Source organism: Paenibacillus sp. BJ-4, assembly GCF_020404765.1.
Taxonomy (GTDB): Bacteria; Bacillota; Bacilli; order Paenibacillales; family Paenibacillaceae; genus Paenibacillus.
In genome coordinates, this window is record NZ_JAIVEM010000038.1 from 57,672 (window position 1) to 112,979 (window position 55,308).

At 46.7% G+C, this 55,308-nt stretch carries 44 protein-coding genes (1 of these 44 cut by a window edge); 33 read left to right on the forward strand and 11 right to left on the reverse strand.

The annotated features are described in order from the left end of the window. The 6 genes from LCF57_RS07820 to LCF57_RS07845 all read left to right on the forward strand — a co-directional run. Positions 1–674, forward strand: the 3' portion of a protein-coding gene (locus tag LCF57_RS07820) for a carbohydrate ABC transporter permease (RefSeq protein WP_226000215.1). It extends 169 nt beyond the left edge of the window; only the last 674 of its 843 coding nucleotides appear in the window; its start codon lies beyond the left edge, outside the window; it ends in the stop codon at positions 672–674. An 81-nt stretch (positions 675–755) separates the two neighbouring features. Beyond that, entirely contained in the window at positions 756–2,162 is a 1,407-nt protein-coding gene (locus LCF57_RS07825; protein WP_226000178.1) for an arabinan endo-1,5-alpha-L-arabinosidase, read from the forward strand. Positions 2,163–2,202: 40 nt separating this feature from the next. After that, positions 2,203–3,174, forward strand: coding sequence for a family 43 glycosylhydrolase (locus LCF57_RS07830; protein ID WP_226000179.1), 972 nt, complete (start codon positions 2,203–2,205; stop codon positions 3,172–3,174). A 257-nt stretch (positions 3,175–3,431) separates the two neighbouring features. Beyond that, positions 3,432–5,519 (forward strand): class I SAM-dependent methyltransferase, encoded by a 2,088-nt coding sequence (locus LCF57_RS07835; RefSeq protein ID WP_226000180.1) that lies wholly within the window; start codon positions 3,432–3,434, stop codon positions 5,517–5,519. A 119-nt stretch (positions 5,520–5,638) separates the two neighbouring features. Further along, on the forward strand, positions 5,639–6,160 hold the full coding sequence (locus LCF57_RS07840) for a GrpB family protein (RefSeq protein ID WP_226000181.1): 522 nt from the start codon (positions 5,639–5,641) through the stop codon (positions 6,158–6,160). A gap of 97 nt (positions 6,161–6,257) precedes the next feature. Then, the gene (locus LCF57_RS07845; RefSeq protein ID WP_226000182.1) at positions 6,258–6,683 is read left to right on the forward strand and encodes a VOC family protein; all 426 of its coding nucleotides are present in this window, start codon (positions 6,258–6,260) and stop codon (positions 6,681–6,683) included. 66 nt (positions 6,684–6,749) lie between these two features. Here the strand turns inward: LCF57_RS07845 and LCF57_RS28120 are convergent, their stop codons facing one another. After that, the gene (locus tag LCF57_RS28120) at positions 6,750–6,833 is read right to left on the reverse strand and encodes a hypothetical protein (protein WP_413232188.1); all 84 of its coding nucleotides are present in this window, start codon (positions 6,831–6,833) and stop codon (positions 6,750–6,752) included. Positions 6,834–7,030: 197 nt separating this feature from the next. Between LCF57_RS28120 and LCF57_RS07850 the strand changes: the two genes are divergently transcribed. Next, entirely contained in the window at positions 7,031–7,837 is an 807-nt protein-coding gene (locus LCF57_RS07850; RefSeq protein WP_318840637.1) for a hypothetical protein, read from the forward strand. A gap of 215 nt (positions 7,838–8,052) precedes the next feature. Here the strand turns inward: LCF57_RS07850 and nrdF are convergent, their stop codons facing one another. The 3 genes from nrdF to nrdI all read right to left on the reverse strand — a co-directional run bounded on the left by nrdF (position 8,053) and on the right by nrdI (position 11,662). Continuing rightward, positions 8,053–9,018, reverse strand: a complete 966-nt coding sequence (nrdF, locus tag LCF57_RS07855) for a class 1b ribonucleoside-diphosphate reductase subunit beta (RefSeq protein WP_013370558.1) — start codon at positions 9,016–9,018, stop codon at positions 8,053–8,055. A gap of 213 nt (positions 9,019–9,231) precedes the next feature. Beyond that, positions 9,232–11,316 (reverse strand): class 1b ribonucleoside-diphosphate reductase subunit alpha, encoded by a 2,085-nt coding sequence (nrdE, locus tag LCF57_RS07860; protein WP_226000183.1) that lies wholly within the window; start codon positions 11,314–11,316, stop codon positions 9,232–9,234. After that, positions 11,303–11,662, reverse strand: a complete 360-nt coding sequence (gene nrdI / locus LCF57_RS07865; RefSeq protein WP_025720761.1) for a class Ib ribonucleoside-diphosphate reductase assembly flavoprotein NrdI — start codon at positions 11,660–11,662, stop codon at positions 11,303–11,305. Before nrdI ends, nrdE begins: the two co-directional genes overlap by 14 nt. Positions 11,663–12,034: 372 nt before the next feature. On the opposite strand from nrdI, the gene LCF57_RS07870 reads away from it, so the two are divergent. Beyond that, entirely contained in the window at positions 12,035–12,400 is a 366-nt protein-coding gene (locus LCF57_RS07870; protein WP_226000184.1) for a DUF2500 domain-containing protein, read from the forward strand. 58 nt (positions 12,401–12,458) lie between these two features. Further along, positions 12,459–13,019, forward strand: coding sequence for a GNAT family N-acetyltransferase (locus LCF57_RS07875; RefSeq protein ID WP_226000185.1), 561 nt, complete (start codon positions 12,459–12,461; stop codon positions 13,017–13,019). Positions 13,020–13,131: 112 nt separating this feature from the next. Here LCF57_RS07875 and LCF57_RS07880 read toward each other — a convergent pair whose 3' ends face one another. Then, positions 13,132–13,980, reverse strand: coding sequence for an N-acyl homoserine lactonase family protein (locus LCF57_RS07880; RefSeq protein ID WP_226000186.1), 849 nt, complete (start codon positions 13,978–13,980; stop codon positions 13,132–13,134). Between the two features lie 173 nt (positions 13,981–14,153). Between LCF57_RS07880 and LCF57_RS07885 the strand changes: the two genes are divergently transcribed. Beyond that, positions 14,154–14,537 carry a winged helix-turn-helix transcriptional regulator gene (locus tag LCF57_RS07885; RefSeq protein WP_025720753.1) on the forward strand — a complete coding sequence of 128 codons (384 nt, stop codon included), beginning with the start codon at positions 14,154–14,156 and terminating at the stop codon, positions 14,535–14,537. Between the two features lie 149 nt (positions 14,538–14,686). Here LCF57_RS07885 and LCF57_RS07890 read toward each other — a convergent pair whose 3' ends face one another. After that, on the reverse strand, positions 14,687–16,378 hold the full coding sequence (locus LCF57_RS07890) for an ABC transporter substrate-binding protein (protein ID WP_226000187.1): 1,692 nt from the start codon (positions 16,376–16,378) through the stop codon (positions 14,687–14,689). A 282-nt stretch (positions 16,379–16,660) separates the two neighbouring features. Between LCF57_RS07890 and LCF57_RS07895 the strand changes: the two genes are divergently transcribed. From LCF57_RS07895 to LCF57_RS07960, 14 genes are all read left to right on the forward strand, one after another. Beyond that, a complete protein-coding gene (locus LCF57_RS07895) occupies positions 16,661–17,728 on the forward strand; it encodes a LacI family DNA-binding transcriptional regulator (protein ID WP_226000188.1) in 1,068 nt (355 codons plus the stop codon). 212 nt (positions 17,729–17,940) lie between these two features. Next, positions 17,941–20,493 (forward strand): beta-mannosidase, encoded by a 2,553-nt coding sequence (locus LCF57_RS07900; RefSeq protein ID WP_226000189.1) that lies wholly within the window; start codon positions 17,941–17,943, stop codon positions 20,491–20,493. A 303-nt stretch (positions 20,494–20,796) separates the two neighbouring features. Continuing rightward, positions 20,797–21,429: a hypothetical protein gene (locus LCF57_RS07905; RefSeq protein WP_226000190.1), complete on the forward strand. Its 633-nt coding sequence runs from the start codon at positions 20,797–20,799 to the stop codon at positions 21,427–21,429. Then, the gene (locus LCF57_RS07910) at positions 21,350–23,113 is read left to right on the forward strand and encodes a helix-turn-helix domain-containing protein (protein WP_226000191.1); all 1,764 of its coding nucleotides are present in this window, start codon (positions 21,350–21,352) and stop codon (positions 23,111–23,113) included. Before LCF57_RS07905 ends, LCF57_RS07910 begins: the two co-directional genes overlap by 80 nt. 185 nt (positions 23,114–23,298) lie before the next feature. Further along, positions 23,299–24,360, forward strand: a complete 1,062-nt coding sequence (locus LCF57_RS07915; protein WP_226000192.1) for an ROK family protein — start codon at positions 23,299–23,301, stop codon at positions 24,358–24,360. A 19-nt stretch (positions 24,361–24,379) separates the two neighbouring features. Then, entirely contained in the window at positions 24,380–25,591 is a 1,212-nt protein-coding gene (locus LCF57_RS07920; RefSeq protein ID WP_226000193.1) for an MFS transporter, read from the forward strand. 388 nt (positions 25,592–25,979) lie between these two features. Continuing rightward, on the forward strand, positions 25,980–27,587 hold the full coding sequence (locus LCF57_RS07925) for an extracellular solute-binding protein (RefSeq protein ID WP_226000194.1): 1,608 nt from the start codon (positions 25,980–25,982) through the stop codon (positions 27,585–27,587). Between the two features lie 30 nt (positions 27,588–27,617). Beyond that, positions 27,618–28,520: an ABC transporter permease gene (locus tag LCF57_RS07930; protein ID WP_226000195.1), complete on the forward strand. Its 903-nt coding sequence runs from the start codon at positions 27,618–27,620 to the stop codon at positions 28,518–28,520. 18 nt (positions 28,521–28,538) lie between these two features. After that, the gene (locus LCF57_RS07935) at positions 28,539–29,411 is read left to right on the forward strand and encodes a carbohydrate ABC transporter permease (protein WP_226000196.1); all 873 of its coding nucleotides are present in this window, start codon (positions 28,539–28,541) and stop codon (positions 29,409–29,411) included. Further along, complete coding sequence (locus tag LCF57_RS07940) at positions 29,408–30,370, forward strand: sugar phosphate isomerase/epimerase family protein (RefSeq protein WP_226000197.1); 963 nt, start codon at positions 29,408–29,410, stop codon at positions 30,368–30,370. The genes LCF57_RS07935 and LCF57_RS07940 overlap by 4 nt, the downstream gene beginning before the upstream one ends. Before the next feature lie 34 nt (positions 30,371–30,404). Then, complete coding sequence (locus tag LCF57_RS07945) at positions 30,405–32,156, forward strand: hypothetical protein (protein WP_226000198.1); 1,752 nt, start codon at positions 30,405–30,407, stop codon at positions 32,154–32,156. A 192-nt stretch (positions 32,157–32,348) separates the two neighbouring features. Continuing rightward, entirely contained in the window at positions 32,349–33,089 is a 741-nt protein-coding gene (locus tag LCF57_RS07950) for a DUF1361 domain-containing protein (protein WP_226000199.1), read from the forward strand. 75 nt (positions 33,090–33,164) lie between these two features. After that, complete coding sequence (locus LCF57_RS07955; RefSeq protein ID WP_226000200.1) at positions 33,165–33,368, forward strand: YwbE family protein; 204 nt, start codon at positions 33,165–33,167, stop codon at positions 33,366–33,368. 26 nt (positions 33,369–33,394) lie between these two features. Next, entirely contained in the window at positions 33,395–34,030 is a 636-nt protein-coding gene (locus LCF57_RS07960; protein ID WP_226000217.1) for a DUF2238 domain-containing protein, read from the forward strand. Between the two features lie 51 nt (positions 34,031–34,081). Here the strand turns inward: LCF57_RS07960 and LCF57_RS07965 are convergent, their stop codons facing one another. Together LCF57_RS07965 and LCF57_RS07970 are read right to left on the reverse strand one after the other, a co-directional pair. After that, complete coding sequence (locus LCF57_RS07965) at positions 34,082–35,251, reverse strand: glycosyltransferase family 4 protein (RefSeq protein WP_226000201.1); 1,170 nt, start codon at positions 35,249–35,251, stop codon at positions 34,082–34,084. A 93-nt stretch (positions 35,252–35,344) separates the two neighbouring features. Further along, the gene (locus LCF57_RS07970; RefSeq protein ID WP_413232187.1) at positions 35,345–36,667 is read right to left on the reverse strand and encodes an MFS transporter; all 1,323 of its coding nucleotides are present in this window, start codon (positions 36,665–36,667) and stop codon (positions 35,345–35,347) included. Positions 36,668–36,873: 206 nt separating this feature from the next. Between LCF57_RS07970 and LCF57_RS07975 the strand changes: the two genes are divergently transcribed. From LCF57_RS07975 to LCF57_RS07995, 5 genes are all read left to right on the forward strand, one after another. After that, positions 36,874–37,905: an FUSC family protein gene (locus tag LCF57_RS07975; RefSeq protein WP_226000219.1), complete on the forward strand. Its 1,032-nt coding sequence runs from the start codon at positions 36,874–36,876 to the stop codon at positions 37,903–37,905. 374 nt (positions 37,906–38,279) lie between these two features. Next, positions 38,280–40,652, forward strand: a complete 2,373-nt coding sequence (gene helD / locus LCF57_RS07980) for an RNA polymerase recycling motor HelD (protein WP_226000220.1) — start codon at positions 38,280–38,282, stop codon at positions 40,650–40,652. A gap of 154 nt (positions 40,653–40,806) precedes the next feature. Further along, positions 40,807–42,648 (forward strand): adenine deaminase, encoded by a 1,842-nt coding sequence (locus tag LCF57_RS07985; RefSeq protein WP_226000202.1) that lies wholly within the window; start codon positions 40,807–40,809, stop codon positions 42,646–42,648. 116 nt (positions 42,649–42,764) lie between these two features. Continuing rightward, positions 42,765–43,346 (forward strand): Crp/Fnr family transcriptional regulator, encoded by a 582-nt coding sequence (locus LCF57_RS07990; RefSeq protein WP_226000203.1) that lies wholly within the window; start codon positions 42,765–42,767, stop codon positions 43,344–43,346. An 83-nt stretch (positions 43,347–43,429) separates the two neighbouring features. Beyond that, positions 43,430–43,771 carry a darcynin family protein gene (locus LCF57_RS07995; protein ID WP_226000204.1) on the forward strand — a complete coding sequence of 114 codons (342 nt, stop codon included), beginning with the start codon at positions 43,430–43,432 and terminating at the stop codon, positions 43,769–43,771. A 141-nt stretch (positions 43,772–43,912) separates the two neighbouring features. On the opposite strand, the gene LCF57_RS08000 is transcribed toward LCF57_RS07995, so the two are convergent. Beyond that, on the reverse strand, positions 43,913–44,761 hold the full coding sequence (locus LCF57_RS08000; RefSeq protein WP_226000205.1) for a copper amine oxidase N-terminal domain-containing protein: 849 nt from the start codon (positions 44,759–44,761) through the stop codon (positions 43,913–43,915). A gap of 234 nt (positions 44,762–44,995) precedes the next feature. Here LCF57_RS08000 and LCF57_RS08005 point away from each other — a divergent pair, with 234 nt between their 5' ends. After that, the gene (locus LCF57_RS08005) at positions 44,996–46,267 is read left to right on the forward strand and encodes an ABC transporter substrate-binding protein (RefSeq protein ID WP_226000206.1); all 1,272 of its coding nucleotides are present in this window, start codon (positions 44,996–44,998) and stop codon (positions 46,265–46,267) included. Between the two features lie 30 nt (positions 46,268–46,297). Further along, positions 46,298–48,001, forward strand: coding sequence for a methyl-accepting chemotaxis protein (locus LCF57_RS27845; protein WP_226000207.1), 1,704 nt, complete (start codon positions 46,298–46,300; stop codon positions 47,999–48,001). A gap of 187 nt (positions 48,002–48,188) precedes the next feature. On the opposite strand, the gene LCF57_RS08015 is transcribed toward LCF57_RS27845, so the two are convergent. After that, the gene (locus LCF57_RS08015) at positions 48,189–49,463 is read right to left on the reverse strand and encodes an oligosaccharide MFS transporter (protein ID WP_226000208.1); all 1,275 of its coding nucleotides are present in this window, start codon (positions 49,461–49,463) and stop codon (positions 48,189–48,191) included. Positions 49,464–50,294: 831 nt separating this feature from the next. Here LCF57_RS08015 and brnQ point away from each other — a divergent pair. Continuing rightward, positions 50,295–51,647, forward strand: coding sequence for a branched-chain amino acid transport system II carrier protein (gene brnQ / locus LCF57_RS08020; RefSeq protein WP_226000209.1), 1,353 nt, complete (start codon positions 50,295–50,297; stop codon positions 51,645–51,647). 57 nt (positions 51,648–51,704) lie between these two features. Here the strand turns inward: brnQ and LCF57_RS08025 are convergent, their stop codons facing one another. Continuing rightward, positions 51,705–52,625: an AraC family transcriptional regulator gene (locus LCF57_RS08025; RefSeq protein ID WP_226000210.1), complete on the reverse strand. Its 921-nt coding sequence runs from the start codon at positions 52,623–52,625 to the stop codon at positions 51,705–51,707. A gap of 181 nt (positions 52,626–52,806) precedes the next feature. Between LCF57_RS08025 and yicI the strand changes: the two genes are divergently transcribed. Further along, the gene (gene yicI, locus LCF57_RS08030) at positions 52,807–55,131 is read left to right on the forward strand and encodes an alpha-xylosidase (RefSeq protein ID WP_226000211.1); all 2,325 of its coding nucleotides are present in this window, start codon (positions 52,807–52,809) and stop codon (positions 55,129–55,131) included. Positions 55,132–55,308 lie beyond the last annotated feature (177 nt).

Here is a 55,308-nt window from a genome sequence, read left to right on the forward strand (position 1 = left end):
TTAGCAAGTACAAGGAAATTTGGGAAGCAGGACCTCTGCTAAGCGGGATCAAGAACAGCGTGATTGTGGCTGTAAGTGTTACCGTGGTGGGTACCTTTACATCCAGCGTGGCTGCCTTTGCATTCGCAAAGCTGAGATTCCCTCATAAAAACAAACTGTTTCTTGCACTTATCGCATCTATGATGATTCCATATCCAACGGTTATGATTCCGCAGTTTATGATGTTTTCCAAGCTAGGTTGGGTAGATACGCTGTTGCCTCTGATTGTTCCCGGTTTGTTTGGGAATGTAGTTATGATCTTTTTCCTGCGGCAGTATTTGCTCAGTGTACCGGATGCCATTATCGAAGCAGCTAAAATTGACGGCAGCTCTTATTTCCGACTATATTCGTCCATTACGTTCCCGCTCATTAAGCCGGCAGTAGCGGCACAGCTTATTTTATGGTTCATGGGAATTTGGAACGATTATTTGGCACCGATTATCTACTTGAACTCACCAGAAACGCAGACATTGCAGCTGGTTATCGCGAATTTTAATGCGACTTATGCCATTCAGACAGACTATCCGCTTATTATGGCAGCTTCCATTATAGCGTTGTTACCTGTATTAATTATATTCTTGATCTTCCAAAAACAAATTATTGAATCAGTTGCCATTTCCGGTGTCAAAGGATAAGTGCGTCCATGGGAGTCACCGAGGAGCGATGGAAGACAGTCACGATATGTAATGAATAAAGGAAGGAGGAGAAGAACAATTATGGTTATGCTGCTCATGCTAGGCCTATCCGGCTGTGGGGATAACACCCCGGACCCAGTGTATCCGCAGGCTCCGCCTCCTGATCACTTGTATGATCAAAGTACGATAAACGATGAACAGCGCTGGACCATCAACAATGCACATGACCCGGCGATTATTAAAACAGATCAGGGCTATTATGTATTCTCGACGGATGTAAAGACGGGTGGAGAGCTGAGGCCGGGTGTCATGGTGCGCAAATCGACCGACCTGATTCACTGGAACTGGGTTCAGTATGCACTGCCCGGCATCCCCAAGGAAGCGGGAGCATGGTCATCAGCGACGAATCTGTGGGCACCGGACGTTATCAAGATGGGTGATACTTATCGAATGTATTACTCCGCCTCCACCTTTGGCAGCACACGGTCAGCTATCGGATTGCAGACATCCAGCTCGCCGGAAGGTCCTTGGAAGGATGAGGGGCTGGTTGTTAAAACGGATGAGCATGACAAACTGAATGCGATTGATGCCAATCCTGTGCTGGATGCGGAGGGGAATCCGTGGATGGTGTACGGCTCTTTTTTTGGCGGTATTTACATTACACCGCTTGATCCCCAGACGGGGAAGCTCAAAGAGTCCGGTTATGGGCAAAATATCGCTGCCAGAGATCGGGCAACTGAAGACGGTGCTGTGGAAGGGCCTTACATTGTGTACAATCCAACCTTCCGTAAATATTACTTGTTTGTCTCATATGATTCCTTGTTTGTCTCATATGATTCCTTGTTTGAGGATTACAATGTTCGCGTTGCCCGCTCGGATTTCATCACAGGACCGTACGTGGATATGAACGGACATGATATGGCAGATACCAGCTATTTACCTCAATACGAGATTGGCAACAAGATACTGGGCGGTTATCGATTCAGCGAAGGAGAAGGCTGGGTTGCGCCAGGTCATAATTCCGTCCTGAAGGATGGAGAGGATTATTATATGGTACATCATGCGCGGGGAGAGACGGATAAGAGCTGGCCGTACCTGCATGTACGCAAGATATTGTGGACGGCGGATGGCTGGCCTGTCGTATCACCGGAACGGTATGCAGGCGAAAAGGAGCAGGATATACCTCAAAGATTATTATCCGGCAGTTGGGAACGCATTGTGATGAAGCAGGAAGTGGACGGTCAGGTGGAGGCTGAACCACTCCGTCTGGAAGACGGAGGACGGGCAACCAGCGGAGTTCTTGAAGGCCAGTGGAGTTTTGATGGCAAGCGTACTTTAACAATGGATTGGAGCGATACATCCGAAGGAACCAAGGAGCAACTGTTACTGCTTCCTTCATGGGACTGGGAGCTGGGTCGCCATACGCTAGTTTTTACAGGTATGAACAATAAGGGAATTTCAATTTGGGGTAAGCATATCAGCGATTAAAGGTATGAACTACATATTACACATAGAGGAGAGAAAAACCATGAATCAACCTGTACCTTTTATTAATCCGGTCATTGAGCAACGGGCAGACCCTTGGATCTACAAGCACAGTGATGGATACTATTATTTTACCGGCTCCGTGCCGGAGTATGACCGCATTGAGGTTCGGCGGGCCCGTACCATTCAAGGTTTGAATACGGCAGAGCCTGTCGCAGTGTGGCACAAGTATGAAACAGGTCCATTAAGCGCGAACATTTGGGCACCGGAAATTCATTTTATTCATGATAAATGGTACATTTATTTTGCAGCAGCTCGTACAACAGAAACGAAGGAAGGTCTGTTCGACCACCGGATGTTTGTGCTGGAAAATGATTCTGCTAACCCTCTGGAAGGAGAATGGGTGGAGAAGGGACAGATCAAAACCCGATGGGAATCATTCGCTCTCGATGCGACAACCTTCCAGCATAATGGAGTGCTGTATTATGTGTGGGCTCAGAAGGACCCGGACATTGTCGGTAATTCCAATCTGTACATTTCTGAAATGAGTAATCCGTGGACGCTGCGTGGTGAGCAAGTGATGATCTCTACCCCTGAATATGATTGGGAGGTCATTGGTTTTAAGGTGAATGAAGGAGCTGCGGTTCTGAAACGGAACGGGCGGATCTTTATCAGTTATTCAGCCAGCGCGACTGACCACAATTATTGCATGGGTCTGCTGACTGCGGATGAGAATGCAGATTTACTCGATCCGAAATCGTGGACGAAGTCTCCTGTACCCGTATTCTGTACGAATGAGAAAACAGGTCAATTCGGACCAGGTCACAACAGCTTTACGGTTGCGCCTGACGGTAGCGATTTTCTCGTGTACCACGCTCGCAATTATAAGGAAATTACAGGCGACCCGTTGTATGATCCCAATCGTCATACACGCGTGCAGCCGTTGAACTGGAATGAAGATGGAACCCCTGACTTTGGTATTCCAGTACCAGACGGAGTACCCGTGGATAAATAAGAAGTATAGTATTGATGCATATAACAAGGTAAATAAGATATCTTCCAAGCTAAAGGCTAGGGGATATCTTTTTTTCATTCGTGAATGCAAAGGCAATTCTGTTTTGTTCATCATTTGATTGATAAAAATGTTTAATATTTTCCACGGGATGGAAACTGCAAATGTATGGTAAAGTGTAGTTTATAAAGGAATTTATCCAAGAGTTTTTTCCAAAGTCTCATGTGCATACCGAATCCGAATCACACGAGGTGAGAAAAATGCTGCAATCATTAAAAGCCATTGCTAACTATCGGAAAGAAAATGATCTGGCCTGGGATATGCCCACTTGGCTGAAGCTGCTTGTTTCGGCTGAGGAGCGTATTGTCAATCTGGAGCGCATCCGCTCCATAGGAGAGCTCAAGGATGCCAATCCTGTCCTGGATTATGTGGAGCGTACGCTGCTCATTTTGGACGGTCTCCCATTGTCTTTCTGGATTAAAGAGCTGCTGGAGGATGTGCTGGTATGGTCTGAGACGGCCAAAGGGGGTACAGGCCGTGAACGTCTGCGCTGGCAGCAGGAGGGCATTAATTTATTTGTACATAATATCGGCTCTTCCCAACTATATGTCAGACAGGCTCAAGCGGAGTCCCCTGCGTATCCGCGCAACAGCATGACCCGGATTTTGATTGAGACGCACGGACTTATCGGACAGTATATACGGGGCGAAATTCCTTTTTCGGAAAATCGGCCGTTGCTGGAAATTACTCGGAAGGGCTGGCTAAGCGCCGAGGAGCTGGAGCTTGTTTTACGCGCTCTGAACGAATGCATTATCGCCGGGGTAGATCCTGCTCTATGGGAGCAGGTACGGAGTGAAGTGGAGCAGTTGATCGGCTGGATCGCATGGGATAACGTGCCTGTGGTTTGGGGCGTAAAAGAACGGCTGCAGAGATTGCGGTCCGTTTCTATTCATGAAGGGGAGCCGTTTGAACAGGCTTACGAGGAGTTAAAGCGTGAGCTAAATGTGGAAAAGGCGCTTGCTCCGCTGGAGAATCGCACGCTTTGGTATGTAGAGTCAGCTTTGCAGGATTTTTCGCTTGAAGAGCTGGTAAAGGTGTTTTTGCTCGCGCTGAGAGAGGAAACGGGACAGGAGCAGCCAGCTACGGTACGTCATATCAGCTTTGAATCTCTCATGAACACGATGTATTATGATTATCGTGGTGTCAAGAAAATTAACATATACAAAAAACGAATGATTGAAAAATATCTGAGTGCGCTGTCCTGGCAGGATCTTTTAAAAGGAAAGCGGAAGCATAACCCTCATTTGAATGTGATCGTGGAGCATAAGGAGGAGCTGCCGAGTACTGTATTTTTTAATTTTGCATTTTCATCTGCGGCTGAGAAGCTGATTGACTTCTGTATTGAGGCAGAAAAAACGCCGCTGTATGATAAGGCCGTATTGCTGCTGTTCGATCTGTTTGGCTTACGGCGTGATGCTTATGATCGTTTTCATAATGAGGAAACGTATCTTACGGATATGAATCAGACTGTAGATTACAAAAGGGTCATTCTGGACTACGTGACCGGAACCCGTATTCTGGACATTGGACCTGGCGGGGGCGTGCTGCTGGATCTGATTGAGCAGGAAAGGCCGGATGCAAAGCCGCTGGGGCTTGATATCTCAGTGAATGTTATTGAAGCACTTAAACGGAAAAAGCAATTGGAGGGTCACCGTTGGGATGTGATCAAAGGGGATGCGCTCCGATTGGAGGAATTTGTAGAGACGGGGAGCATGGACACGGTCATTTTTTCTACCATTCTCCATGAACTGTATTCTTACATCGAACGAGATGGGACCCGGTTCAATCCGCAAACAGTGGAGGCTGCTCTGGAGAGCGCCTATCGTGTGCTGGCACCCGGCGGACGCATCATTATTCGTGACGGTATTATGACTGAACCGACAGAACAGCGCAGACGTATCCGATTCCTGGAGCCGGACGGGATGGAATGGCTGATGCGTTATGCCGAAGATTTTGCAGGTCGCCAACTTGAAATGGAGCGTGTGAGTGAGTCTGAGGCTGTATTGCCTGTGAACGATGCGATGGAATTTCTGTACACCTATACCTGGGGAGCAGAAGCCTATGTGCATGAAGTGCAGGAGCAGTTTGGTTATTTTACCCCTTCACAGTATGAGGAGTGTATTCGTAACACACTTGGATCACAGGCGATTATTCGGGTGAACCGCCACTATTTACAGGAGGGTTATACCAAGGCGTTGTCCAAGCGTGTTGAGCTAACAGACGAGCAGGGACAGCCGGTTCCTTTGCCAGACAGTACCTGTCTGATTGTGATTGAGAAGCCGCAATAGGGCTGGAATTATTAATAGTTGGAGTTGCTAGATATTTGTTGAACAAGAGGATGCCTTCTGATTTGCGCCATGCGCGATTAGAAGGCATTTTTAGAAAATAACGGAAGGTGTGTTCATGTATGTCCTCGCATGTGGAGATATCCGAATATGATCCGCAGTGGGCGAAGGAGTATGCGCGGGAGCGAACGAAAATTATAGAGGCTCTCGGAGAACTATGCATCGGCATAGAGCATATCGGCAGTACGTCCGTTCCTGGTCTGGGAGCCAAGCCTATTATTGATATGATGGCTGGGGTGGAGGATTTGGCAAATATTCAATCCGATCATCATGAGCGCTTGCTTGGTAATGGATATGAATATGTACCTAAGCCTGATTTTCCAGAGCGGGCTTTCTTTCGCCGTGGAGAATGGGGAGCAGGCACTCATCATTTACATATTTATAAGTATAAAGGAGAGCATTGGCAGAATCATCTGCTGTTCCGTAACTATTTACAGTCACATCCAAAAAGCTTGCGGGCGTACAATGACCTGAAAAAAGACCTGGCGCAGCAATTCACATATGATCGTGCAGCATATACCGAAGCCAAAGGGCCGTTCATTCGGCAGATTATTGAGCAGGCACGGCATGAAAAGCCCATTTAGAGAGAAGCCAAAAGCAGATTTGTTTTTGTTGACCAGTTTTGCATATAATACAGGAGAAGTGGCTGGGTGAACCTAATATAAAGGAGCTGTGTTGAAGATGTCAAAACGTTTGATTCCTTACATCACAATGAATGGAAATGCAAAAGAAGCAATCGAATTTTATGAAAAGGCATTGGATGCGCAACTGCTTTTTATTCAAACCTTTGGCGATATGCCGGAAAACCCTGACTTTCCGATTCCCGAAGAGATCAAGGAACGTGTTGGACATGCTACCCTTAAAGTTGGTGAGACAGAGCTTATGTTTTCCGATACCTTTCCCGGATCGCCGTTCAGCAGTGGGAACCAGGTGAGCATCTGTATTACAACCGACAGTGTGGAGCAAGCCCGAAAAATGTTTGATGCTTTACAGCAAGGAGGACAGGTGGGTATGCCCTTGCAAGAAACCCATTTTAGTCCTGCCTATGGGAATGTCACAGATAAGTTTGGTGTCACCTTTCAAATTTTCACAGAGGCTCGATCATAAACAATGGAAAACGGTCAGATTTCGCTATTTAGGCGATCTGGCCGTTTTTTGCATGAATGCCCTCGTTCAAGATATTGCATCAATATCGGCTCCATGATCCAAAAGGACTTGCACAGCATTAGCATGACCGTCATGTGCTGCAAATCCCAATAGAGCAAGTCCATCGCTATTTTCAGTGTGGGTTACGCTTGGGTAAGATTCCAGAAACTCCCTTAACCGTAGAACATCCCCTGATTGTGCCGCCTGAAATGCCTCATTAATGACGTGAATAAGTTCTATTCATTAAGCCTCCTTTTCAATCATAGCACTATGCTTTTTTTTGAAAATCAAATATGCATACTTATAGTATGGGTGGAACTTTCTTTGATGATCAAAATGGAGACCTGACGAGGTTGACGATGTTAGTCCCTAACGAGATTTTGTCTGTATGGGAAAAGTTTAATACCTTTCCGATGGAGACGTTAACGAAAGCTTGGTTTTATAGGAAAACGGATGGAAAGAAACAGAGAGATGTGTCTTTAATGAAGGAGCACCATGAGCGGTATGGGATTACAGGTAATTGTTTTGACTTAGCGATATGGCTGCTGCACGAGTTTGAAAAAGAAGGAATTGAAGCTTATCCCATCGGCCATGATTTAGGGACAACAGAGGCACACGTCGCTGTAATCGCTAAAAATGAAGATGGCAGACGTTATTTATGCGACTTGGGAGACCAATGGTTGATTCCAGTATTAGTAGATGCAGATCATCCAAGCTTTACATCAGAGAGATTAACAGGCTTTTTTCCAGCAGCAGAAATTGAGGTCCAACTGCATCAGGATACGGTTACAATCTTATATCACAGACCTAATGGTAGAATGAGTAGTCAGAAGTTCGATCTTGTACCCTTGGAACTCTCATCATTTTGGAAGGCGGCGGAAATTTCTCAGAACACGATAAAAAAGTCGCCTTTGCTAGAATGCAGGATTTCATATTTATCAGAAATTGCACATTGGGAGTTTTATAACTGGTCAAGTTTTCTTAGTACGACGGCTGGAATGATAAATGAACCTGAGATAAAGGATATTAAAGCATGGTGTGATCGACTCCATCAAAAAACAGGGTATGATAAGGATTTTCTTTTGGAAGTACTACAAATATACAAAGATATGTGACTCAGTATGCAGAGATGACTATAACACGTTCTTAGATGATGTCTGTATGGTTTGTAAATATAAAGCGAAGCGTTCGCCTTTGCCGGGGATTCTAACCTTATAACTAATTCAAAAAGAATCCCCTGGCAACTGCGATCGGAAGAACCATCCACTCGCGGAGCGGCCCTCTTCAGCGTCACCTAAACAAACTATTTTCACATATACCTATCTATGATCTATACACCAAAATTAAAATCATCATCGGTCAGCGGCTCTACATTCATTGCACGCACGTAGCCGTTTCCTTTTTTAGAAAAGAAATCGTGCTGCTTGGTGTGGGTGCTGATGCCGTTGAATACAATTGGATTGACTTCTTCTTCTTCAAAAAGTGGATCAAAGCCCAAGTTCATCATGGCCTTGTTGGCGTTGTAGCGCAAGAAGACTTTAACGTCGTCTACGAGTCCAATAGGGGCATAAATTTGCTCGGTGTACTGTTCTTCGTTATTGTGCAAGTAGCGCAGCAAGCCTACCAGCGTCTGGTAGAGATCGCGTTGCTCTTCCTCGTCCAGCTCTGCATAAATCTCTTGTGCCAGCACACCTACATATACACCGTGAATGCTTTCATCTCGCAAGATCAGGTCGATAATTTCTCCGCTGCATGTCAGCTTGCCCTGACCTGCCAGGTAGAGAGGGTAGAAGAAGCCACTGTAAAATAAATAGCTTTCTAACAGCACCGAGGCGGCCATCGCGAGATACAGGTCTTTCGGTGTATGGATATTCATATAATACTGACGAATGGTTTCTGCTTTGGTTTGGAGATGCGGATTTTCTTCCACCCAGCGGAATACACCGTCAATTTCTTCCGTGGAAGCCAGGGTTGTAAAGATGCTGCTGTACGATTTGGCATGAATTTGTTCCATCATCGCCATAAAGCTGAGTACGGCTTTGCGTTGCAGTCCGTCTACATGCTCCATAATTTGCGGCATCCCCACACCGCCTTGAATGGTGTCCAGCAGAGTCAAGCCGCCCAGCACCTTCATGTAGGCTTCTTTTTCGATATCACTGAGGGTTACCCAGGACATTTTATCGTCAGACAATGGAATTTCATCATCTGTCCAAAATTGCATAATATTCTGGTTCCAGAACATCAGTGTGAAATCATCATCCGAGCGATTCCAGTTTACAGCTTGTATACCTGTCATTGTTTAGCATTCTCCCTTCAGCTTGCGAGATTCCCCAGGATCTCCATAAAATGATGCAGGCGAATCATCGTATGCTTGACATACGGAAGCTGTATCCGCAAGGCTGTGACCCAATCATACCCGTAATGGGCTGAACGTCACTCTGGATACAGCTTTTAATGAAAAGCATTTATATATCATCAAATTTCTAATCATCATGCTATCCATAATGCTTTAGATCGAGCAGGTGAGACACTCTTCCACAGACAGCTTTTTGGTACGTGTGTAGTACAACGATTTAAGTCCTTTATGTGCAGCATACAGGTAGCAACGGGCTAACTGACGTGTAGTCACATCACTGTTCACATGAAGCACTGTCGAGATTCCTTGATCCACGTGAGGTTGAATTTCCGCAATCAGGTCAAGCACTTTGAACTGATCCATTTGATAAGCAGATTTATAAAAGAACACATTATCTCTTTGCAAATAAGGCATTGGATAGTAGGTTGTCGAGTTTGCATAAGTGCGTGTTTCAATCTGCTCAACAATCGGCATGACGCTGGATGTCGCATTTTGAATATATGAAATGCTGGCAGTTGGCGCAATCGCCATACGATAGGCATGGTACAGACCATTTTTCATCACATCCGCTTTCAGCTTGTCCCAGTCGGCTGGAGTCGGAACATAAATACCGTTGAACAGCTCTTGCACACGTGCAGTTGTCGGACGATAATCCGTATTCAGATAACGGTCAAAATACACACCGGTCGCATAATCCGATTCCTCAAATCCATAAAAGCTTTGTCCAGCTGCTTTCGCGATTTCCATACTCTTCTCTATGGAATGATAGTTCATCGTCATGAAGAAGGTACGGACAAAATCCTTCGCTTCATTGCTTTCATAAGCAATTTTGTTTTTGGCAAGGTAGCCGTGCAAATTCATGACACCCAGACCAACGGAATGCATTTCGCGGTTTGCTTTGGCAACACCCGGTGCATTAGCTACTTGGGTCATATCGCTGACCGAGGTGAGCGCAATCATGCCCTCGTGAACGGATTCGCGAATTTTGCCATGCTCCATCACATTTACAATGTTCAAGGAAGCCAGATTACAGCTCACATCCCGGCGAATGGTATCCTGTTGTCCATAATCGGTAATCTCGGAAGTTTCCTGCAACTGGAAGATTTCCGTGCACAGGTTCGACATCTTGACTTGGCCCACATTTTTAAGGGCATGTGCTTGATTGGCGTTACTTTTGTTCATAATGTATGGATAGCCGGATTCCAGCTGAATCATGGCAATTTTCGTCAGCATGTCACGTGCGCTCATCGCTACTTTTTTCTTGACTCGGTCATCGGCGAGCAGCGTATCGTACATTTCATCCAGATCCATGTCGTCCAAATGCGTTCCATAGGCTTTATACACACTGTACGGTGCAAATACATGCAGCGGTTCATTATCTTGAGCCAGCTTGTAAAAGCGGTTCGGTACCAGCAATCCGATCGAAAGTGTTTTAAGGCGTACTCTTTCGTCAGCATTGATTTTTTTGCTATCCAGGAACTCCAGCACGTCCCATCCGAAAATGTTGTAATATGCTGCGCCTGAGCCCTTACGTTGCCCCATTTGATCGGCGTAGGAGAAGCCGTCTTCCATTAGCTTCAGTACAGGCATAATACCTTTTGCTGCGCCTTCTACGCCTTTGATCGCTTCGCCACGTGCCCGCAGCTTCGACAGGTTCACCGCGACACCGCCGCCGATTTTGGACAATTGCATACAAGTGTTCAGCACGTAGTTGATTGAGTTCAGGGAGTCGTCCATTTCGAGCAGGAAGCAGGATACCAGTTCTCCACGACGGCTTTTGCCTGCATTCAGGAAGGTGGGTGTGGCGGGCTGGAGGCGCTGCTCCATCATCGAGCGGGCCAACACGCGCGCCGTATCGGCATTGCCGCGTCCCAAATGCAGAGCGACTGCTGCAACCCGGTCAGGATAATGCTCCAGATAGACCTTACGGTCGTTACTCTTCATTGCATAGTCGGTATAAAACTTGGATGCTGCCATATAGGAAGGAAATTTAAAATGATAGCTATGAGTGATATGGAAAATATCATTAATTTCATCAGCCGTATAGCTGTTGTAGAAATTTTCGTAATAATCATTCTCAATCATATACAGCACTTGAGCAGCTGTGTCAGCAAACTTCAAACTCCGTTCCTGAACTTCCTTCATAAATTCTGCTACAGCCTCTTGGTCCTTTTCCAATTGGAAAAAGCCGTCTGTATCACGTTTCATCAACATGTTGTTCAATTCAATATGCCGCAACTCGGCTCACCTCCTGTTTAAAACGCTCTACATCTCCGAACGTTCCAGATAATTCAAATTTACTAATCACGGGGACATTATAATGATCGGCAATCAAATCCGCACTTTTGGCAAAGCTCTCACCCCAGTTACGGTTGCCGCTTGCAGCTACACCAACAAGGTTTTTAGCGTTTTTTTGCAAAAAGGAAGATACCCTCTCAGGTATCTGGCCAAACCCCGTTGTATATGTAATGAGTACGTAAGGTTCATCTATAGTCATTTGCTCCTGGATCTGAACCGCCGGAAGCTTGAGCTTTCCAATAAATCTTTTTACATTGCCGGTTTTAGAATCATAGGCAATCAGCATGGTGTACAACCTCCTTAACAATTAACGAAAAAAAGAAAACGGCATTAACCGTATTAAAAAATTCTGGACTCTATATTTACATGTATTTTCATACCTGTATCTTCAAGATATCGGGCATAAATACGTTTTTTACACTATATTTAGAGTACATTTTCTATTTTATATCTATATATAGTTTTGTCAATCGGTCCAGAGGGGAGAGGAGGGCCCAGATCCGGTATAAGTCCAAGCGGGGTGCGGAAAAGAGCGAAAGAACTTTTTTTTCGTAAGTATGTTAAAAAAGTATTGGAGTTTTTGAGGTTGAAGATGTACCATTTGTCAATGGGCAATAGAATGGTAAATTTACATTTTACTGTAGAAAGGATGAAGTAGATGGGAGGTAGCTATATAGATGAGGCTGAATCGTTTAATATGATCTTTTTTACCGTATTTGGCATTATTGCTCTTTTAATGATTATCGGTATTGGCAAGACGATAGGAGCAGGGCTATCCAATCAAGCAGCCGAACTGATACAGCGTCCATGCAAGGTTGTGGATAAGCGCACGAGGGTACGCGGAGGGTCAGGCGATTTTTCGGCTTCGACTTATAATTATATTACCTTTGAATTTGACGGGGGTGAACGTAAGGAGCTGGAGGTGAAGGATAGGGACTTCGGTATGATTGTGATCGGGGACCGTGGTGAGCATCATTATAAAGGTACACGTTTTGTGGAGTTTGTGAGAATAATGGAAGCATAAAATGTGTTGGTAGAGAGCTGGAATCTTCAAAAAAGTACATAACGGAGGGCAGATGACGATGCCGCATATCATTGGGGAACGAATTGTATTGAGAGAATACCGTCTGGAGGATATACCTAATATACGAAAATGGGTCAATGACCCGGAAATTACACATGGTTTAAGCGATGTATTTATCTATCCGCATTCACAATTCAATAGCGAATCCTTTGTACAGATGATGATTGACGGCAGCTCCGAGATCAAAGGCTTTGTCATTGCGCATAAAGACACACTGGACTATATCGGGCAACTGGATTTATTTAAAATCAACTGGGTGAATCGGCACGCCACACTGGGAATTGTGATCGGATGTGACGGTGATCTGGGCAAAGGCTACGGACGGGAAGCGATTCGGCTAATACAGAAATTTGCATTTTATGCTCTGAACCTGCATCGGCTGGAGCTGGAGGTCTATGCGTTCAATGAACGTGCACACCGTTGCTATCTGGCTTGCGGCTTCAAGGAGGAAGGTCGGCTACGGGAAAAGCTATTCAGGGAAGGAAAATACTATGACATCATTCAGATGGGGATTTTGCGAAGTGAATATGAGGCTGTAGAGCAAGCGAAGGAATCCTGAAAGTGAAACCGCATAAGTTATTTTACTCGGTTTAATCCGGACAAAACGAGCGAATCATAGAAGCCCGCGAAATTGCGGGCTTTTGGGGTGGATACCTGATATATTAAACTTTTTATTCGTAATATCCCTCGGTTGATTTGCGGAATTGTTTGAATTGATTAATATCATGTCCGAACCATACTTGAGAATTCGTCCGTGCAGCCAGTGTGCGAATTTTTTCCACCGTATCCCGGTAACCAAGCAGATCATAAATAATACCTGGCGGCTTGACGGGTGGACCGTAGCTTTCCGCTGAATAGATAGCGTCCGAAGCAAGGATGATCCCCCCGGTCTCCGGCAGTTCAATATGCAAGCCTATCATCCCCCAAGCATGCCCGCTGCCAAAGTTGAGAATGTTGATACCTTCAGCCAGTTCCAGGTTATCCTGATGGCGTTTGATTGTTTTCCACTGCAAGTGATTTTTGATCCATGCATCAATGTCCGCCCAGACATAAGCTCCTTCCTTTACATTACGGGCATAGTTCTGCAGCGCACCGTTCAACTCATCCTCATGTACGATAATAGTAGAATTCGTAAATAACTCCAAACATCCCGCGTGATCCAAATGCAAATGGGAGGCAATGACGTACCTAATTTCCTCAGGTCTTACATTCAATTGCTCCAGCCGGTTATGCAGGTAACATTCCTCACTGGCCACCCAAGGGGATGCCAATTGCGTTGATTCGGCCCAACGCCCTTCGCTGCCCATCGAGTTCGGATTACATGCTGTATCAAACAAAATCTTTCCCTCAGGATGGTCGATCAATACTGTATAGATGGGGAATTCTGTGAACTCTGTTGAGGCATTAGGATTGTTAATCGTGGCCGGATTATGCATGGCGATTATCCAGTTCTTGTCCATGCTCATTCGTCCGTTATCCATCACATACAGCTTAGGCCGCGGTTTAATAATATTTGACATGTTCGTTTCCTCCCAATGAAGAGTAATTTCCAAGTGAATCTCTAACTTCACTCTTGACGGTTACACTGCCGTAGTGGCAGGTATGGACATAGCTTAATATAAAATCTAAACTGACATAAGGAGGCACTTTAATGTGTCCAGGGTACTTTTAAGTGCATAGGAGGGGAAAGGATTTGACATCTTCAACCACAAATAAACAACCCGACATCACGCTGGCGGGTTGTGGCTATAGCAGAGTTCTTGAGATTATTTCCAACAAGTGGACGGCACTCGTCATTTACGCATTGGAGAATGGGCACATCAGATACGGGGATATTTCCAGAAGAGTCGAGGGCATTTCCAAAAAAATGTTGACACAAACGGTGCGTAAGCTGGAGCGGGATGGGCTAGTCCAACGCCATATTACACCAACAGTACCCCTTACCGTGGAATATTCGCTAACCCCTTTAGGTGAAACCTTACTTCAACCAATGAAAGAATTAAGACAGTGGGGCAGAACGAATTATTCGCATGTAGAAGAGGCGAGGGGCAATTATGATCTGAAATACAGTAAGTGAAGATTTGCAAAAGAATCTCTAATGAGTATCGTTCTACATAAAAACGGAGTAGTCGGATGGTGCTGTGCAAGAGAAGTCCCATCCGACTGCGTAGTGGCACGATGCGTAGTAGTACGATAGGTAACGTTTAAGTTCAGCTTATACGATCGTTATTTCTCCCCGTACCATAGCTTCAGCCGATTTTGGATCAGACCAGTGTAGACTTCTTCAGCCTTCGGTACACCCGCTTGATCCAGCTCCTTCAGCATGTGGTCATAGACGGTGTCGAACTGACCCGGCTTGGCAAGTACAGCCTCAGGAATCCGTTTACGTACAATATCCTGCGACTTCTGATAAATGACATTATAGTTCGAATCGGTCGGAACAGGCATATTGTAGGCGGCCCCCCACTCTTTTGCCGGAAAATCCTTTTCATTCGGAAACAGGTCCTTCCACGTGCGGGCCTTGTATGCCTGAAGGGATTCTTTTTCAGCTTGGCTGTAATTTTCGGTAATCATCTCTGGATAGTTGGTTGTGTAGTAATTGCCAGAAGGGTCCTTGACGCTATCTCCATAATGAGGTCCCCATATCCAGTACAAACCGATACCCGACTCTCTGGTAAAAGAAGCATTATCGGTGTTTTTGCGCTGCTGTACAGCAGCCGGAATGACTCGTTTGCCGTTCTCTACATTGTAATGCTGACCTTCAATTCCCCAATTGCGTAAAATTTGTCCTTCGTCAGAGGCCAGAAAATCCAGAAACTTGATGGCGCGCACCGGATTTTTGCACGAAGTTGTAATTCCGATGCCGTACGCAGTGTCAAACCCAACCGGCTGGAGGGAATGATCCTCATATTTTTCGTTTAAAGTGACCGGAAAATGGGCGTAGGTGAATTCATCCTTGCCTGCAGCCTTGAGGGCGTTTTCGGCATCCTGGTAATTCCATTCCTGATCAATGAGTCCAATGACCCGACCTGCGGCGATCTTGGATTTGTACTGATCGCTTTTTTGTACAAAAGTATCCTTATCCAGCAGTCCTTCGTTGTACATATGATTCAGCCAACGGAAATATTCCCGTTCCTCTGGGCGCTTATAGTGAAGGATGGCTTTGTGTGTTTTTGGATCAATATAATACTCACCATCGTCCGGTCCGCCTGTAGCGGTCACGGCCGGATTCGTCACGGTAATTTGAAGTTTCCAGTCTTCGGCATCAAGTGAGAGGGGAATGGTAGGCTGTCCGTTGGTGGTGGGATATTTGGCTACATAGTCCTTGAGTGCCTTTTCAAAATCCTGCACGGTACGAATTTTGGGGTATCCCAGCTTTTTAAGTGCCTGATGCTGGATTTCAAAGCCAGCCTGTGCATCAAATGCGATATGATCTACGCCCAAATTGGTTGGAATCGTATAAATAGCAGGATCTCCATTGCTATATTTGATACGGTTAAAATAGTCTCCGTACACTTTCTTGATATTAGGACCGTATTTGTCAATCAGGTCGGTTAAGTCAATGAGTGCTCCGGCATCGACCATCTTTCCAACCTCCCCTTTGGGATACACAAGGTCTGGATACTCTCCACTGGCCGCCATCAAAGCAAATTTTTCCTCACCTCGGCCATTGACTGCATATTCGGCATTGAGTGTAACACCCGTTTTTTTGATAATTTCCTGCCCGACCGCGTCTTTCATGTTGTTCCAGTTGGAGCTGGAATCACCGCCAAAAAAGGTTAAGGTAATGGGACTGGTGTCATCTGGGTTTTCTTTTGATGCTGTACTGTTTGTTCCGCTTGCGCAGCCCGTTGTCACGAGCAGCAGCAAGCTCAGAAGCAGGATGGAGCTTTGGCGTACCGACCTGTTTTTGAACATTTGCAAATCCCCCTTATTAAGTATGATTTACATAATGTAAGTGCTTTCAATAGTAAATTGTAGGAAATAAATAACTCTGCGTCAAGTAATTTATGATGCTTCGTTATGCGGTTTGTTTTTTTATTAGCAAACATATTTTGGTGGGTGATATGAATTCGCGCAAATATATCGTTTGATGATCTAAAACAATGTATGCTACGATGGTACCAGTTTATGGGGTACACCCGTGTATTTGAAAAAAGGCAGAAGCAGACTAGATTCCAAATAGGGTTGGGTGAGAAAATGCGTGGAAAAGTAACGTTGCAGGAAATTGCCGATGCGGCGGGCGTTTCAAAATTCGCTGTTTCGCGTGCATTGTCAGGCAAGCCCGGTGTAAGTGAAGAGACAAGGACGGTGCTGGTCAAGTTGGCTGCCCAGATGGGCTATTTTCGCAATCATCCAAAAGTGACCGGGGTAGAGCCGCGTGATACGGATGCCAGGGAATGGTCGGGCACTGTGCTGGTGTTATTTCCAAATATAAGACACCAGAACAGGGAATCCAGATACTGGGGGCCTGTATTTGAGGGGATATCCGAGCGTTTGAAGCGCAAGGGAATGGATATGGTTACGTTAACGGAGCCCTCGACTGAAGATATGTTTTCGTTGCTGAACCCAGAAGCGATCAAGGGGATTATTACGGTAGGGTCGGTTTCAACGCCGATGCTGCTGAATATTTATCGGATGGGTATTCCGGTCGTCATGGTAGATCATTGGGATGCTGCATTTTTATGTGATACGGTGTTTACGGATAACCGCACATGTATGAGTGAATTAATGAAGGACCTGCTGTGCAGGGGCTATACACGGTTTCAATTTGTTGGTCATATTGACGATGCTCATAGTTTCTATGAACGGTGGGAAGCTTTTCGTTCCACACTGGAAATGAGTGGTGTACAATTACAGCAGAACAAGACCTTTCTTCACGGGGGAGTGCAAGTACTGGATGAGGAATTGGACAAGCTGACCGAGAAGGAGCTGCCAGAGGTATTTGTGTGCGCAAATGATGTGACTGCTACGCAAGTGGTGGATGTGCTGAAACAGAAGGGAATTGACGTCCCGAGGCGCTGCGGGGTGACTGGATTTGATGATACGAATGAACAGATGCCGATTTATGCCACGGTAAGAGTGGATAAGGAACTGCTGGGAATGCGTGCGGTAGATCAATTGTTATGGCGCATAACCAACCCCGATTCGCCTGTCGAAAAAAAGCTGCTGCACGCAGAACTGGTTATACGGGAACGACATGCGCCGCGAATCAGTCGGGAAAACGATGACCATGAGCGACCAATCAGCTCAATCAGATATAGCTAGTATTCGGATAACATTAACTTAACTCCATTGATGTAGAAGATATAGATGTCGCTTTTTAGCCTGTTTAAGGCCAGAGAGCGACTTTTTTGGTTGTTGTGCCAATATCTTGCGAAAAAACAGTTTGACTAATTTGTTAGCTTAATGTTATTTTTGTTATGTTCAAAGAGAAAACCAGATGTTCCCAATCATCCTTACAGGGAGGCTTTGTGATCATGGTCAATGTGATAGTGTTGGATAGCTGGAGGTTTAGGGAATCGCAAAGTGATGAGTGGTTTCGTGCGCAAGTGCCAGGTTGTGTGCATACCGATCTTTTACGGCACGGGCTAATTCCTGATCCGTTTGTCGGTATAAACGAGGCTGAGGTACAGTGGATTGACAAGCAGGATTGGATCTATGAAGCTTGCTTTGAGATCCATGCAGAACAGCTTCAATGTCAACGGATAGAATTGGTGCTGGAAGGACTGGACACTTATGCGGCTGTAAAAGTGAACGGACATTGTGTTTTGTCGACTCATAATATGTTTCGGCAATGGAGACAGGACGTGAGGGCTTTTGTTCAACTAGGGGAAAATCGGCTGGAAATTACTTTTCGTTCTCCGATTGCTGAAGATATCCCCAAGCTGGAACGGTTAGGTTATGCACTCCCTGCACCGAATGATCAGTCCGAAGCTGGTGGCTTGGCAGACAAAAAGGTAAGCGTTTTCGCGCGCAAGGCCCCCTATCATTATGGTTGGGATTGGGGACCAAGGCTGGTGACGAGCGGCATTTGGAGAGAGGTGCGGGTTGAGGCTTGGTGCGGTATGATCGTGAGAGACTTATTTATTCGACAGGACGAGGTGAGTGCAGAAGAGGCCAAGCTCACGGCGGTAATAGAAGTGGACAATGCGGGAGAGACAACAGAGGCCGAGCTGCGTATCCTCGCTGACAGCAAGGTGTGGTCGAAGCCTGTTCACCTGCGGAAGGGCAAGCAAACAGTTGAGCTGGAACTAGCTATAGGTAACCCGAAGCTGTGGTGGTGCCGAGGGCTGGGAGAGCCCCATCTATATACGTTTGCAGTCGAATTGGTCGAGCGCGAGCAAGGAGCTGTAATGGCGGAAAAAACGGTGAAAACAGGTCTGCGCTCGATCCGGCTTGTACGTGAACCGGATGCAGAGGGAGAGAGCTTTTATTTTGAACTGAATGGAGTCCCGGTGTTTGCAAAGGGAGCCAACCATATTCCGAATGATAGCTTTGCCACTGAGGTGACGAAGGAACGATATCGGCATGAGATTGCCAGCGCGGCCGCCTCCCATATGAATATGTTGCGGGTTTGGGGCGGTGGTATTTATGAGGAAGATGTATTTTATGAGCTTTGTGATGAATACGGCTTATTGATATGGCAAGATTTTATGTTCGCGTGCAGCATGTATCCGGGGGATAAGGCCTTTTTGGATAATGTGGTACAGGAAGCTGAGGACAACATCAAGCGACTGCGTAATCATCCCTGTATTGCGTTGTGGTGTGGCAATAATGAGATTGATTCGGCATGGGCGCATTATGAGGAGAACGGAGGCTGGGGCTGGAAAAAGGATTACACGCCTGAGCAACGGGATCGCCTGTGGAGTGATTATGAAACACTCTTTCACCGGATTTTACCAGAGGCGGTACACACTTGGACCCCGCAGACAGCTTATTGGCCCTCCTCTCCGCTCATTGGCCTGACCAGAGATCGAAACCAGCATGCGCATCCGTCCTCGAAGGCCGGGGATGTTCACTACTGGGGGGTATGGCACGCATCTGAGCCATTTGAGCATTACCATGTACATGTGGGACGTTTTATGAGTGAATATGGTTTTCAGTCCTTTCCAGAATATAAGTCAGTGCGTGCTTATGCGGAGGAGAAGGACTTGGCGCTGGAATCTGCGGTAATGCTGGCGCATCAAAAGAACGGGGCAGGCAATCGCCTGATTAAAGAATATATGGAACGGTATATGCGGGAACCAAAGGATTTTACATGTTTTCTTCCCATGAGCCAGGTTTTACAGGCCGAAGCGATGAAAATGGCCATAGAATCGCATCGCCGTCACAAGCCCTATTGCATGGGAACATTATATTGGCAAATGAATGACTGCTGGCCCGTTGCATCCTGGTCGAGTATAGACTATTTCGGTCGTTGGAAGGCGCTTCAATATACGGCGAAGCGCAGCTTTGCCGATGTGCTGTTGAGCGTGGCGGATACAGAGCAGGGCAATAAGGAGCTGCATATCGTCAACGATACGCTGAAGCCGATTGCAGGTACGCTGCGGCTGACGCTTTTGCATATTCGCAGCAGTCAAGTGATCCGTGAAGAGGAGATTCAGGTAAACCAGTCAGCCAATGATGCAGGGATCGTACATATACTGCCAACCGACAAATGGCTGAACGGCCTAAATCGTGCAGAGCATATGCTAGTCGCATGTCTGACACAACATGGTGAACAGGTGGCCTCCTGTGAAGTTTATTTTGCAGATACCAAAGCGATGGATTTACCGCAGACGAATATTAAAATAACCGAGGTACAGGGAAGCAGAGGCAGCAGCTTTATGCTTTGTTCGGATGTGCTAGCCAGACATGTATGGCTGTCGGCCGAACGCGAGGGCATTTTCAGCGATAACCATCTGGATCTGGCCCCCGGCATTCCGAAGATCGTAGAGTTTATGGACTTGAGGAATGGCGCCTCAGCATTTGAGGCAGCTTCACCAGGCAGGTTGACGGTGCAATCGTTGATAGATTGGATAAAAGTTTAGGGGAACCGTAAAGGCTTATCCGTCTTTAAGTAGACAATGGATAGGTCTTTTTGGTATTTCCATTTATTTTTACATGATATGTATAGCGTTTTCATTATGTTAATATATATAACAATAAAAAGCTTGAAAATGAATTGTTAACGAATAATTTGTAAGAATTCTATCTATGTAGCATCTAAATTTGGTAGAATAGGTTCAAAGTATAATCGAGAGTACACTAAAACTGACATCATAAGTATGCTTATGTTGAATGAAGCTCTATAGAGAGGGTCGTGAAGGCATTAGGCGGCAAGGGGGGACATGATGCGAAAGAGCTGGTACAGGAGATTGCTTTTTTCCTATTTCCCGATTTTTATGGTGACAGTGTCGATTCTTATTTTCTTATCCTTCCTGATCGTGAACGAGATATCGCGCAATGAAACCGGCAAAGCAAATCGGATCACGACCGGATTTGTGATGGACAGTGTGGAAAATTCACTGACGAAGGTAGAGATGGACGTTTTAAATGAGGCGGAGACGAACAAGAGCTACAGCTCCTTCCTGAATGGACAAGCTCAAAGCGGCAGCATGATGTTATATGAGCTGGGAGGCAGCCTGCGTACGCTTAAGGATAATCACGAGCTGGTACACTCTATTTATTTTTACCGAACGAAAGATCATAAGGTGTTAACCACGAGTGGTCTTCAGGATGCTTCGATGTTTGTTGATTATCCATACATTGAGCAGGCGCTCCGGTCGGAGGATCGGCAGTGGTCGCCTGTACGGGAATGGAAGGAGCCGGGAAAGCATACATCAGAACGTGTGATTTCGATGCATAAGCGGCTCCCCTTGCCGTTTGGGGGGGCAAGGACTGCTGGTGATCAATATCGGTGTGTATCCGTTGGAGCAAGTGATCGGTCAAATGACGAACCCGGCTGTTTCCTACCTGGTGATTAACGATGGCAGCGGACATGCGATTTATCCGGCTGCATCTGGAACCGAGGATGCTGTAAAAGCAGAGGACGGGCAGCAGCTGACTCATCTGCTCTCCCCCCGGCTGGGATGGAGCTTTGATAGCGGCATTCGTGCCGGGCAATTGTTCGAATGGGTATCTGTGATCTCTTATGTCTGGATTGCGATTGGATTGGCTGTAGTGATATTGGCGGTGGTCTACATTATTTATGTGACCCGCAGAAATTACAGGCCAATTCAGCTGATGATGCAACGTATCCAACAGCTGCCCGACCGTCCCGGTGAGGAGAACAATAAGGATGAGCTGTGGATGATTGATCATGCGCTGCAAAGTCTGATTCGGCAAACGGTTGATTATGAACAGCAGGAGCATGCGAATATACTCATTCGGCGGCGGCAGCTGTTCCTTGATCTTATGGAAGGTACAGCCACCGAAACGGTAGAATTTCGGCTGAATAATCTTTCTCCTTTTGCAGATGGCGGGAAGGGGGAGGTTTTTCCGGTCTACGCCGTTATGGTGGTAGAACTGCACGATCTGGACCTGCCGCAGACAGAGGACGAGGAATCAGCGGGCAGCGGGCGTTCTGAGGATCACGGGGATGCAGATCAACGTTTAAGCCTGTCGCTGCTTGGTGTAATACAGGAGCTTGCAGCCACCTATGGATGGCAGGGCTGGGCAGAATGGATGAGCCGTGAAAGAATCTCCATTTTGCTGCGGAAAGAGGAAGGCGATGGGGAAGGTCTGCTGGGAGTGAAGCTGCAAGAGATGGCGCAAACGGGCTGTGAGTGGCTGCATGGGCATCTGGGGGTACAGCTTACAATTGGAATTGGTGGCCAAACTCACGAGCTGGAGCATATTCAGGATTCCTATCGGGCAGCTGTTTCTGCTCTGCGATATCGGTTAACGCTTGGGGTACGCGATATTGTGACCAGTGATCAGGTTCCGCAGGCGAATGAAATTCCGTTATATTCGTATCTACCGCTGATTTCGGAGACGATTCGTTCTTTTCGGCTGGCAAACCATGATTGGCGTATACAGCTGGAAGGACTATTCGGGGCAATGGAAACGGATAGGCTGAAGGATGGGGATATTTTAACGATAGTGCGGTGGCTACAGGAGCTGCTGGAACGGGAAATGCGCGAAATGAAGGATGTATCGGGCGCGTTGGATCGTTATTTTAACGGGTCAGAGGGACAACGCTGGAAAGCTGAGGTTGAGTCTGCTTCCTCATTGGCTATGATGCATACGCTAATGCTGGAGCATATGACCACTGTCTATCGGACGTATGTTGCAGCCAGTGAAACCAAAAGCTATCGGGCTATGGTAAGCGAAATGAAGCAATATATTGAAGAGCACTATACGAACCCGGATTTGTCATTAAATCATTTGAGTGAGCGTTTTGATGTGTCGCCTAAATATGCCAGTCATCTGTTTAAAACCGAATTTGACATGAAATTCGTTGATTTTTTGACACGGCTTCGTATGAACCACGCCCAGCAAATGCTGTGTAACACCACGGAGACAGTTCAGCATATTGCGACACAGGTTGGTTATGCCAATTCAATTACCTTTGGACGGGTATTTAAGCGTGTAGTTGGCGTAACGCCAGGAGATTATCGCAAGCTGAGATTAAAACCGGAGGATTCAGTAGCAGGGGGGGCGCTATAGGCGCTCGCCTTTTTTGTTTTTTTACTTAAAAATCGGGCAGAACGAGTCGGTTTATCGGGCGGAATTTAGTTTATTGCGGCACAGGGCTTCAAATGCCATACTTATGTCCATATCTTGAACCACAGGGCGTCAATGGCCGATAAATTGGCAGGCATAATGGCGAACCGGAATGACGGAGGATGGCTATGGCGGACATATTTGTACAAAAGCAACACAGGGATGAGCCGAAGGTTTCCGGCTGGGCCGCAGGCATTGATGTTGGCGGAACGAAGACACTGATCTGTATTGGCACAGCGGAAAGGCAAGTGGTGGTGAGACATAAGTTCCCGACGGTTCATACGAAGGATGCCCATTTTTTCTTTGATCGCCTGTTCGGGGAGCTGGAGTATAGTCTGAAGCAGGCAGGCTTATCACTGGAACAGCTGCAAGGCATTGGCATCGGCTTTCCCGGTATGGTAGATAACGATAGCGGAACGATCACTCATGCTCCGGCGATTCCTTGGAGTTCTCAAGAACGTGCGTATAGGGATAGTACGGATGACAGGAATACACATGAAAATATACGATCTATCATTGCACAGCGATATAGCGGTCGCCTGGTTCTGGATAATGATGTGAACATGGCTGCGTTAGGAGAACAATGGCTAGGGGCAGCCCGGGGATTACGTCATGTCATGATGGTAACGGTAGGAACAGGCATCGGTAGCGGTCTTATTTTAAATGGCGAGCTGTACAAGGGTGCCGCAGGCGGCGCCGGTGAGATGGCGTACTGGATTGCAGGTGAGGAACAGGCGCGGCAAGCGGCAGAACATAAAGGGACGAACGAGTTTGGGGTGTTCGAATCTGTAACATCGGGTACAGCGATTACACGCAGTGTAAAATCGGCGCTCGCATCCGGTATGTCGGGTACATACATGGTTCGACTGGCAGAAGGAGACAGGGACAAGGTGGGGGCTCGACATGTTTTACAAGCGGCGGCTGAAGGAGATATCGAGGCTCAAACGATTTTGGAGCCTGCGCTGGCGCATATGGCGATGGCTTTGACCAATGTGATCAGCCTGCTAAACCCGGAAATGATCGTTATAGGTGGCGGAGTGGCAGAAAGTAACACGTATTATTTGGATGAAATTCGGCAAAGAGTAGCCTTATGGACGGACATTCCTTGTACCATTGTACCTGCTGGGCTGGGTAATGAAGCCGGGGCCATCGGAGGTCTGGCGACGATTCTGGGCAGCACGGTACGCTAAACAACAGGGAGGTTTCCAGATGGTTGGCTCACAGATGCTGAAGCTACGAAGCTTCTATTTGTTTATTGGTTTGGCGGGGGGCATGTTCAACCCTTATTTGACCTTGCTGCTGGTTCAGAATGGGTTGACGAGCAGCAGTGTGGGTGTTTTGATGGCCATCGGTACGTTGGTATCCATTCTGGTTCAGCCGATATGGGGAATTATTGTGGATCAATATCGTCAAATGCGGCTGGTCCTCATTTTGAGTGTAGCGGTCCCGGGAGTCATGGCCGTATGCTATCAGTCGGAGCATTTTATGCTGATGGCCTTGGTTTATTCCATCATGGCTATATTTACGGCGACACAGGCGCCGATTGCTGATTCCTATGCAATTGTGGCGGCCAAAAAGGCAGGCACGACCTATGGCAGCATACGATTTATGGCAAGCATAGGCAATGCGGTGGGCGGTTATGCCGGGGGATTGTTCGTGTCATTTTTATCTGTGACGATGCTCTGGGTGCCTTTTTTGGCACTGAACAGTCTTGCTGCCTTGACCGCGCTGGCGCTGCCGAAAAAAACGGAAGAAGATCTCGTATTGCGCAAATCGCTTTCGGATGGTATTGGACAATTGATCCGCAACCGGACATTTTTAATATTCTTGGGCGGCAGCTTTTTGGTAAATCAGACATTAACGGCATTCAATACCTATTTTGTACTGGCCTTTAAAATGTCAGGAGGACTTCCGAGTTTGGTCGGGGTTGCTCTGCTGGTCGCCTCCATTACGAATGTGCCCTCCATGCTGCTCGCTTCACGAGTGATTCGAAAAATCGGGTTGGAGAGAACTCTTTTGCTAGGGGCCGTCGCTTATATGTTTCGATGGGGAATTCAGTGGGCCTTTCCTGATCCTAGTGTTATGATCGCTGTGCAGGTACTGCACGGGTTATCGTTTGGATTCTTCTACATTGCAGCGGTTGAATATGTATCGCATGTTACTGAAAAGGATATGCAGGCCACCGGACAAAGCGTGTTCAATATGGTGTTTGCCGGACTGGCAGGGATTGTAGGCAATTTGTTAAATGGGTTTCTCCTTCATGCCGGAGGGCCGCAGCTCATGAATTTGGCGTGTATGATCAGCGCGACCTTAGGTGCGTTAATGATGGTGTATGTATCACGCAGCCGTAAGGATGGGAAAACAAGAAAGGTACGCAAGTTATCCATGAGTCTCCCGTCAGAGATTTCACAGCAGGAATAGAAAGCTTCGTACATCGTTGGAACTTGTGCAAAATACAGAAAGAGCATCACATCCCATGAGGATGAGGATGCTCTTTTTTTCGCAAAAGCAACTTTTAAGTCACTTGATATGGAACTATATCTCACACGGATCGAACGATGAAAATGGTTTATTCACAGGAAAATAGTGATTTTTTATAAAAGTAAGCGTTTTATCATATTCGGTAACCGCTTTCAATCAAACGGTTTATGCTCGGAAACTAGTTTATTGTCAGTTTTCCTGCGGTCATGTCATACTAAGGCACATCCCGAACCAAAGGGACAGACTCATGCCAATGCATGATATGCCATAACCTCATCCATAAGAAGAGGCGACGAACGGGAAAAAGCAGACAAAGGGGTGTTCAGGAATGAGAGGAAGTAAGGCTGGAGGAACATTGAAGAAGCTGCGTCTGCTGCTTGCAGCTACAGTTGCACTGTCGGTTGTATTGAGTGGGTGCTCGTCGGGTGAGGCGGACAAGAGCTCGACCGCTGCCGGGGACAAGGGTGGTTCATTGAAGGTCGAAATTTTTGACAGAGGCAACACACCTCAAGGCTATACCATTACTGACAGCTATTTAACCCGTTATGCAAAAGAAAACTTTGGCAAACCCAACAATATTGATTTAACGTACGTGCCCGTTCAGCGCTCGGAAGAGGTTACCAAGCTGAATGTTCTGATGGCTAGCGGCGGCGATGTACCTGATATCGTTTTTACCTATGATTCCGGAACCTTTGAACGGTACGCGGAGCAAGGTGGATTGACGGACTTAACTCCACTGCTGGATCAGTATGGTCCAAATCTCAAAAAATTTCTCGGTGAAGATACGCTGAGCTACGGTCAGGTGGAAGGCAAGCAATTCGCTATTCCAGGCAAACGTACCATCTTAGGGAAATATTCTTCCTTTGTACGTCAGGACTGGCTCGATGCGCTGAAAATGCCTGTCCCTCAAACGACAGACGAACTATATAACACGTTAAAAGCGTTCAAGGAAAAAGACCCTGGCAAAACAGGCGGCAAAGTGGTTCCACTGGGGATGACGATGGAGCCGGGACAATATGATTCGCTGCTGTGGTCTTTTATTAAGCCGGTAACGGATGAGCAAAAATATACGCTGACCCAAAAGCTGGGTTCTCGTGACTATCCGATCCTGCTGCCTGGATTCAAGGATGGAGTTCGGTTTATGAACAAGCTTTACAATGAAAATCTGATCAGCAAGGACTTCGGTCTGGATAAGGACAAAAAACAGCTGACTCAGGATATTCAAAGCGGTAATATAGGCATTTTCAGCGATGATTATGACAACATCTTTTATAACGACTCAGCCTATCCAAATCTGTTAGCCAACCAACCCAAAGCCAAGCTGACTCCAATAGATCCATACACCAACAGTGAGGGTAAGCATGCCAAACCGGAATTTGCATCCAACGGCCTCTACATTATGGTGCCTAAATCCAGTGAGCATGCAATTGAGGCCATTAAGTATCTGGACTGGATGTCTTCCGAAAAGGTGCTGCGCGATATGCAGAACGGTGTAGAAGGCGAGAACTATACCTTGAAAGACGGAATCCCGGTCGCCAAGGAAAATCCAACACAAGAAGCGCAGGATCGTATCTATAATCAGGGTGATGTAGTCATTATTGCGAACGGCAAGATCGCAGGGGACGATCAGAAAAACAAGGAAGCCTTTATTTTGGCTATGCCTCCTCAGTTCCAGGAGGATGTTCGCAAGGCTATGGATATATCCAACACAGATACCGTTCCCCCGCTGAAATTCGACCATCCCATTAAATCAGAGTCGAAATACAGCAACTCGCTGCTGGATAAGTTTGACGAAATGGTCGTCAAATCCGTGATGGTGCCTCCGGCGCAGTTTGATGCCGTCTTCGATGCTTCATTAAAGGATTATATGGTGAGCGGCGGCCAGGCGATATTGGATGAGCGCACCGAAGCTTACAAGGCCATGACAGGCAAGTAAGAAGGCGGAAAGTAAAGGAGGAGACAGCGCATGAAAGGGAACGTTTACTTCCGCAGATATTGGCAATTATACGCGTTGCTTGTGCTGCCCCTGGCCTACTTCATTGTGTTCAAATATGGTCCGATGTGGGGCGTGCAGATTGCGTTCAAGGATTTTAACTTTTTTCAGGGGATTACAGGAAGCGAGTGGATCGGGTTTGATGCGTTTCGGGAAGTGTTCCGCATGGACGATTTTTATAGAACGCTGCGTAATACCATCGTACTGAATCTGCTTGATCTGCTGGTATCTTTTCCAGCACCTTTAATCTTGGCGATTTTGCTGTATGAAATGAAAGTGGTCTGGTTTAAAAAGCTGTCGCAAACGATTTTGTACATTCCCCATTTTATTTCGTGGGTGATTATCGGTGGGATTGTGTATCAGGTGTTTGGTACACAGTCCGGCATGATCAACAATGCGCTTACCTCGCTCGGCTTTGACGCGATTCCATTTTTGACGGATAAAAATGACTGGGTGCTGACATATCTGCTTACGGGTGTGTGGCAAAGTGCAGGCTGGGGAACGATTTTATACCTTGCTGCCTTAACCGGGATTAACCGGGAATTGTTCGAGGCTGCCGAGGTAGATGGTGCAGGGCGCATGAAAAGGATTTGGTATATTACGATTCCAGGTATGAAAACGACGATTGCCACGCTGCTTATTATCAATCTGGGCAATATGATCACGATTGGTTTTGATCGACCTTATGTGATCGGTAATGTCGCAGTTCGGGATTATTCCGATGTGCTCAGCACGTTTGTGTATCGCATCGGGATGGAATCCGGGCAATATACGCTGGCAACGGTGGTTGGCCTGTTTCAGGCCGTGGTTGGTCTGATCTTTGTACTTGGCGCTAACTATGCATCCAAGAAGCTGACGGATGAAAGTATTATGTAAAGGAGCTGCTGACATCTGATGAGTGAACGTACTGCAAATCGCACTTTTGACATCGTAACCACTGTGCTGGTGGCTGTGGCTGTACTGCTGTGCTTGGCCCCGTTTATTCACATTTTGTCCATTTCCTTCAGCTCAAACCGGGCCATTACGTCCGGGGAAGTGACTCTGTTTCCAGTTGAGTTCAATTTGAAGGCATATGGAAAGGTCTTTTCTGATATGAGCATGATCCGTTCGCTCGGGTTTACGGTTATGCTGACTGTGATCACGACCGTGCTGAGTATGCTGATGACGGTCATCGCGGCATATCCGTTAACGAAGAAAAACCTGAAGGGCCGCAAAACCATTATGTTTATCATTGTGGTGACAATGTTTTTCAGCGGTGGCATCATTCCCGAATACATTCTGGTGCGCGATCTGCATTTGCTGAATAATATGTGGTCTCTTATTTTACCAGGTCTGATCAGCCCGTTTTATCTGATTATTCTGATTTCTTTCTTTCATGGAATTCCGGAAAGCTTGGGGGAAGCGGCGGAGATTGATGGCGCCAGCCAATTCGGCACCTTGATTCGGATTATACTGCCGCTGTCCCTGCCCGTATTGGCGACGTTAAGTCTGTTTTACGGTGTGGGACGCTGGAATGGATTTCAGGATACGCTGATGTATATCCAAAACCCTGATTTATTTCCGTTACAGCTCAAGCTGTATCAAATGATTCAAAATAACATGGTATCCGAGTTGACCAGGCTGGAAGGAGCCAGCGGCGCGAGAATTACGCCTGAAGGGTTGAAGGCGGCGAGTGTCATTTTCGCTACGGTACCGATTTTGTTGGTTTATCCATGGCTGCAAAGGTATTTTGTTAGCGGCGTGATGGTTGGAGCGGTGAAAGGATGATGACAATGAAGGCGAAGGGGGAATACTCCTTTTCCACCTGTTGGAATATAAAAAAGCATACCGTCGGCCGAGAGCTTATTGAGGAAATCCGCGAGCTGGGCTTTAGCCGGGTGGAGCTGAATTATAACATTACCCGGGAAATGCTGACGACGATTGAGCCTATGATTGAACGGGGAGAAATCGGTATATCGAGTGTGCATAATACGTTTCCCCATACACCAGACCCGGATTACGGTACGGATTCCGTCCTGCTTGGGTTTGATGATGAGACGAAGCGAAAGCGTGCGATAGAGCTGCTGGTGCAATCTGCGGAATATGCGCATCGTTACGGGGCGAAGGCAGTGGTTGTGCACCCCGGAGAGGTTCCGTTCCCTTACGATATCAGCGGTGAGCTGGAAGTGATTTATCATGAGCAGGGCAGGGACTCGGCAGCTTATCAGACGTTGTGGGCACAAATGCTGGAACGCCGGAACTCACTGAGCGGGCATTATGCACAGCGTATCCGCGACAGCTTGGAAGAGGTGTGTGACCGTATTGTCTCCAAGGGGTATGATGTAGCCATTGGTATTGAAACGCGTTCACGCTGCTATCAGATGCCTACCTTACAGGAGGCTAAAACGATCATAGATGACTTGAAGGGTGCGCCTGTCTATCTATGGTATGACATTGGACACGGTATGATCATGGATCGAATGGGATTGTACGATAACGCCAAGGAAGCCAATGAAATGATCGACTATATTCTGGGTGTCCACATTCATGAAACGATCGGATTATCCGATCACTGGTGTCCTTATATTCATAGCGGTGATCTGGAGTTCTTTGATCGTTTTGTGAATATCATCCGGCAGGCCCCTATTAAGGTCTATGAGCTGAAAGCAGCTTGCCAGCCTGAAGATATTGAACGCAGTCATGAACTATTGACAAACAAGATAGCGAAGCTTGAGCCGCAGGGCTGATGAACGATTATGTATATTACAGGGGCTGATAGGGATGTACAGTAAAATTGTAGCGATCAACGATGCCTGGGTGAAACCGGGCATGGACCATCAGGTGCTGGACGCCGACAGCCGTTATTACGGTGGGGTGATCGATGATGAGAACGGGATCGCCTGGCCTAACCATTCGGTCGGTACTCCTGCGACGATGGCGATCTGGGCGGCTGCACTCGTCAATCCGAAGTCTATCTACTATCGAAATGAGGAGGTGCTTATCCGGCTGGAGCTGGCAGCGCAATATATGCTGCGTGTACAGCATGAGGACGGCTCTATTTCGCCGGGCTGGACGAATTTTCACTCACCGCCGGATACAGCGTTCGTGGTCGTAGGCTACGCCCAGGTCTATCAGCTGCTGGTTGGGAGCGACTGGCTTGAGCTGCGCCGGGTGACGGATGCAATGCGCTTGTTTCTGGAGCGGACCATCCCGGTTATGCTGACCGGAGGCTGCCATACGCCAAACCATCGTTGGGTGCTGTGTGCTGCTCTGGGATTTCTGCATGAATTGTTTGATCTGCCCGAGGCGCTTGTGCGGGCCGAAGCATGGATGGCAGAAGGTCTGGACGGGACGCCAGATGGCGAATGGACGGAGCGCAGCAACGGAATTTATAATGCTGTCAGCGATATTATGCTGATTCATGCTGCCCGTTTATTGAATCATCCAGAGCTGCTCGAGCCGGTACGCCGCAATTTACACATGATGGTGTATCTTGTCCATCCTGATGGTGAAGTGGTCACGGAGTATTCAGGAAGACAGGATTTCGGTGTGAAACTGAACTTATCCTCCTATCTTCTTCCGTATGCCATGCTGGCTACCGAGGATGAAGACGCCATATTTGAAGCGATGGCTGTCGTCGCCATTCAAGTCATGGATCATCCGGGCGGTGCTCCAACCAATGCGGCTGTACGTTTTTTACTAGATTCACGTTTGCAAACTCGCAAGGTATCGCCAGCCATATTACCCGTCAGCTATAACCAATTACTGAACGGAGACTTTCCAAGGGCTGACTATCTGAGCCGGATGGAAGAGGCAGGGCATCACCAGCATATCTATCATAGCCGTCTGCATACGGACTTTGGCGCGCCAGTTGTTCGATATCGGCAGGAGGACACCAGTGCGACGCTAATGACGGAGGTTTCATCATTCCTGTCGTTGCGGCATGGTGATGCACGACTGCTGGCGGTGCAGGCTGCCTCCTATTTTTCGCCAGGTTTTGTACCGATGCAGGATCTGACAGCTCACGAGCACGGATGGACGCTGTCGAGCACACAAGTCAAAGGTTATTATGGCCCTGTAGCAGCCTCGGATTTGCCGTCTACCTCGCAGGAAGAGGTTAGTCCATGGTATCTGCTCCCGCATCACAAGCGGCCGCTAACCCATGAACAGCGGCACAAAATACGGGTCGATGTCGATCATCATGAGGATGTATGGAAGCTGCGTTTTCGCTCGGAGGGTCCGGTGGACTGCATGATCCAGATCAGTTTTGTTTTTGGACGTGAGGGAAAATTTAGTTGCGGAGAGTACAGGCTGGTGAATGAAACAGTGCAATGCTGGACGGGCGGTACAGCACGTTATGAATCGGGGAATGCATGGTTTGAACTGACGGGAACAGCCATGGAGCATAAGGCTACTTCGGTTCGGGGGGCTGCTCACCCTATGGATTGCAACACGTTGCTGGTCAACTGGATGGCTCCGTTTGATAAGACGATCAGCATTCGTATGTCGCCTTTGCCTGTGAGTGAAGTCTGAAGTACAGTAAGCATCTATTTTCCGGGGATAAGGCCAATTCTCGGAGAAAAAGGTGCTTTTTTTGTGTCTTCATTTACATAGAGATGGAGCGCTTCCATTGAGCTTGAAGCCATTGTGGTGTACACTGTCCAGAACAGGTGTAAATTGGAACGTCAGGCAGGCTGGACGGTTGCAAAGGAGGGAAAGACGCAAATGTATGCCCGTTTAAGATCGTTAAATTATCCTGTAAAAGGGTATGTATTTATGGTATTGGCCGTATGCTCAGTGATCAGCACTTTATGGATCATTAATGTGCAGTTGCCCTCAGGCGGACGCCCTTATTTTTTTATATGGTGGAATATGATGCTGGCCTGGATTCCCATGATTCTGACATTGCTGCTGGATGTAATTCATTGTTCCTGGAGAAGAGGGACGAGGACGCTTTTATTGTGGGTAACAGGGGTGGCCTGGCTTGTGTTTTATCCCAATACGCCCTATTTAATTACAGATTTGTTGCATGTATTCGCCAAATATCCATTTCTTGAGGAGCAGCGCTTCTGGGGAAATCCATATTTCTGGAATCATGTACTGGGGATGCTGCTGGTAGCTGTTCTTGGCCTGACGATGGGCTTTGTATCACTTGAATCCATACGGCAGTTGGTACAACGTGCACGTGGCGGATTTGTAAGCTGGCTGTTTGTGGTGGTAGTCCTGTTGCTGAGCAGTCTGGGTATTTATATTGGTCGTTTCTTTCGCGGAAATACGTGGGATATTGTTTCTGGACCTTCCCAACTGTATGAACAGGTGTCTTCTATATGGGCAGATTCCCTGCAGCGAGCTCACTTTATAGAGTTTAGCGGACTGGTATTCGTTATTTTGCTGGTCAGCTATGTGTCTACGATGTGTATCATCTGGATGGGTAACAGCCGTCGGGACGAATGGCGTAGCTGGTAATTTTGATGCCCTAAATGGATGTCCTGTATGGATGCATATGTCTTAACTTGTAAAATCGAAAGGAGGAACAGTACGATGAACGGACAAAACCGATCCGATATCCATGCTGGTCTTAAAGTGGATATTGTACTTAAAAAGGATCAGCCCACCGGTAAGCTGACGCGAGGAACGGTGAAGGACATTCTGACCAATTCCCCGCGTCATCCGCATGGAATCAAAGTGCGTTTGACAGATGGGCAGGTTGGACGAGTCAAACATATTGTAACGAATGAAGGGTAGAGTTACGGGCAAAGGAGGGATGACGTATAAATCAGGTAACAATAAGCTACAAAAATGATCGCTACCCGCTTATTTTGCTTGTATTGTTGGCGCTTGCTCTTATGTGGTCCTTGATTCGTCCAGCGGATTATTTTACATGGATACTGGAAGTTTTCCCGGCGGTTTTGGGAGCTGTGCTGCTGGTGGCTATTTACAGCCGATTCCGGTTTACAAACCTGGTGTACACCCTAATCTGGCTGCATGCACTGATCCTGATTGTTGGCGGACACTATACCTATGCCGAAATGCCGCTGTTCAACTGGATTCGGGACGCCTTCGGGCTGGAGCGCAACTATTATGATCGGCTTGGGCATTTTGCACAAGGTTTTGTGCCTGCGCTCATTGTCAGGGAAGTGCTGCTGCGTAAAACGACCTTGGGAAGCGGGGGCTGGCTCACATTCCTCATCGTTAGTGTGTGTCTTGCGATCAGTGCTGCGTACGAGCTGATTGAGTTTGCGGTAGCCAAGGCAACCGGAACGGCAGCAGAAGCTTTTTTAGGGACGCAGGGAGATGTATGGGATACCCAATGGGATATGCTGCTCGCATTGATCGGCGCCCTGACAGCTGTGATTTTGTTGAGTGGGGTACATAACAAGCACCTCAAGCAGCTAAAGCATAAGTAACATCCTTTTTAGCTTTTTTTATCCTATCTGTAATTCCATAGCTTTAAAAGGCTATATTCTTGTTATGGGGTGGTTGTTGAGCTGGAGGGTGGCTGCATCCATGTAGCTGTCCAGCAGCCGCTCAAAAATGCGATCCCATGTCTGCTCCAGGCTGTAGGCTCTACCTGCTCTGGACATAGAGCGACGAAGCGGGGCATTTTCGTACAACAGGTGTACAGCTTCAGCGAAGGCAGCAACATCCCCAGCAGGACACAATAGACCCGTTTTCCTGTGAATTAAATTATCTTTTACCCCGCCTTCATCGGCACCGACCACGGGTGTACTGCTTGCCATGGCCTCCAGTACGACGTTGCCAAAGGTTTCCGTGGTGGAGGGGAAGAGAAACACGTCGGCTGCGGCATATAATTCAGCCAATTCTTGCCCTTTTACAAAACCCAGCCAGTGAACTGCATGCTCTGGCAACCCCATGTCTGCGGCTGTCTTTATCTTGTGTAATGGACCATCTCCTGCAATGACCAACACCGAGGCTGCGCGGACGTCGTCGGGCAACTGGAGATAGGTATCCAGTAGCGTGTCTATTCCCTTTTCCGGTGCAAGTCTGCCGACATACAATATCACGAATGCATCTGCACGAATGCCCCATTTACCCCATACCGCATGACGATCCACTTTTGGCTGGAAGCGATCGGTATCAATTCCTCTGCCCCAGATTTCGAGTTGACCCATTCCCTTATTACGCAATAACTCCATTGTTGACCGAGAAGGAACATACACCCTTTCGCAATGTCTGTGAAACCAGAGCATGTATTTCCATAAGGCAGGTTCAAGCCAGCGAAGCTTGTAATATTCGAGGTATTTATCAAAGTGGGTATGGTATGAGGCGACGAGTGGAATATGGTGTTTGGCCGCGTAGCTCGTTCCATAAAGGCCGAGATTAAACGGAGTAGCAACATGAATCAGATGTGGTGAAAAGGCTGATAAACGCTCATTGATTTGCTTGGCGTTGGGGATCGCAAGTCTACATTCCCGGTACAGCAAAAAGGGTATGCTCCGCAGCCGCTCCACGCCTGGCCCCGAGGGCAGATGGTAGTCTGCCTCCGGCGCGAAGACGAGTGTGGATACCCCATGTGTCTCCAGATAGTCAATCCATCGTTCCAGTGTCAGGGCAGCGCCATTGACGTCAGGCGCATACGTATCGGTAAATAATGCGACTCGAAGCATGCCTTTATTCCTCCTCCGCCATTCTCATTTATCCTATGACGTTTCAGGGGAGTCCGCTTGGAGGCTCCGGCTTTAATTGTGTCATGATTTTGTTTACGGGCTTGCCGGGTTTTGTAAAAGCTGGCCCGCGGACGGGCGTTTTTCTCGGAACATCCGATAATAGATGAGGGAGGACAAAATATAGAATACACCTGTCACACTGAATGTGATGGCATAGCCCCAGTAGTTGCCATAGGCTGTAACCAAATAGGCTTGTACAGGTCCCATACCTGCGGTGCCGAGCATAAAGGTCGTCTGGAGAATCGAGTTGGCAATGCCCCGATTCTTATCCGATACACGTTCTACCAGGATGGCCGTTTGCAGCGGATTGGCTGCATTCATTAGCGCTTGCCTGAATAGAAAGCTGATCGAGGCAATCCACAGCACGTTCGTAAAGCCTGTAATGAGAAGAAAAGGCAGCGAGAGCAGTTGAAAGCCTACCACAGCTCTGACCAATCCAATTCGGCTACCGAGAGTGGGGCCAATTAACATGGAGAGGACGGTCATTAACTGGCCGAGTGCAATCAACAAGCTCATGGCGCTGAGCGATATGGAAAAGCGGTTAGTAAAATACAAATTGAGATACGGGATAACCAGACCTGAACCCAATCCGATAAAAAATTGGGCAAGAACAAATTGTCCAATAACCCGCCTATCAGAAGAAACAGCAGGCGTAGCTGAGGTCGGCACATCGGACGTGGTTAGCGGCGTATGTGCTTGGTCTGGCTTAAGTGAAGATTGTGCAGGTGCTGCAGCTTCTGCAGCAGAGGAGGCATTTGTCATGAACAACAGAGGAATAAAGGCGGTCAGTGTGGCCATTCCTCCGAGGAACAGGGCGACTCGCAGACTGGATAGTGGTGTGATTCCCCACGTCTGCAGCCCATCTGCGAGCACGCCACCCCCAAAGCTTCCCAGAACCTGGGCTGCAAGTACAAGAGCCGAATAATAGCTGAATATTTTCAAGCGTTGGGCTTTGCTTATGCTTTCTGCCAAAAAGGGCACAGCCAACACCTGAATAAAAGCGGCAAATACACCTGAAATAACGGCAAATCCCAACATGCTTCCACTAGTATCTGTAAAGGTACGGGCGAGAAAGGCAAGGCCGCTGAATAACGCACCGATGACCAGCATATGCTTACGGCTCGTACGATCTCCTAAAAATCCGACCGGAATGAACAGGAGAGCCGTAGCCAGCGCCTGTATGCTGACAACACGACCGTTCATGTCATCATGGAAGCCAAGCCCCTGAATATACAGGTTGTACAGAACAGAAAACATCCCTGTCCCCATCTGGTACAGTAGATTGGCAATAAAAAATAAGCGGACATTACGCGGCCACTTTCGGGGCTCTTCTAACATTTTGCTGATCCATGGCACATTGAGTTCCTCCTGTGATGTTGATGCAGACCTGTGGCGTTGTTGCAAATAAGTTAATTCTGTTGATATGTATTCTAGCAGGAAGTGTACATTTCATAAATATTCCTTGTATCCGATTGTTTTGGGTAATAATAAGGAATGGACTTTGTCTTGAAATTTCATTATAGTAATTCGGTATGAATAAATTTGAAGGGGAAGCAGGAGGGATGGCTTTGGCTTTTGGAGCACGGGTGTTAAAAACGGGGATCGCAGTGACGCTCGCCCTTTTTCTGAGCATGCTTTTGAACACCCATTCGCCTGTGGGGGCAGCGATAGCCGCTATTTTTGCCATGCAACCGTCGATATATAGGTCGTGGCGTTATTTTCTGGATCAACTCCAAACAAGCACACTAGGTGCAATCATGGCGTTGCTGGGCGGAATGGTATTTTCGAATGAGCCGATTGCGGTCGGGTTGGTATGTGTGCTGGTACTTATGATATGTCTGAAATTAAATATGGCAGATACGGTAGGGCTAACACTAGTTACGGTTGTTTCTGTCATGGAAGCCTCGGATGACTGGAAATTTGCCGTGACCCGTTTTGCGCTTACTTTAATCGGGATTGTTTCTGCTTTTGTTATTAATATTACGGTGTTTCCTCCGAAACCGAAAAGACAGTTTATCAATCAGATTCAAAATGTATTTAACACGATGTCCTTGCTGCTGCGCACCGCCATTTCTGATGAAATTAAGGAGTCTGTCTTTAGAGAGGAAAAAGGGAATCTGGAGGGAGCTATTAAATCGCTGTCGGATAAATATCATTTGTTCGAGGAGGAGCAGAAGAAGCTCAAGCGCTCCCGATTCAGTCAGACGAGACAGATGGTAGTGTACAAGCAAATGCTCGAAAGCTTGCACAAAGGCTACGAGGTACTGGATGCGGTAGAAAGGCACTACTTCCAATCGTTACGACCGGAGGGAACAGATGCATTTTTTGATCATCACCTGGAGCTGCTGATCCGGTTTCATGAACATGCGCTGCTGAAATTCGAAAACAAGCTAAAGCCGAACGAGGACGAGAGTGAAATGTTCCAGCAGGCGAATAGTGAATTTATGAAGCATGCGATTACACGTTTTGACCATTGCCAGGAGGGCATGCTGCGTCTCTCCATTGTGGCTGCGGCCATGTACGACTATGGTCACCAGCTGGAGCGGTTGAGCAGACTGGCCGATCATATTCATCCTGTGGAAGAGAGCAAATAGCGATTACGAATAACTCAAAAGCAAAAGCGACCGTATGCATCGATCAGATGAACGGTCGCTTTTTTATGTAATGAATTCAGCTATTGAAGAAGCGGCTACACGAGCTTATCGAACTCTATAAAAGAATACAAAAAAAGCCCGCTGGTTGCGAACAGGGACTGAACTTGCTACAATATAGAATGCTATGTTTTAGGTTAAAACCATGATTGTAATTATATACTACACTTCTTATGACAGTATAGCATACTTCAAAGGGTTAGTCAATTTTCTCGGATCAGGGGGATGCCGTAGGTATGCCTAGGTCCATAATAATGCATAGTTTGATGCAAGGGAGCCCTGCGGGAGCAGGAGGAAACGGAACAGGAGTGACGCCAATGGCTACTGAGCAGCAATGGAATGAGGAGCAACGAAGAGTAGAAGATGTGACCGCAGTCATCAGTGGACGTATTCGGAAGCTGGAGACCGAGGTTGGCTCTGTGCGCGGAGATGTCGTAGATATGCGGAAAGATTTTTGGGATGAGGTAACGATTAATTTTAGTGAGGCGGATGATGTGGGCGAGACGTCCACCAGCTTGCGTCAGCAGTCTGAGATTTTGTCCGAACGGGAGCGCAGGCACAAGCATTCCACTGAGGCGCTAGGGCGGTTAAAAAAGCTGCTCGAATCACCCTATTTTGCACGTATTGATTTTGCTGAGCAAGGTCAGCCCGCAGAACGTGTGTATCTCGGGATCGCCTCCCTACTGGATAATCAGGACGAGGAATTTCTGATCTACGACTGGCGTGCGCCTATTTCCAATCTCTATTACGATCATATGCCGGGTCCCGCTGCTTATAAGACGCCGGCAGGTGAGATGGAAGGAGAACTGACGCTCAAGCGCCAATTTTCGATCCGTGATGGACAGATTCGTTTTATGTTCGATACAGGGGTAACGATTGGAGACGAGCTCCTTCAGGCTGTATTGAGCCGAAGCTCGGATGCCCAAATGAAGAGTATTGTTGCTACCATTCAAAAAGAGCAGAATCGCATCATCCGTGATGATCGAAGCCGGATGCTCATCGTGCAGGGGGCGGCAGGAAGCGGCAAAACATCCGCTGCGCTTCAGAGAGTAGCGTATTTGCTGTATAAGTACCGTGATCGCTTACGAGCAGATCAGGTCGTGCTATTTTCGCCCAACCCGATGTTTAACAGCTATGTTTCGACGGTATTGCCTGAACTGGGCGAGGAAAATATGCTTCAGGCTACCTTTCAGGAGTATCTGGAGCGGCGCTTGGGCCGGGAGTTTCAGCTGGAAGATCCTTTTGAGCAGCTGGAATATGTACTTTCGGCATCGTCACAGCCTGGGTATGATGCGAGAATGGAAGGTATTCGCTTCAAGTCGTCCAAGACGTTTTTGCGTGTAATTACAGGCTACAAGGCATATTTGGAACAAGAAGGAATGCATTTTAAACCCGTTCGCTTCCAGGGGCGCGAGGTGATTTCGGTAGAGCAGATGGCCCACAAGTTTTATGAGTTTGACCCTGCTGTGCGGCTGGCGAACCGACTGGAGCTGCTAAGGGAATGGATGCTCAAGGAGCTGGCCCGCTTCGGTAAGGAGGAATGCTCCGCCCCATGGGTGGATCAGCAGATGGATTTGATGGAGCCGGAGGATTATCAGCGTGCATATAATCGCATGCGCCGTAAATCGAAGAACAAGGGCGATACGTTCGACGATTTTACACGTGAGCGGGAAATACTGGCGCGCATGGTGGTTAGTGACCGCTTGAAGCCCTTGCGCAAATGGATCAAGGCGGTTCGTTTTGTGGACACCACCCGTTTATACGGTGAACTATTCCTGAATGAGACATTGCTCGGCCAACTGGCAGATCACGCAGAGCTGCCTGGCAGCTGGAGTGAAATTAGTCGGCAAACGCTGGAGCGTATTCAGGCCGGGGAACTGGCGTATGAGGATGTGACGCCCTTTTTATACCTGCGCGAGCTGATGCTTGGCTTCCGTTCCAATAGCAACATCCGTCACGTGTTTATTGACGAGGCACAGGACTATTCACCCTTCCAGCTCGCTTTTTTCAAACGCTTGTTTCCACAGGCTAAAATGACGGCATTGGGCGATTTTAATCAGGCGATCTATGCCCATGCCTCGGTGCTTCAGGATGCGGAGCCATTGTATGACCTGTATGGAGCAGAACAAACCGAGATGATTTCCCTCACACGCAGCTATCGCTCCACACAGGAAATTGTGGAGTTTACCCGTGGGATGGTAGCTGGGGGCGAGCATATCATACCGTTCAATCGTAAGGGAGAGAAGCCGCGTGTAACCGAGGTGCGTTCGCGTGAACAATTGCATCAACGGATTGTCGGGAATATCACGGAATTGTTGACGGAAGGCTATGAATCCATTGCAGTCATCTGTAAAAATGCCGGTGAAAGCGCAGCAGCCCACGAGGCGCTGGAAGGACGATTGCCAGTGAAGCCAAAATTGATCAAGAAAACAACTCCTGCCTTTGAAAAGGGGATTCATATCATCCCTGCCTACCTGGCAAAAGGCGTGGAGTTTGATGCGGTCCTGATCTATGACGGATCGGCTGAGCAATATCGACGTGAAAGTGAACGCAAGCTGTTCTACACCGCTTGTACGCGAGCGATGCACTTGCTGTATATTTATAGCATAGGGGAGATTACACCATTCGTGAGTTCACAGGAATCGGACACATATATCCGTAAAGTGGAAGAAAGTGATCGTGTTCTCTAGGGAGGGCGTTGGCCATCAGCTAGGGACAAATGCCATACGAACCCGAGCGAAGCTTGAATAGATGCAGGGGTGGCTGGCATTATGGAGCGTATTCCAGTAACATAAGACAAATAAGCAAAACAGGTAAGAAGCAAAAACGGAGGTAACAAACGTAATGGACATGAAGAGTGTATTTCAACGTCCGCCGCTGGCGGACTGTGTACCCGAGCTGGTGGCTACAGCTAGAGGAGAGCGCAAGGCATCACTGGTTATCCGCGGAGGAACGCTGGTGAATGTGGTATCGGGCGAGTTGCTACCGGGCATGTCTGTTGCTGTGCAAGGTTCTCGTATTGCATACGTCGGTCGGGACGTCAGTCATACGATCGGCGAGGATACCGTAATCATTGAAGCGGAAGGCCGTTATATGGCACCCGGATTACTGGATGGACATTGTCACATCGAAAGCACGCAGCTCACCGTAACTGAGTTCGCGAAGGCTGTACTGCCGCTGGGAGTGACGGGCGGCTTTTTTGACCCGCATGAAATTTCCAATGTACTGGGTCTAAAAGGACTTCGTCTGATGCTGGACGAAGCACGCACCACGCCGCTGGCTGCTTACATGCAGGTCGCTTCCTGCGTGCCGTCCACCGGACCGGAGCTGGAAACGACAGGTGCCTCCTTTGGCCCGGCGGAAGTCGCAGAGGCGTTAAGCTGGGGCCCGGATATGATCGGGCTGGGCGAAGTCATGAATTTCCCTGGCGTCGTCTATGGAGACGATGTGATGATCGGGGAAATTCAGGCCACGCTGCGCGCGGGCAAGGTAGCGGATGGCCATTTTACATGGGCCTCCGATGATTGGCGGCTGCCGGTCTATGCAGCCGCGGGAATTACGGGCGATCATGAATGTGTCACGCCCGAGGATGTAGCCGAGCGTATTCGGCTCGGCATGTATGCCAAAATGCGGCAGGGCTCCGCATGGCATGATGTGGCCGAGACGATACGCGCCAGCACGGAAATGGGCCTCGATACGCGCCGCATGATGCTGGTGACGGATGATCGCAGCGCGGAGTCCCTGCTCCATGAGGGGCAGATGGATTTTGTCGTGCGTCATGCCATTGCGCAGGGCGTTAAGCCCGTGACTGCGTTTCAAATGGCTACGCTGAATACGGCAGAACGCTTCGGCGTAGCCCGGGATATCGGCTCGATTATCCCCGGTGCGATTGCCGACATTATTCTGCTGGAGGGCCGACTGGCCGAGGTGAACGTGACGGCGACCATTGCAGCAGGCCAGCTGGTGGCTGAGTATGGCCAAATGGTCGCTGACTGGGAGGGCTTCGTGTATCCTACGGAAGTAATGGACACGGTCCGTCTGGGACACGAGCTGAGTGCTGCGAATTTCCGCATTGCGGCTCCAGTACAGGAGGGGAATGTACCTGTACGAGTGATTCGTGTCACGGAAAATCACGTAGACACGAAGGAAGTACGGATGACCGTTCCGGTCCGTGGAGGCGAAGTCACGGCAGATCCCGCGCAGGATTTGTGCAAAATAGCCGTTTTCGAGCGGCATCACGCCAGTGGCAGCCACGCGGTGGCGCTCGTGACAGGCGTCGGTTTCACCGAGCCGGCCGCGATAGCGATGACCGTGGCGCATGACAGTCACAATCTGCTCGTCATTGGTAACGATGACGAGCTAATGACCCAGGCGGCAAAGCAGGCCGTCGCCATGCGTGGTGGCGTGGTGGTCGTATCCGCCTCGGGCGAGACGCGCTTCCCGCTGCCTATCGCGGGCCTGATGTCCCCGGCCCCGTTTGCAGAGGTGGCTGCGCAGTCCGAGAGTATCAGCCGGGCACTTCAGCAATCCGGCTGCATGCTGAACAACGCGCTGATGACACTGTCGCTGCTCGCGTTGGTCGTCATCCCTGAAATCCGCTTGTCGGATCAGGGGCTTGTCGTGATTGGAGCGGATGGTATCCGCAAAGTATCTCTTTTCGTGGAAGAGGACGCAGTGGAAGCTTGATAGAACACGTAGCCGGGGGTTGTCCCACAAGGTCCGATAAGACCCTGGGGATAGCCCCTGTTTTCTGTATATAAAGTCTTCGATTCCTTTAAACATGTGCGGGGAGCGGTGAGCAAATGTATCCATATTATCGTTCATTAGAAAAAATGGCTCATCAAGCCTCGATTATAGATCATGATTGGGATAGATTTGTAGAACGAACTGATGTGAGGCATGTACAGCAGGGAACGTATCTTATCGAAACTGGTGAACCTGTGCAGTATGCTTATTTTTGTGTGGAAGGATTATTCCGTTTGTTCTATACATTGGCGGATGGCAGAGAATATAATGTTGGTTTTTCGCCAGAAAATGATTACGTAACCTCTTACGGGGCGATGGTCACAGGAGAAAGATCGACCTTTACAATCGAGGCTATGGAGGATTCGGTAGTCATTGAAATTCCATATCTCGTATTGAAGGAGCTTATGGATACAAGCCATATGTGGGAAAGATTCGTCCGTAAAAGCGTAGAAAGACTTTATATTCGAAAAGAGGAACGGGAACGCGAATTATTGTATCTTTCCGCTAAGGAACGTTTTCATGCTTTTCTTCTCAAATACCCCGGATTGGACAAGCGAATTGCACAATATCATATCGCTTCGTACATAGGTATATCCCCAGTATCTCTTAGTCGTTTGCTTCGTAGTGATTCCCATTAACCTATGTTAATGCGTTTTTGCAGGCAGGCAGCGTACAATAAAGCTAAATTCAGTTCATGCTTCACCAAAAAGGAGACAGGCATATGCGGTATATGATGATTGTATTATTGGAATTTTATCCTTCCTGGTTGGCTTTGCCTCGAGAAGAACGCCGGAAACATACTGGGGCCTTGCAGGCTAGTATTCAGAAATATAGCGAACATGTTCAGGTTCGTTTTTTCGATGCAGAAGCGCTGCCTGGCAAGGACTATACCGATTTCGTCGTATGTGAAACGGAAGATATGAAGCAATATCACTATATGTGGGAAGAAATTCGTGATTCGGAGCCATATACCAAAGGATACATGAAGATTAAAGATGTAGTGATGGGTATGGAAAATGCATTTCAGTCCTATGAGTCAGAAATGCTACAGATGGAAAAATAACCGTCATTCCGCTTTCTATGTAAAATGAAGAGTTCATCTTATATACGGTTAAAAAAGGCGAATTCCTGTGCTGCTTATGTTCAGCTGGGAATTCGCCTTTTATCTTTTGGAGACGAAAAAGTGTAATAAGAAAAAATCACATTATACAACTGTGTTACTTATAATCTTCAGAAAACCGTTCTTCCCAGCAGTATCCATTAACTGATAAATGGATTTTCCTGCGGAATCGTTAAACAAATACCACTCATCATTCGATACATCATGAATCAAAGTCTCTGGGTAGCCTGTTAAAAGTTCAGATGGATAAGTGCGAATTAAAGAATATATATCAAAACGAGCTAAGCTTTTCCCTTTTTGGTCTAAGAAATCGTATTGTGCATTTTTATAATAAGATCCAGGTGTGTCAAGAGTTAAGCTCCAAGAATAGTTTTCAGGTGCTTCGACCTTTTCACCTTTGTTTTTTGCAAAAATATTATAAATGGTTTCATTATATGCATTGCCATTAATTTGCTGAATTACGCCGCCCAAAGTCATACGGTATTCCTGTTGAAGTGCTTTTACTTGTACACCGTCTATGAACAATGGTTCAGTATCAACCGTCACTGCAAAGTTGCTGTAATTGACATGGCATCCAAACGTCTCTGCAATAAAACGAAGTGGAACATATATGCGATTATTTTTCATGTATGGTTTTACATCAAGCAGCATCTTTTTACCGTTCTTCTCCGCTGTACTACTGTTCAGTGTTAATATTACTTTCCTATCGCTTTTAGCGAGAATAACCCCGGAATTGGACCATTCGACACTAGCCCCCAAACTTTCGCTTATAACACGTAGAGGTACCATAGCGCGTTTATTCTTCATTTCGGGCTTCAAATCGGATGTAATAGCCACACCGTCAACTTTGATCTGATTTTGTGCTGCATAAGTAGTGGACGATGAAATAAATAAAAAAATTGCAAGAAAAGCCGCAAAGAATGCTTTTTTCATAAATGATTGCTCCTTTTTCGGTTAAATTTGTAGCGCAGTAACTTTCCCCCATATTAAGACGCAACTGGATAAAATTTGTTGCACTGTCTCGTTAGCTTGTGTAACAGCCTGTTTGTGCTATTTTCTCATTCCTTTGTTTACCAATAAAAAATCCTAACCTTCCCGAGGAATTATGTCGATAACATTGAATATTATTCATAAATTTTATCAAAGTAAATCTTAGGGGGGAAGTTAATGAGAAAACAGCTAAAAGTTGCGATTTCTCTAGCATGTTTAATTATGTTTATAGGTTGTTCAGCTTCACCATTATCACAGCAGACGACCAAGATTACACTTTTGAATTCTAAATCTGAAATAAAAACTCAATTAGAAGAAGTAGCAAAACAATACAATCAAGAGCACCCTGAGGTATCTTTAGAGATTATAACTCCCGAGGGAACGTCTGCATATCAAAAGCTGATGTCGATGTACGGCTCAGGAAGTCCAGCTACCATGTCGATGCTTGACCCGGGCGACACGCAGACATTCTTAGATAAAGCCGTTGATTTAAGCAAAGAGAAGTGGGTAGCTGATACGATAGAAAATGGACTTGACACCGTCAAGAAAAATGATGCTGTGCTGGGGTTTCCATTTGCAGTAGAAGGCTACGGATTAATTTACAATAAGAAAGTGCTGGATAAAGCAACAGGGGGTTCTTTTGATGCTTCCTCGGTAAATAGTAGAAGCAGCCTGAACTCCTTAATGGCTAAAATTCAGAAGTCGGGAGTAGCGCCGGACATGCTTTCACCAATGGACTGGTCTCTCGGCTCTCATCTTTTAGCTCTGTCTTATTCTGTTCAACCTGGGGGTTTTCCGGAGTTTGTTAAAGGTATGCAGAACAACTCCATCGATATGTCCCAAAACAGTGTAATGACTGGATGGGTACAAACTTTAGATCTGCTCAAGGATAACAGCATCAATAAGCACTCGCCTTTGGACAGTACGTATGATGGAGCCAAAGCCTTGGGAGAGGGCAAGGTAGGGCTTTGGTTTATGGGAAACTGGGCTTGGAATGGAATAAAGAGCAATGATACGGCAAATGAGGAATACGGTTTTTTGCCTCTTCCGTTAAACGATAATACGGATGATCCTAACAATGCTAAGATCACAGTCGGTGTGACAAAGTATATACTCATCGACTCCACAACTACCACACCTCAGGAGCAAGAGGAAGCAAAGAAGTTTTTGAACTGGCTAGTATATGAAAAGTCCGGACAAGAACTTTTGGTTAACAAGGCCAATGTTATACCGGCGTTCAAGAATATTGACTTGGTGCCTACCGATCCTTTGAGTAAATCGATCATGTCATATATGTCGAGCGGAAAGACGCTGCCGTTTATAGCAACCCTTCCACCTGATCATGGGGGCATCACAGGAGCATCTATCCAAAGCTACATCAGTGGGAAGATAGATAAGACCGAGTTGTTGCGCCAAATACGCATATACTGGAAAGCTCAGCAGGGATGATACGAGACCAGTCACGGGAGGAAGATAAGGGTGTTTAAATTAACGTTAAAGAAAAAAATAATTAGTGCAGCGCTCATACTGGTTATCGTACTGTCCCTTTCAAGTGTTATAGGCGTCATTAAGATGTCGGAAATGGGGGAGGCTTCTGATAAGGTAAATAACAGGTCTTTACCTGCGGTTATTCTTCTTCAAGGTATGGATAAGCAGATTACAGAAATCGATAGACTCACCGTTCGAATGATACTCGAAGAGGATGCTGCCGTTCGCAGCACTTATCAAGAGGAACTAAGCAAAGCTACAGCTTCAATGGATAAGAGTGTAAATAAATATCAAAGTTTAGCCTCTACGACAGAGGAAAAAGAACTGTTTACCAACTTTTATGGTCAGTGGGCAATGTATCTTCGCCATCTCAAAGTGGTTTCCGCTGCCATGGAAGAAAACGACAAAGTGATGGCCTACATGATCATTCACGGAAATTCTTCTATTTATAAGGCAGCATTAGAAGATGTAAATAAACTGAAGCTACTTAATGAGCAGTACGCTACTGATGCTGCTAATCAATCGAGTCAATCTTACCATTCAGGTAGAATTTTGATGGTTTCTCTGACTATCATATGTACGATCATTGGAATTATCGGTTCTTTTTTACTGGCTCAATCGTTCACTAAGCCCATATTAAAGATAGCGGAACAGATAAAGCTGGTAACGAGGGGGGACCTGCAAGTGGAACCCCTAAGTGTCCGATCCAAAGATGAGGTCGGGGAACTGGCATCCGATTTTAATGAAATGTGCGATTCGCTGCGCAACCTTTTAAAGAAAGTTATGGATAATTCCTTACTGGTTGCTTCTACAGCAGAACAGTTAACGGCCAGTGCGGAACAGACAAGCATCGCTACCGAGCAGATAGCTATTAGTGCCACTCAAGTCGCAGAGGGATCTCAGACACAGCTTGCAGATATAGCTGAGACGCTGAATTACACAGTAGATGTTTCTAAAAGTGTAGAGAACATAACCAATCGATTTGTGAATGTGGCTAATCTCACAACCCAAGCACAAGAAAAAGCAAACAACGGGAAAACCCAAATGTCTTCCACTGTCTCTCAAATAAGGGATGTACATGTCAAGGTAACTCAATCCGCTGAAGTGGTAAATATTCTAGGGGAAAAGTCTGCAGAGATCAAACAAATCACAGCTATGATCAGTGATATAGCAGCCCGTACCAACTTGCTTTCACTAAATGCGAGTATAGAAGCTGCAAGGGCGGGAGAGCAGGGAAAAGGGTTTGCCGTAGTTGCTTTTGAAGTACGCAATCTGTCGGCACAAGCAAGTGAAGCAACAGGCAAGATTTCTTCTCTGGTCAACGAAATCACATTAAGAACAGACGAAGTTGTAATTTCAATGAATGAAGGCGTTCAATCACTTAATGAAGGTATGATGCTTGTCGAAGGTGTAGGTAATGTTTTCTCTGAAATTGTCGGTGCGGTTGAAGAAGTGAGCGGTGAGGTGGACACTGCAGCCGTAGAAGCAAGATCCGTCAATGAAGGAACCGTTGCTATGGTGGAATCGATGAAGAAAATTGCTGAAATCTCCGAACGTGCAGCAGATTCTACTCAAACAGTCGCAAGCGTAGTTGAGGAAACTACCGCATCCATGCAGGAAGTGTCTGCAGGTGCCAACATGCTTGCCAAGAGGGCGGAAGAGATGAATCAAACGGTGTCTGTATTTAAAATTTAAAATAAGCCTCAAATCAACTGGAGTTAAGAGCGGTAGCCTTGGACGAGAAAAATAAGTTCTAGACTACCGCTGTTGTATTAAATTCTTATGTTGGAACTAATCTACGTATACTTTTACGTAAGTATTCAGGCGTCCCGAATCCTTGCCGGACAAACCTTATGATTGAGACGTGATTGTCACCATTAGATTACGAATGAACGGCTTCAGCTTTTTTTGCTGATCTTTTCAGTTCCTGTTTACGGCGTTCCTCCAGATACCGCTCTCCATTCTTCTTGTCTGCTGTCAGTGTAAAGCAGGAAATGATGGTGAACAGACCTGCAATGGAACCCAGAATTACATAAGTAATCGGGAAATTCAGAACTTCATACAGATGTCCCACAATGGGCGAGAAAACGGAAACCACCAGAGAGCCCATAAACAAATACAGCAGGTACATGGTGGAGGACAAACGCTGGTCAAAGTTAACGGTAATGTACTTGAAGATGGCTACCAGAATAAGCGGTTTCTCCAGGGAGTGAATCATCTTCATCGCAGCCACCCATATGGAGCCAAAAGGCAGCGAAGAGCCGATAATACGCAACGACATAATTGTCCCGGCAATAATTAATGCCCATTTGGCGGTCGTTTTGTTTACAAACCAAGGGGTAACGAACAGGAACACAAATTCTAGGAACACCTGCACAGCGCTCAAATCGCCAAGGAATTGATTTCCTTCCGCTTTGGAACTGAACTGCGATACGAAATATGTGGCAAACTGCTGGTCATATACCTCATAAATTTGGGTCACGCCAACCATGAATAGCATTAGAAACCAGAACTTTGTGGTCCGTACAAGATGCAGCACATCAATAAGTTTTAACGATTCTGTTTTCTGCTGCTCCTGCCCGGAAATTTCGACTTTGGTCAGGAAGATACAGATCATGGCAACCACGGCAGATACGGAGGCAATCCAGAAGGTCAGATTTACATTGATATTGATGACCCGCCCCGCAACAAAAGTAGCCGCTGCCCACCCGAGTGAACCCCACATGCGAACTCGTCCATATTCAAAGCCGTATTTGCGTGAGACCTTGTCCATATACGAATCGACGACACCATTACCTGCATTAAACACCAGGCCGATAAATAGTGCACCGACAATGGCACCAATCACGAACTGCGTTTGTAGTAATGGACCGTACACATAAATAAAAAAGGGTCCGACGAGCAAAAGAATCGTAAAGAGTATGTACAGCAGATGTTTTCTCAGACCCAGCTTGTCGGATAAGTAACCGAACAGAGGTTGCATGATCAAGGCCACGATTGAGTTAGCCGCATATAGAAATCCCGTGTAGGTTTCTGAAATTTCCAGGCTTTGCCCTAGCCAAATGACAAAAAAGGACATGGCGGCAGACCATGTAAACAGATAAGCGAAGTTAAAAACACTTAGAGACCAATAGTTGCGTTTTGCCAAATTCATCATGTTTAAGCACCCCTTCAAATTGTAGCCGCTCAATGTGTTGCATACGTCATTAAACATTGTTTGTACTATTAATTGTAAGGATTACTCAATTGAATCTATAGGGCATTTTCCCAAGATTTCCTGTACATTTCGCAATCAGTTGATGATTTGGAGACTTATGAAATTTGTGAGGCTTCCAAACCATGAGGAACGTGTTGTTAAATTGTTGATTGATGTAATTGAAAATTTTTACGAGGCCTGTCGGGTGTATGTAACTATATCTACATTTTGTAGGAAATAAGTCCTGAGTGTAAAATCCCCTTATAGTTCATTAAGCTCACTAAGTAGGTGGAGAAACATATGGTAGCATCATAATTGCAAAAGCAAAGGCATGAAGTGATCCATTCTGCAAGTACAAAGTTACTTGAAACAGTGATCGCATATAGATTATTGTGTAATGATGAGTTAGACGAAGCCCACTCATCCTAAAGGTACAGGTTATCCCCGGCTCAATAGACATTGCTGACATCCAGATAGAAATAGAATGCGAATCGAGGATACGGACAGTCTTTATAGTTGCTATGTTTACGTTCATTAAAAACTTTCCTACACCGTTCAGAAGGGGGGATCAGATGGCTGTCCCTGATTGATGCTGGTCATTTAGATCGAGCTAGGCATTTTTATGAAAAGCACGAGTTTACATACTTTAGCCAATAAGATACCGTTCTTTGGATAAATCCTGATGTGGGGAGCTTCTGACAAGTATTTAACCCCTATTAACATATACTATACAAAATTAAAAGAAAACGAATAATAACAAAACGTTGTGAGTTCGTGGTTGGAGGATTTATTATGTCGAAAAGTGTTTCTACGTCCTTTATTATCATTATAGGATCAATGCTATTTGCCTTATTTTTTGGTGCAGGGAATCTAATCTTTCCGCCTATGCTTGGTCAAATGGCTGGAAAGAATGTATGGATAGCCAATGCGGGCTTCTTGGTTACCGGAGTTGGTTTACCGTTACTAGCCGTCACAGCCTTTGTTTTTTCGGGAAAAAGCGATTTGCAGACCTTAGCGAGTCGTGTACATCCCGTATTCGGTATTGTCTTTACAACGATCCTTTATCTTGCCATTGGCCCTTTATATGCAATTCCTAGAACCGGTAGCGTGTCATTTGAAATTGGAGTAAAGCCTTTTTTTACAAACGATGCGGATCATTCTGTCGCACTTTTTGTATTTACTATCCTTTTTTTTGGAGTTGCATGCTTGTTATCACTTAACCCTACAAAAATTATTGATGTAATAGGAAAGTTTCTAACACCCATTAAATTGACCTTCATTGGATTACTTGTGGTTGTATCTCTTATTCACCCAATAGGAAAATTCCAGGAACCTGCTGAGGGTTATACATCGCATGTCTTTTTCAAAGGCTTCCAAGAGGGTTATTTAACATTGGATGCTCTTGGAGCCTTTATTTTTGGAATTATCATTGTGAATGCAATTAAGGAAAGAGGAGTTACTACTAAAAAAGAGTTGATGATCATTTGTGCCAAAGCGATAACTATTGCGGTTATACTCTTAGCTTTTATCTATACGTCTCTTTCGTATATGGGCGCTTCTAGTGTTGAGAAATTAGGTGTTTTAGGAAATGGCGCTGAGGTGTTAGCCAAGGTTTCATCCTATTATTTTGGATCTTACGGTTCTATTTTATTGGGCTTAATGATTACAATAGCGTGTTTAACGACAAGTGTGGGGCTTATTACTGCCTGCTCTTCCTTTTTCCATGGATTATTTCCAAAAATCTCTTATAAAAGAATAGCTGTCATATTATCTATATTTAGTACCCTTGTAGCCAACATGGGTTTAACACAGCTCATTAAGGTTTCAACGCCAGTATTGATGGCAATATATCCTATTGCTATTTCTCTAATATTTTTAACGTTTTTACATCCCGTATTTAAAGGAAAGTCAGAAGTATATCAAGGCAGTTTGATATTAACTTTTATCATTAGTCTATTTGATGGCTTGAATGCTGCTGGAATAAAAATTAAAGTAATTAATGACTTTTTCACGCAGCTTCTTCCATTCTATGATGTAGGGTTAGGGTGGTTAATCCCCTCTGTTTTAGGAGGAGTAGGAGGCTATATATTTTATTATGTTAAGAGAAGAAAAATAGTTCTAATACTTATAAAGCCAAAAAAATAAATGAATTGCTTAGCAGGCAATTTAGATATTTTCATCAATTCGGTCTGATTAAGCATTTCAGTCTGTTATATAAGGGACAGCAAGCGCCTGATCTGCTTCGTGCTGCTTGCGGTACTGCGAAGGAGTCAGGCCGTTCCATTTTTTAAAGGTCGCAATAAAATAGCTTAGATTGTCAAAGCCAACATCCAGCGCGATATCAACTACTTTGCGGTCACTTTGCTCCAGCAACCTGCAAGCCTTCTGAATCCGATGATAGTTGATATATTCAATAGGACTTTTTTGCACCATTTGTTTGAAGAAACGGCAAAAATGTCCTTCACTCATCGCGATCTCATCGGCGATCTCACGCAACCGAATGGGTTCATGGGCATGACTGTTGATGTACGCCAGCGCTTTTTTGATCCGTTCGACCTTGCTGCGTTGCCCCGCCATAATGACGTCCGCTCCGTTAGCGGGTTTCATAAGTGGATACAGGCTGGCGATTATGCCATAGAGCTGTGCTTTGGTCGTCAGCTCACGGGCAGGTGTGTTCTGCTCATGGCTGGTGATGATGCGCCGCAACGCGGTCAGCACCTCCTGCTCCCAAGGCTGCACGCCACGAATATGGGCAGGAGGGACGAGCTTTTTGCTGATCAATGGATCAATGAACTGCGTCTGCACGGTATCCTGTGTACGGCTGTGCAGCAAGTCTGGGTGAAACACTACAGCAAAGAATACACAGCGGGGACTTTTTTTCAAATATCCGGCGTGAAGCTCGCCACTGTTGACAAAAAGAGCCTCGCCTTCACAAACCTCCGTATAAATCATATCCGTCTGAAAAACAGCGCTCCCCTGCTCCACGATAATAAACTCCATCTCCTCATGCCAATGGGACTCCAGTATACTATTTCCATTCAACTGCTCTACACTCGGATACACGCTGACTGGATACATGGAATTGCCGTGAATGCGGTTTTCCCGCAGCATTTCCCTTTGCAATTTAACGACCTCTTTTCTGCAATTTGATTTATATAGTAAATATCAAAATATTGATATAAAACGTCAAAATAAAAGAAGTAAACCCTTACATGAATCAATATTATTATAGTAAGGATTTCGAAAAAATCCAACAGGCATATTTGAGATCAAGGATAAAATACCGAGACGGAGGAAGAGACAGATGAAATTTACTGATGGTTATTGGTTGGTTCGCAAGGGCTATGAAATACAAAATCCTGCTGAAATCCGTGATATCGTGACGGACGATGCTTCCATGACGGTATATGCAGCGACCCACCGGATAGAGCACAAAGGAGATACGCTGAATGGAGCATTGCTGAAAGCGACCTATAGCTCGCCCATGCCGAATGTCATTCGGGTGCGTCTGAACCATCATAAAGGGCGGGTGCATCATGGGCCGGATTTTGAAATTCACACCTTGCCGACAGAGGTGGATATTACGGTGGGTGAGGACGCAGCAGTGCTGAAAAGCGGCGATCTGAGTGTGCGAGTCGGCCGTGGAAAGAGCTGGGACGTAGGCTTTTATGTCGAGGATCGTAAAGTCACAGGTAGTGGACATCGCGGACCTGGCTATATCAAAGACCCGCAGGAGCAGCCTTATTTCCGGGAACAGCTGGAGCTGGGAATCGGAGAGTATATTTACGGCCTCGGGGAGCGCTTCACTCCGTTTGTGAAAAACGGACAGGTGGTCGATATATGGAATGAAGACGGCGGCACGAGCAGTGAACAAGCGTATAAAAATATTCCATTTTATCTATCCAACAAAGGGTATGGTGTGTTCGTGAACCACCCGGAAAAGGTATCGTATGAGATTGCCTCGGAAAATGTCTCGAAGGTGCAGTTTAGCGTCTCCGGCGAATCATTAGAGTATTTTATTATTGGCGGAGTCAACCCTAAAGAGGTGCTGGATAATTACACCAAGCTGACGGGGAAACCTGCGTTACCACCAGCCTGGACCTTTGGTTTGTGGCTGACGACTTCGTTCACGACAGATTATGATGAAGCAACCGTGAACCATTTTGTAGACGGCATGGCTGAGCGGGATTTGCCATTCTCGGTCTTCCATTTTGACTGCTTCTGGATGAAGGAATACCAATGGTGCGATTTCCAGTGGGATCAAGATATGTTTCCAGACCCGGAAGGCATGTTGCAACGATTGAAAGCGAAGGGCCTCAAAATTTGTGCATGGATCAACCCGTATATTGCGGAAAAATCCATTTTGTTCGATGAAGGTATGGAGCACGGCTATCTGGTCAAAACCGCCGATGGCAACGTTTGGCAGTGGGATATGTGGCAGGCGGGAATGGGGCTGGTTGACTTTACAAATCCGGCTGCGGTGGCCTGGTATCAGGAGAAGCTGAAGGTGCTGCTGGATCAGGGCGTGGATTGCTTCAAAACCGACTTTGGTGAGCGTATTCCTACGCATGTAGTGTATCATGATGGCTCTGATCCGATGAAAATGCACAACTATTATACACATTTGTACAACAAGGCTGTTTTTGATGTACTGGAGGAAAAGCTGGGTAAAAATGAAGCGGCGTTGTTTGCACGTTCTGCTACAGCCGGGGGACAACAGTTTCCGATTCACTGGGGTGGCGATTGCTCATCGACGTATGAGTCGATGGCGGAATCACTGCGGGGCGGCTTATCGCTTGGTTTGAGCGGCTTTGGCTTCTGGAGCCATGACATTAGCGGCTTCGAGCTAACGGCTGCGCCGGACGTGTACAAACGATGGGTACAGTTTGGACTTTTGTCCTCCCATAGCCGTCTGCACGGAAATGAGTCGTACCGCGTGCCTTGGCTGTTCGATGAAGAATCGGTGGACGTAGTGCGCAGCTTTACCAAGCTCAAATGCTCGCTGATGCCGTACCTGTACTCGTCGGCTGTGGAGTCCTCGGTAAAAGGACTACCGATGATGCGGGCTATGGTATTGGAATTCCCGCAGGACCCAACCTGTGCAACGCTGGATCTGCAATATATGCTGGGAGATTCCATCCTGGTGGCTCCAATCTTTAATAAAGAAGGAGACGTGCAGTATTACGTACCAGAGGGTCAGTGGACGAACTTATTGACGAATGAAAGTGTAACGGGCGGGCGTTGGGTCAACGAGCATCACGATTTTACAACCCTGCCTGTGCTTGTGAAGCCGAATACGCTGCTCGCGATCGGTCATGAGGACAGCCGTCCGGATTATGATTACGCGGATCAAGTGGCTCTCCATTTGTTTGCGCTTGGTGAGGCTCAGCAGGCTCGGACCGTTATCGTGAATACGTCAGGTCAAGAAGAACTGACTGTCACTGCCAGCCGCAAGGGTTCGATCATTACGGTGAAAGCAGAGGGGGCTGTTAAGCCTTGGTCTTTAGTTCTGCGCGGTATCCACGAGGCTGTTCAAGTGGAAGACGGCAGCAGTCGGTCGGGGAACCAGGGTGTAATCATTACACCTGCCTCGAGTGGACAGCAGGAGCTTATCATTCACTTGGGCTAGGCAAGGCGCTCGTTCGCGTGTAAAATTTGCATAGTATAGCGATTGGATTACAGAAAAGGGTTTGCCTGATATACTGGTATTATCCCCTTCAAGTAGACACTCAAAAAAGTCCGCATGGTATCATGAGGATTGAGTGAACTTGAAGGGGATATTTGTATGGCTAAAAAAGGACAGAAA

Excerpts from the sequence above, each read along its gene's own strand:
- LCF57_RS07975 (WP_226000219.1), top strand. The coding sequence starts at position 36,874 with ATGGCTTTGGCTTTTGGAGCACGGGTGTTAAAAACGGGGATCGCAGTG.
- LCF57_RS07835 (WP_226000180.1), top strand. The coding sequence starts at position 3,432 with ATGCTGCAATCATTAAAAGCCATTGCTAACTATCGGAAAGAAAATGAT.
- LCF57_RS07945 (WP_226000198.1), top strand. The coding sequence starts at position 30,405 with ATGTACAGTAAAATTGTAGCGATCAACGATGCCTGGGTGAAACCGGGC.
- LCF57_RS07955 (WP_226000200.1), top strand. The coding sequence starts at position 33,165 with ATGAACGGACAAAACCGATCCGATATCCATGCTGGTCTTAAAGTGGAT.
- LCF57_RS07950 (WP_226000199.1), top strand. The coding sequence starts at position 32,349 with ATGTATGCCCGTTTAAGATCGTTAAATTATCCTGTAAAAGGGTATGTA.
- brnQ (WP_226000209.1), top strand. The coding sequence starts at position 50,295 with ATGTCGAAAAGTGTTTCTACGTCCTTTATTATCATTATAGGATCAATG.
- LCF57_RS07890 (WP_226000187.1), bottom strand. The coding sequence starts at position 16,378 with ATGTTCAAAAACAGGTCGGTACGCCAAAGCTCCATCCTGCTTCTGAGC.
- LCF57_RS07930 (WP_226000195.1), top strand. The coding sequence starts at position 27,618 with ATGAAAGGGAACGTTTACTTCCGCAGATATTGGCAATTATACGCGTTG.
- nrdI (WP_025720761.1), bottom strand. The coding sequence starts at position 11,662 with ATGCTGATTGCCTATGATTCTAAAACCGGCAATGTAAAAAGATTTATT.
- LCF57_RS07940 (WP_226000197.1), top strand. The coding sequence starts at position 29,408 with ATGATGACAATGAAGGCGAAGGGGGAATACTCCTTTTCCACCTGTTGG.
- LCF57_RS07995 (WP_226000204.1), top strand. The coding sequence starts at position 43,430 with ATGCGGTATATGATGATTGTATTATTGGAATTTTATCCTTCCTGGTTG.
- LCF57_RS07895 (WP_226000188.1), top strand. The coding sequence starts at position 16,661 with ATGCGTGGAAAAGTAACGTTGCAGGAAATTGCCGATGCGGCGGGCGTT.
- LCF57_RS07825 (WP_226000178.1), top strand. The coding sequence starts at position 756 with ATGGTTATGCTGCTCATGCTAGGCCTATCCGGCTGTGGGGATAACACC.
- LCF57_RS08000 (WP_226000205.1), bottom strand. The coding sequence starts at position 44,761 with ATGAAAAAAGCATTCTTTGCGGCTTTTCTTGCAATTTTTTTATTTATT.
- LCF57_RS07875 (WP_226000185.1), top strand. The coding sequence starts at position 12,459 with ATGCCGCATATCATTGGGGAACGAATTGTATTGAGAGAATACCGTCTG.
- helD (WP_226000220.1), top strand. The coding sequence starts at position 38,280 with ATGGCTACTGAGCAGCAATGGAATGAGGAGCAACGAAGAGTAGAAGAT.
- LCF57_RS08015 (WP_226000208.1), bottom strand. The coding sequence starts at position 49,463 with ATGATGAATTTGGCAAAACGCAACTATTGGTCTCTAAGTGTTTTTAAC.
- yicI (WP_226000211.1), top strand. The coding sequence starts at position 52,807 with ATGAAATTTACTGATGGTTATTGGTTGGTTCGCAAGGGCTATGAAATA.
- LCF57_RS07985 (WP_226000202.1), top strand. The coding sequence starts at position 40,807 with ATGGACATGAAGAGTGTATTTCAACGTCCGCCGCTGGCGGACTGTGTA.
- LCF57_RS07850 (WP_318840637.1), top strand. The coding sequence starts at position 7,031 with ATGGGTGGAACTTTCTTTGATGATCAAAATGGAGACCTGACGAGGTTG.
- LCF57_RS07990 (WP_226000203.1), top strand. The coding sequence starts at position 42,765 with ATGTATCCATATTATCGTTCATTAGAAAAAATGGCTCATCAAGCCTCG.
- LCF57_RS07965 (WP_226000201.1), bottom strand. The coding sequence starts at position 35,251 with ATGCTTCGAGTCGCATTATTTACCGATACGTATGCGCCTGACGTCAAT.
- LCF57_RS07905 (WP_226000190.1), top strand. The coding sequence starts at position 20,797 with ATGCGAAAGAGCTGGTACAGGAGATTGCTTTTTTCCTATTTCCCGATT.
- LCF57_RS07880 (WP_226000186.1), bottom strand. The coding sequence starts at position 13,980 with ATGTCAAATATTATTAAACCGCGGCCTAAGCTGTATGTGATGGATAAC.
- LCF57_RS07845 (WP_226000182.1), top strand. The coding sequence starts at position 6,258 with ATGTCAAAACGTTTGATTCCTTACATCACAATGAATGGAAATGCAAAA.
- LCF57_RS07920 (WP_226000193.1), top strand. The coding sequence starts at position 24,380 with ATGGTTGGCTCACAGATGCTGAAGCTACGAAGCTTCTATTTGTTTATT.
- LCF57_RS07915 (WP_226000192.1), top strand. The coding sequence starts at position 23,299 with ATGGCGGACATATTTGTACAAAAGCAACACAGGGATGAGCCGAAGGTT.
- LCF57_RS07830 (WP_226000179.1), top strand. The coding sequence starts at position 2,203 with ATGAATCAACCTGTACCTTTTATTAATCCGGTCATTGAGCAACGGGCA.
- nrdF (WP_013370558.1), bottom strand. The coding sequence starts at position 9,018 with ATGACAGGTATACAAGCTGTAAACTGGAATCGCTCGGATGATGATTTC.
- LCF57_RS07935 (WP_226000196.1), top strand. The coding sequence starts at position 28,539 with ATGAGTGAACGTACTGCAAATCGCACTTTTGACATCGTAACCACTGTG.
- LCF57_RS07870 (WP_226000184.1), top strand. The coding sequence starts at position 12,035 with ATGGGAGGTAGCTATATAGATGAGGCTGAATCGTTTAATATGATCTTT.
- LCF57_RS07840 (WP_226000181.1), top strand. The coding sequence starts at position 5,639 with ATGTCCTCGCATGTGGAGATATCCGAATATGATCCGCAGTGGGCGAAG.
- LCF57_RS07925 (WP_226000194.1), top strand. The coding sequence starts at position 25,980 with ATGAGAGGAAGTAAGGCTGGAGGAACATTGAAGAAGCTGCGTCTGCTG.
- LCF57_RS07900 (WP_226000189.1), top strand. The coding sequence starts at position 17,941 with ATGGTCAATGTGATAGTGTTGGATAGCTGGAGGTTTAGGGAATCGCAA.
- LCF57_RS08005 (WP_226000206.1), top strand. The coding sequence starts at position 44,996 with ATGAGAAAACAGCTAAAAGTTGCGATTTCTCTAGCATGTTTAATTATG.